We start from the raw sequence: 56,185 nt of genomic DNA, 5'->3' as shown, positions 1-56,185 counted from the left end.
GTCCCCCAGTATCGGCCACGGCGCGCCCCGGGCCCCGGACCTTGGACGTTCCCACCCGGCAGCGATCCGCCATTTGTGGTCTTAACGTCACATCTACGATGATGGGCGGATTGTCCCCAGCCACGCTTCCACGGAGTACGCATGCCTGCCGAACAGACCGCCGCCGACGGCGCCGTCGAGACCCGGGGTCTGGAGCCCGTACCGGACGGCGAGCGCGGCGGCCGGGTCCGCGAGCTCGTGCCCACCTGGGTCGCCGCGAACATCAGCGTGCTGCTGCTCACCATGGGTGCGGGGCTGGTCATCTTCAACCGGCTCAACATCTGGCAGGTGCTGGTCGTCGCGGTGGCCGCGCCGGTCGTCTCGTACGGGCTCGTCGGGCTGATCTCGATCGCCGGCCAGCGCGGCGGCGCCCCCGGCATGGCGCTCTCGCGGGCCGTCTTCGGCCAGCGCGGCAACCTCTTCCCGGGGGCGCTGATCTGGGTGGCCCGCTGGGGCTGGGAGACGATCAACGCGGTCAGCGGCGCCTACGCCGTGCTGACCGTCCTGGACCTCCTCTTCGGCGTGAAGGGCAACACCGCCCTGATCGTCGTCACCCTGCTGTTCTTCGTGGGCTGCACCTTCGTGGTGTCCGGGCTCGGGATCAACGCGCTGCGGGTCTGCTCGACCTGGTCGACGTACCTCTTCGGCGCCTTCAGCGTCCTCGTGCTCGGCTACCTGGTCTTCACCACCGACTGGTCCGCCGTCCTCGGCAAGCCGGCCGGCTCCACGGCGATGATGATCGCGGGCATCGGCACCATCGCGGCCGGCGGCATCAGCTGGGTGCCGTCCGGCCCCGACTTCACCCGCTACCTGCCCCGTACGGCCTCCACCAAGGGCGTGGTCGGGGCGACGGTCGGCGGCGCCGGCGTGGTCGTGCTGCCGATGGTGCTGATGGGCGCGGTGATGGCCGTCGGCACCCCGGACCTGGCCAGTGCGCAGGACCCGGTCTCCTTCATCGGCGAGCTGCTGCCGACCTGGATCGCGGTGCCGTACCTGCTGATCGCCCTCCTCGGCATGCTGCTGATCAACTCCATGTCGATGTACTCCGCCGGCTTCACCGCGCAGACCCTCGGCATCAAGGTGCCGCGCGCCTGGGCGGTCAGCGTCAACGCGGTCATCAGCCTGGTCTTCGGCTTCCTGCTGATGGTGGTCGCGACCAGCTTCTTCGGCTCCTTCATCTCCTTCCTGACCCTGCTGGCCGTGGCCTTCTCGGCATGGATCGGGGTCTTCGGCGTGGACATGCTGCGCCGGACCTCCTACGACGGCGCCGCCCTGCTGGACACCACCCCCACCAGCGCCTACTGGTACCGGGGCGGCTTCGCCTGGCAGGCGATGACGGCCTGGGGGCTGGCCCTGGTGGTGGGCACGCTGTTCACGAAGGTGGACTGGTTCACCGGGCCGCTCGCCGGGACCTGGATCGGGGAGAACGGGCTGGGCTGGGTGGCCGGCATCCTCACCTCCGCCGCGCTGTACGCCGTCCTGCCGCGCGACCCCGCCCCCGCCCCGGCGGACCCGGAGCCCGCCGACGGCCGCGAGCCCGCCGGAACCCTGTCCAGCTGACGTTCCGTCAGCTAGCCTCCCTTCGCCCGACCGACCGCATCCGGCGAAGGGAACCCCTCCATGCCCGTCACCGTGGCCCGCTTCAACCTCGTCGACCCGAACGGCACGCCCGAGAGCCTCGCCGCCCGCTACCAGGCGGCGGTGGAGATGGCCCGCTACGCCGACGGGCACGGGATCGACACGGTCCAGACCGAGGAGCACCACGGCACGGACAACCACTGGCTGCCCTCCCCCTTCGCGTTCGCCGGCGCGGTGCTCGGCGCCACCCGGCGGATCGCGGTCACGGTCTCGGCGATCATCGGCCCCCTGCACGACCCGCTGAGGGTGGCCGAGGACATCGCCGTCCTGGACCTGATCGGCGGCGGGCGGCTGGTGACGGTGGCGGGCATCGGCTACCGGCCCGAGGAGTACGAGCAGCACGGGGTGGAGTGGGGGCGGCGCGGCCGGCTCCAGGACGAGCTGCTGGAGACCCTGCTCAAGGCCTGGACCGGCGAGCCCTTCGAGTTCCGCGGCCGCACGGTGAAGGTGACCCCGGTGCCCTTCACGCGGCCGCACCCGATGCTGCTGGTGGGCGGGAGCTCGAAGGCGGCGGCGCGGCGGGCGGCCCGGCTGGGCCTGCCCTTCTTCCCCAGCGCCCACCTGCCGGAGCTGGAGGAGTACTACCGGGAGCGGCTCGCCGAGTACGGCACCGAGGGCTTCTGCATGATGCCGGCGGAGCGGACCCCGCTGCTGCACATCGCGGAGGACCCCGACCGGGCGTGGGCGCAGTACGGCAGGCACTTCCTGCACGAGGCCGGGGCGTACGCCGCCTGGCAGTCCAAGGACATCCGCTCGGCCGTCCGCTCCGGCGCCCGCACGGTCGGGGAGCTGCGGGCCGAGGGGGTCTACCGGATCCTCTCGCCGCAGGAGGCGGTGGACTTCGCCCGGGAGGCGGGCGAGGCGGGGAACCTGGTGCTGCACCCGCTCTGCGGCGGGATGCCCCTGGAGGAGGGGTGGCGCAGCCTGCGGCTGCTGTGCGAACGGGTGCTGCCCCGGCTCAGGGACTGAGCCGGGGCAGCACCGCGGAGGAGAGGGGTGGTGGCGGGGGTGGTTACCCCATCTCCTCCAACGCCTTGCCCTTGGTCTCCGGCACCCACTTGAGGATGAAGGGGATTGAGAGCACGGCGAAGACCGTGTAGATGACGTAGGCGCCGGAGAGGTTCCAGGCGGCCAGGGACGGGAAGGTGACCGTGATCACCCAGTTGGCGATCCACTGGGCCGAGGCGGCCACGCCGAGCGCGGCGGCCCGGATGCGGTTGGGGAACATCTCGCCGAGCAGCACCCAGACCACCACGCCCCAGGACAGGGCGAAGAAGAGGACGAAGGAGTGCGCGGCGATCAGCGCGACCGTGCCCTGGGTCTCGGGCATGGAGATCTCACCGCCGGTCTCGGTCTTGTACGAGAACGCCCACGCGCACAGGCCCAGGGAGATCGCCATGCCCACCGAGCCGATCAGCGCGAGCGGCTTGCGGCCGAGCCGGTCGACGAAGATCATCGCGATCACGGTGCCGATGATGTTGATGATCGACGTGGTGAAGGAGTACAGGAACGAGCTGGTCGGGTCGATGCCGACGGACTGCCACAGCGAGGAGCTGTAGTAGAAGATCACGTTGATGCCGACGAGCTGCTGGAAGACCGAGAGGCCGATGCCGATCCAGACGATGGGCAGCAGGCCGAAGCGGCCGCCGAGCAGGTCCTTGAAGGTGGACTTGTGCTCGGAGTGCATGGCCGTCTCGATCTCGGCGACGCGCGCGTCGAGGTCGACGTGGGAGCCCTCGACCTCGGCGAGCACCTTGCGGGCCTCGGCGTTGCGGCCGACGGAGACCAGGAAGCGCGGGGACTCCGGGATGACGAAGGACATCAGTCCGTAGAGCACGGCGGGGACGACCATCACGCCGAGCATCCACTGCCAGGCCTCGAGGCCGCCGATCACGCCGCGCTGGTCGCCGTCGGCGAGGTTGAGGATGCCCCAGTTGACCAGCTGCGAGACGGCGATGCCGATGACGATGGCGGCCTGCTGGAAGGAGGCGAGCCGGCCGCGGTAGGCGGCCGGGGAGACCTCCGCGATGTAGGCGGGGCCGATGACGGAGGCCATGCCGATGCCGAAGCCGCCGATCACGCGCCAGACGGCGAGGTCCCAGAGGGCGAAGGGCAGGGCCGAGCCGATGGCGCTCGCGGTGAAGAGGACGGCGGCGATCTGCATGCAGCGGATGCGGCCGAGCCGGTCGGCGAGCCGGCCCGCGGTGGCGGCGCCGATGGCGCAGCCGATCAGTGCGGCGGCGATCACCTGGGCGAGCACGGCCGGGCCGACGTCGAAGCGTTCGCGGATGGCGACGACGGCACCGTTGATCACGGAGCTGTCGTATCCGAAGAGGAAGCCGCCCATCGCGGCGGCCGCGGCGATGAAGATGACGTGGCCGAGGTGGTCGGGGTGGGGCGCGTTCGCGCCGCCCGACGCCGGCTTCGCTGTGCTGCTGGTCAAGGTGTGCTCCGTGGGGGGTTCTGTCCGTTCTCCTAGTGGCGCACAGGTCAAGATCGGGCACCACCCGGAGCCGGGAGACAGCCCAGAGCTTATGTGTTCATTTCCTGAAGTCAATAGCCCGTGTGAAGGTCGGGTTACCTTCTAAATGGCAACGTTGACTTCATTTCTTAAATGATCAACCTTTAGCGGAGCCGCTGGCTGATCACCTTCGAGACCCCGTCGCCCTGCATCGAGACGCCGTAGAGGGCGTCCGCGACCTCCATGGTCCGCTTCTGGTGGGTGATGACGATCAGCTGCGAGCTCTCCTGGAGCTCCTCCATGATCCGGATCAGCCGCTGGAGGTTGGTGTCGTCCAGGGCGGCCTCGACCTCGTCCATCACGTAGAACGGGCTGGGCCGCGCCTTGAAGATGGAGACCAGAAGCGCCACGGCCGTCAGGGACCGCTCGCCGCCGGACAGCAGGGACAGCCGCTTGACCTTCTTGCCCGGCGGGCGCGCCTCCACGTCCACGCCGGTGGCCAGCATGTCCTCGGGGTCGGTGAGCACGAGGCGGCCCTCGCCACCGGGGAACAGCCGCGAGAACACGCCCTCGAACTCGCGGGCGGTGTCCCGGTAGGCCTCCGTGAAGACCTGCTCGACCCGCTGGTCCACCTCCTTCACCACTTGAAGGAGGTCGGCACGCGTCTTCCTCAGGTCCCCCAGTTGCTCGCTGAGGAACCGGTGGCGCTCCTCCAGGGCCGCGAACTCCTCCAGCGCCAGCGGGTTGACCTTGCCGAGCTGCTGGTAGGCGCGCTCGGCGGCCTTGAGTCGCTTCTCCTGCCGGGCCCGGTCGAAGGGGCCGGGCCGGTTGCGGGGGTGGTCCGGGTCCTCCGGAAGCACCTCGCCGTCGGCGGGCGGGGACGGGGGCACCGGCTGGTCGGGGCCGTACTCCGCCACCAGCGCGGCCGGCTCCACGCCGAGCTCCTCCAGGGCGCGGGTCTCCAGCTGCTCGATGCGCAGCCGCTTCTCCGCGCCGAGCACCTCGCCCCGGTGTACGGAGTCGGTGAGCTTGTCGAGCTCGCCCTTGAGGTCGCGGCCCCGGCCGCGGGCCTCGCCGAGCTCCCGCTCGCGCAGCCCCTTGGCCTGCTCGGCGGCCGTCCGCTCCTGCTCCGCGCGGCCGGCGGACACCTCCAGGTGCGCCAGCAGCTGGCGGGCCCCGTCGGCGACGGCCCGGGCGACACCGGCCTCGTGCCGCATCCGCTGCCGGCGCCGCTCGGCGCGCGCCCGTGCCTCGCGCTCGGCCCCGGCCCCGCGGTCGAGCGCGTCCGCCCGGCCGGCCAGGCCCTTGACCCGCTCCTCGTGGGTGCGCAGCTGGAGCCGGGCCTCCATCTCGGTCTGCCGCGCGTTGGCCCCGTCGGCGGCGAGGCGGTCCCGCGCGGAGGTGTCGGGGTCCTCCGCGACCGGCATCTCCTCCACGGCCGCGAGCCGCTGCGCGCACTCCTCCACCTCGGTCCGGGCGCGCTCCTGCGCCTCCTCGGCGGTGGTCACCGCCAGCGCGCCGCGCTCGGCCTCCCCGAGGGCCGCCTTCGCCTGCCCGGCCAGCCGGCCGAGCTGCTGCGCGACCCCGGCCCGGGCCTGTTCCCCGGCCCGTCGCAGCTCGCCGAGCTCCTCGACGCGCGCGGCGGCGGCGGACCGCCGCGTCCGGGCGTCCTCCTCCGCACCGGCCAGCTCGCCGCACTCCCGGTCCAGCCGCTCCAGCTCGGCGCCCGCCTCGTCCACGGCGGCCTGCACCTCGATGAGGCTGGGCGCCCCGGCGGAGCCGCCGTGCGCGAGGCGGGCCCCGAGCACGTCCCCGTCGGCGGTCACGGCGACCAGCCCGGGGTGCGCGGCGACCAGGGCCTCGGCCTCCTCCAGCGTCCCGACGACCACGTGCCCGCGCAGCACCCACGCCAGGGCCCGCAGCACCTCGGCGTCCCCGCGCACCAGCCCGGCGGCCTCCCGGTACCCGGCCGGAGCCTCCGCGACCCCGCCGGCGGCCGGCACGGCGTCCGCCCCCACGGCCGGCGCGACACCCGGCCCGACCCGGACCCCCGCCCGGGAGGCGGCCTGATCCGGGGAGGCGGCGGGGTGGGGGAACCCTCCCCCGGCCGGGCCCCGCCCGGGCACCCCGGCCCCGCCCGGGACCGTCGCCCCGGGCCCCGGACCCTGCCCCGGCACCTGCCCGGGGGCCGGGCCGACGGCCGGGGCCGAGCCCGGAGCCGCGGCGGAGTCCCGGGCGGCGGGCGGGGTGATCAGGAACGTGGCGCGGCCGGCGTCGGACCGCCTCAGGTGCCGGATGGCGCCGGCCGCCGCACCCGTGGAGGCCACGGCCACCGCGTCCGCGGCGGAGCCGAGCGCCGCGGCCACCGCGGCCTCGTAACCCGCCTCCACCGACACCCGCTCCGCCGCCGGCCCCAGCACCCCCGCCAACCGCTCCCGCACCGCGAGCAGCGCCCCGGTGCCGTCCTTGCGCCGCAGCCCCAGCGCGAGCGCGTCGCGCCGCGCCGAGACGGCCGCGCGGGAGCGTTCCGCGGAGGTCCGCGCCTCCCGGGCAGCCGCCAGATCGGCCTCGGCCTGCGCCAGTCCGGCCCGCGCCGCCTCGTACTCCCCCTCCTGCGAGGAGGGGTCCTCCAGCCCGCCGACCTCCTCGGCCAGCGCCTCGTACTCCTCGCGGGCCTCCTCGGCCCGGGACCGCGCCGCGTCCCGGGCCGCCACGAGCCGGTCGATCTCCGCCCGGGCGGCCCCCGCCCGGGAGCGGGCCGCGCCCAGTCGCCCGGTCAGCCGGGCCAGCTCCTCGCGCCGGTCGGCCACGGCCCGCGCGGCGTCCCGCAGCCGCCGCTCCTCCTCGGCGAGGGACCGCTCCAGCTCGGCCCGGTGCGCGGCCGTGTCCTCCAGGGCCCGTTCGGAGGCATCGAGCGCGGCCGTCAGCTCCGCCTCCTGCTCCCGGATCCGCGCGGCCTCCCGCTCCATGTCCTCGGGGTCGCGGCCCCGCCGCTCCTCCTCCACCGGTGCCGACGCGCTCCTGACCCGCTCCTGCGCCAGCGATTCGGTCCCGCGCACCCGCTCGGCCAGCCGGGCGAGCTCGTGCCAGGTCTGCTGGGCCCGCTGGAGCCGGGGCGCGAGGCGCCGTACCGATTCCTCCAGCCCGGCCTCGCGGCGCAGCGCCTCCGCGAGGTCCCGCTCGGCGGACTCCTTGCGCTCCTTGAGGGCGGCCTCGTCGGCGATCTCCGCGTCGAGCGCGGCGCGCAGTGCGACCAGGTCGTCGGCGAGCAGCCGCAGCCGCGCGTCCCGCAGGTCCGCCTGGATCACGGCCGCCCGCCGGGCCACCGCCGCCTGCCGTCCCAGGGGCTTGAGCTGGCGGCGCAGCTCGTCGGTCAGGTCCTGCACCCGTGCGAGGTTGGCCTGCATCGCGTCGAGCTTGCGCAGCGCCTTCTCCTTGCGCTTGCGGTGCTTCAGCACGCCGGCGGCCTCCTCGATGAAGGCGCGGCGGCCCACCGGGTCGGCGTGCAGGACCGAGTCGAGCCGGCCCTGTCCGACGATGACGTGCATCTCGCGGCCGATGCCGGAGTCGGAGAGGAGTTCCTGGATGTCGAGGAGCCGGCAGGTGTCCCCGTTGATCTGGTACTCGCTGCTGCCGCCGCGGAACATGATCCGCGTGAGGGTGACCTCGGCGTACTCGATGGGGAGGGCGCCGTCGGAGTTGTCGATGGTGAGGGAGACCTCGGCGCGGCCCAGCGGCGGGCGGCCGGTCGTCCCGGCGAAGATGACGTCCTCCATCTTGCCGCCGCGCAGGGACTTGGCCCCCTGCTCCCCCATGACCCAGGACAGTGCGTCCACCACGTTGGACTTGCCGGAGCCGTTGGGGCCCACGACGCAGGTGATGCCCGGCTCGAAGCGGAGGGTGGTGGCGGAGGCGAAGGACTTGAAGCCGCGCAGGGTGAGGGACTTGAGGTGCACGCCGCCGGACTCTACCTTTCACGTCCGGTTTCACCCATGAAGGTGCAGGGCGGATCAGACCTCACAGGAACGAGTCCCCCACCTGGCCCAGTGCGCCGGTGGCCCACCGGGCCCGGCGGTCGGACCGCCGCGGGGCGGAACGCGGCAAGAAAGAGCGGAACGCGGCAAGAAAGAAGGGACGCCGGAGCGTCCCTTGCAGATCGTGCGGGTCAGGAGTCGACGACGGGTGAGTCGCTGATCAGGTGAGCGCAGGCTCCGCCTGGGATACGTCGAGGTCCATGCTGCCGAGCAGCGAGTCCCCGTGCTGAGCGGCGGCCGCGGTCAGGGCGTCGTTCTCGGACTGGATCCGTCCGAGCTCGGACTCGAGGTCCTGGACGCGCTGCTGAAGCCGTCGCATCTCGGCGAGGAGTCGCGGGTCGGAGCCGCCGACGTAACCGAGAAGCGCCTTTGCCATGATGGATGGTCCTCCACACTGAGTGACCGACCGAAGCGGTGTGGGTCGTGAGGGAATCGCACCCGCGGATGTCCGACAGCGACTGTCAGTCACTGCACTCGTTCTTTTGCTGACGCTGCCTACTGCCAGCACTGCCAAACAGCTCAGGTGCGCGGGGCTTCCAGCGTCTCACCAAAAAGTTTGACGGTCAACACGATCACGCCCCGTATCGGCGGGCATCCCGGCCCTCACTGGGGGCGTGGAGATCATCCTCGTCTCCGAGCCTTCCACGGTTCGCCGCCGACGGCAACGGGTCGACGGCGAATGCGCAGTTCCGACCGGGTGTGGCCGGTCTCGGGATCTGATCAGTCCATGATCGTTCGATAGGTCACCGGATCTCGAACCCGCCGTAGCCGCCGCGCGGTGTGCCCCAGATCTCCGTGACCCCGTCCACCCTTCCGGGCGTGTCGCCGTCGCGGAGCCAGTCGAGCAGCCGGTGGCAATTCTCACGTTGACCTTCGGCCACCACCTGCACCCGGCCGTCGTCGAGGTTGAGCGCGAAGCCGGCCAGCCCGCCGATCTCCAGAGCATTGGCCCTGGTGAACCAGCGGAAGCCCACTCCCTGTACACGGCCGCGCACCCAGGCGGTCATGCGGACATCTTCATTCATGCAAGAACGCTAACCGTGCCGGGGCTCCTTGATCCCATCGCCCCTTTGCGCCATGGGCTACAGTCCCCCACCAATGACTCACCCGTTCGGGTGAGCAAACGTTGATCCTGCAAAGAAGGGGCCGCGACCGATGGGACGCCACCGACTCCACGCCGCGCCGCGCCGCGGCGTCAGGCGCACCGCCGTGCGCACCGGCCTGCTCGGCGTCTCCGTGGCCGCGGTCCTCGGCACGGCGGCCGTGACCACCGGCTTCGTGCCCGTCGGCGGCTCCTTCCCGTACGTCGGCACGGGCTCCGCCGACCGGACCGAGGCCCGCGCGAAGCCCGCCCCGACCCCGAACCGGGGCCTGGAGCAGGGCGGCCTCGCCAACCTGTCCGGCCGCGCCTCCGCCGGCCCCGCCGCGGGCACCGCTTCGGCCACCCCCTCGGCTTCCCCCAGCCCTTCGGCCACGCCGTCCCCCTCGGCCTCGCCGACGCCCACGCCCACGCCCTCCGCGTCGGCCTCCACCAAGGCGCCGGAGAAGACGAGCGCCCCGCAGGCCCCGAAGGCGGCGGCCGCCCCCAAGCCCGCGGCGCCCAGGCCCCCGGCAGCCGGCGACGCGAACCCCTCCGCCGAGGCGGAGGTCCTCGCCCTGGTCAACCAGGAGCGGGCCCAGGCCGGCTGCGTCCCGGTCCGCGCGAACCCGCCGCTCGCCACGCTGGCCGCCGCTTTCAGCAAGGACATGGCCGCGCGGGGCTTCTTCGACCACACGGATCCGGACGGGAACACCCCCTGGCAGCGCGCGCAGAACGCCGGGATCTCCGGGCTGGGCGGCGAGAACATCGCCCGCGGCCAGGGAGACGCCAAGACGGTGATGGAGTCCTGGATGAACAGCCCGGGCCACCGCGCGAACATCCTCAACTGCGAATTCCGCACCCTCGGCGTCGGCGTCTACTTCGGCGCCGGCGGCCCCTGGTGGACCCAGGACTTCGGCTTCTAGAGCCGGACCGCCGACGCGCCGGGCCGGGTCAGGCCGAGGCCGCCGCCAGCGCCGCCCGGCCCGCGACGACCACGCGGGTGTGCTCGGCGACCCGGCGGCCGAGGTGCTCGGCGGTCGCGATGTCGGCCTTGTGCACGGCCTCCGGGCCCTCGTCGGAGTTGGTCTGGGCGGCCGCGCCGGAGGAGAAGCCGAGGCGGTTGAGGTCGTACTCGCTGCCGGTGGAGGAGTTCCAGCCCGGCTTCAGGCCGAGGTTCACCCAGCTCATGCCGTGCTGCGAGGCCAGCATCTGGAAGTACTGCAGGGTGTTCAGCTTGTCGCCGGACTTGGAGGCGGAGTTGGTGAAGCCCGCCGCCACCTTGTCCTGCCAGGTGTCGCCGAACCAGCGCTTCGAGGTGGCCTCCGCGAAGACGTGGAAGGCGCCGGACGCGGTGCCCATGTAGGTCGGGGAGCCGAAGACGATCGCGTCGGAGGCGTCCAGCAGGGCCCACTCCGCGTCGGTGATCTCGTCGACCTTGACGACGTGCACGGTCGCCCCGGCCGCGGCGGCGCCGGCCCGCACGGCCTCGGCGACGACGGCGGTGTGCCCGTAGCCCGAGTGGTAGGCGATCGAGACGACGGGGGCGGGGATGGTGGCAGACATGGCTGTACTCCTAGAGGGCTGTTCCGGTGCACCGCGGTGGGCCGCGGGGCGACACGAACCAGAGAAGCACTAACTTTTAGAAAGCGCAAGCAGACAGTTAGCGCTACCCGGAGGTACGCTAGGAGCCATGGAGACCCCTGCCTGTACCGACGTCTGCGCCGAGAGCGCCGCGGCCGACCTGCCGTTCGACGTCTTCGCGCGCGCCTGCCCCTCGCGGGAGACCCTGGAGCACGTCACCGGCCGCTGGGGCAGCCTCACCGTGGGCGCCCTGCGCGACGGCCCCCGCCGCTTCAACGAGCTGCGCCGCCGGGTGGAGGGGGTGAGCGAGAAGATGCTCTCCCAGACCCTGCACGCCCTGGAGCGCGACGGCATCGTCACGCGCGAGGCCCAGCCCACGAACCCGCCCCGCGTCGACTACGAGCTGACCCCGCTCGGCAGGGAGGTCGCCGACCGCCTGCTCTCCCTGATCCACTTCCTGGAGGGCAGCATGGACGGGGTCCTCGCCTCGCGGCAGGCCTACGACACCGCGCGCGGCGGCCTCTGACAGCGCGGGCAGAAGTAGCTGGACCGGTTCATCCAGGCCCGTCGCCGCATCGGCGTGCCGCAGCGGCGGCAGGGCTCGCCCTCGCGCCCGTAGGCGTCCAGGGACCGGTCGAAGTAGCCCGACTGGCCGTTCACGTTGACGTACAGGCTGTCGAAGCTGGTCCCGCCGACGGCGAGCGCGGCGTTCATGACCTCCCTCACATGGGTGAGGAGTTCCGTGCTCCGGGGACGGGTGAGGGTGGCGGTGGGGCGCTCGTAGTGCAGCTTCGCGCGCCACAGGGCCTCGTCGGCGTAGATGTTGCCCACTCCGCTGATCAGCGACTGGTCCAGCAGGGCCCGCTTGAGGGTCGTCCGCTTGGCGCGCAGGGCCCGGTGGTAGGCGCCCTCGTCGAAGAGGGGGTCCAGCGGGTCGCGGGCGATGTGCGCGATGACGTCCGGGAGCCCCTCCTCACTGCCGGGGGCGACCTCGTGCAGCGAGAGCCCGCCGAAGGTCCGCTGGTCGACGAAGCGCAGCTCGGTCCCGGCGTCGTCGGCGAAGCGGACCCGGATGCGCAGGTGCTTCTCGTCGGGGGCGTCGGCCGGCTGCACCAGCAGCTGCCCGCTCATCCCGAGGTGCCCGAGGACGGACAGGTCCCGGTCCTCCAGCGGCAGCCACAGGTACTTCCCGCGCCGGCGCGGCACCCCGATGGTCCCGCCGGCCAGGCGCGCCGCGAAGTCGGCCCCGCCCGCCGGGTGCCGGCGCACGGCCCGGGGGTGGAGCACCTCCACGCCGGCGACGGTCCGCCCGGCCACCCAGCGCTCCAGGCCGCGCCGCACCACTTCGACTTCGGGCAGCTCGGGCACGGTGTTCCTCCGGGGGGAAAGCGGCTTCACGGGAAGCGGAGCCCGCGGGAACGCGGGCGTCCGGCCCTGCCGCGAGCCTACCCGGCGGCCCGGTGCGGCAGGGGCCCCGCCCGTAAAGGGGGCGCCCGGAAACGGGACCGCCCGCCCCTGCCGGTGGCAGGGGCGGGCGGGAGGTACCCGAAGGAAGGGTCGGTCAGGCCTTCGGCGCGCGGTCGGCGGGAGCAGCTGCCCCGCCGACCTCGGCCGGTGCCCCGCCGGCTGCGGCGGACGCCGCTTCCGCGGCCTTCCGCTCGTCCGCGGCGGCACGGATCCCGCGCCACGCGGACTCCGCCGCCTGCTGTTCCGCTTCCTTCTTGCTGCGGCCGGTGCCGGTGCCGTACGAGACACCACCGACGCGGGCGGCAGCGGTGAAGGTCTTCTCGTGGTCCGGACCGGTCTCGGTGACCAGGTACTCGGGCACGCCGAGGCCTTCGGCCGCCGTGAGCTCCTGGAGGCTGGTCTTCCAGTCCAGGCCGGCGCCGAGGTTCGAGGACTTCTCGATGAGCGGGTCGAAGAGCCGGTGGACCAGCTCCGAGGCCGCGTCGAGGCCCTTGTCGAGATAGACCGCGCCGATCACCGCTTCAAGGGTGTCGGCGAGGATGGAGGCCTTGTCCCGGCCGCCCGTGCCCTCTTCGCCCCGGCCGAGCCGGATGAAGGAGCCGAGGTCGAGGCCGCGGCCGACCTCCGCCAGCGCACGCGAGTTGACCACCGCGGCCCGGAGCTTGGCCAGCTGGCCCTCCGGCAGGTCGGGGTGGGTCGTGTACAGCGTGTCGGTGACCACCAGGCCCAGGACGGAGTCCCCGAGGAACTCCAGCCGCTCGTTGGTGGGCAGACCGCCGTTCTCGTACGCGTACGAACGGTGGGTCAGCGCACGCACCAGAAGGGCGGACTCGAGTTGGTACCCGAGCCGCCCTTCCAGAAGCGTGTGGGACGAGGCCGCGTTGTTACTGTCTGCCTGCTTCTCAGCGTTGGACAGCTCAGACATTGCGCCTCTCACCAGCCGCTCAGACCTCGAGGACCTGGCGCTTGTTGTAGGTGCCGCAGCTCGGGCACGCGATGTGCTGGAGCTTCGGCTCCTGGCAACGCTCACACGAAACCAGGGTGGGGACCGCAGCCTTCCACTGCGACCGGCGGTGGCGCGTGTTGCTGCGCGACATCTTCCGCTTCGGAACAGCCACGGCTACTTCTCCTGCTTCTCGGCGGCGCCCTGAACTCCGTCAGAGGCAGTGCCGCTCATGTTGTCCTTCTCGACGCCCTGATCGGTGACGAGTCCCTGCAATGCCGCCCAACGGATGTCGACGGCGTCGTGGTGGTGCTCCGGGTCGTCGTTCAGGCTGACCCCGCAATCGGGGCACAGTCCGAGACAGTCCTCCCGGCACACCGGCTGCATGGGCAGTGCGAGCACCACCGCGTCCCGCAGCACGGGTTCGAGGTCGAACAATCCGTCCTCGAGGAAGAGCATGTCCTCGTCGTCCTCGGCGTCGTCGGCCGGCTCCGCCTTGGGGCGGCCCCGGTCGTCGGCGTCAGGGTACGAGAACATCTCCTGGAAGTCCGCCTTGAGCTCGCGCTCGACGGCCTCCAGACACCTTACGCACTCCCCCACGGCCTTCGCACGGACGGTGCCTGTGACAAGCACCCCTTCCATGACCGACTCCAGGCGGAGCTCGATCTTCACCGGGGCGCCTTCCGGCACTCCGATGACGTCGACGAGACCGAAGTCCGCCGGCGCCTCGATCTCACGGGACAGCCGCTGCATGGCACCAGGACGCCGACCCAGCTCGTGCGTGTCGAACACGAGGGGGTTGCGGTGGTCGAGGCGGGTGTTCAGGGCCGTTCCTGCTTTCACAGATCGCTGAAGATCAAAGATTTCGCTGCTCAAGGGCAGCATGGATCGCGGCGCATACGCGCGACCGAACAGCCAGGATACCCGGCGCTTCGCTCTGAGCCCAATCCGGTCTAACGACCTTGTTCGTACCGGCGCAGCTGATCCAGGTTGATCATGCTCGTGTCGAAGAAGCTGGTCTCGTCGAGCGCGGGCTGCTGGGGGTGGTGGGGCTGCGGGTGCTGCTGGTAGGCGGCGTACGGGTCGGGCTGCTGCGGGTAGCCGCCGTAGGGGTCCTGCTGCGGCGCGTAGCCCGCGTAGGGGTCCTGGTAGGCGTACGCGTCCGGCTGGGGCTGGTGGGGCTGCTGCTGCGGGTACGGGGCCGGGTAGACCGCCTGGGCGTAGCCGTCGTAGGCCGGCGCCGCCTGGGCGGGGACCGCGGGCGGCTCGGGCTCGGCCAGCCCGGCCAGGAACTCCGCGTCGCTGGACGGGCGGGCCTGGTCGCCGGCCGCGTCCTGGGCGGCCATGTGCGCGCCGAGGTCGTCCGTGGGCACCCGGCCCAGCAGCTTCTGGCGGCCCCTGCCGACGGCCTCCAGGGTCTTGGCGAGGACCGCCTCGACGGTGGCCAGCTTGGTGTCCACGTACGCGTCCGCCTGCTCGCGCCGGGTCTGCGGGTCCGGGCTGGGCTCGGGGGCGCCGCTGTCGTCGTGGCCCTGGGCGTCCAGGCCCGGGCCGCGGCCCAGCAGCTTCTCGCGGCCGCGGTCCACGGCGCCGATGGTCTTGCTGAGGACGACCTCGAAGTTGGCGAGCTTGCCGTCCACGTAGTCGTCGGCCTCGGCCCGGATCTCCGCCGCCTCCCGGCGGGCGTCGGCGAGGATCCGGTCCGCCTCGTCCTGCGAGCGGCGGGCGATCTCGGTGTCGGAGATCAGGGAGCCCCGCTGGGCGTGGGCGGACTCGATGATCCGGTCGGCCTCCCGGCGGGCCTCCTCGACCATCTGGTCCCGCCCGCCGATCAGCTCCCGGGCCTGTTCGAGCGAGCCGGGCAGGGCCTGGCGTACCTCTTCGAGCCGGGCGAGGAGCTCCGCGCGGTTGACCACGCACGAGGCCGACATGGGCATCGACCGGGCGCCGCCGACGGCCGCGACGATCTCGTCCAGCTTCTTCTGTACGTCCATGGGGGCTCGCGCTCTCTCTGCCTCGGACTCCGTCTCGGGCTGACGGGACGACTGTAGGCCCACCGGGGGAACGCGCGGGACGGACCGGGAGGCTCAGCCCCCCGGCGGCCGGGTCACTTGGCCCGCAGCCGTTCGACCAGCGCCGCGTGGACGTGCGCGGGGAGCAGGTGGGCGACGTCGCCTCCCCAGGCCGCGACCTCCTTGACCAGCGAGGAGGACAGGAAGCTGTACGTCGGAATGGTCGGGACGAACAGCGTCTCGACGCCCGACAGGCCCATGTTCATCTGGGCCATCTGGAGCTCGTAGTCGAAGTCGCTGACCGCGCGCAGGCCCTTGACGATGGCCGGGATCTCCCGCTGCTTGCAGAAGTCGACGAGCAGGCCGTGGAAGGACTCGACCTCGACGTTGCCGTAGCCGGCGGTCGCCTCGCGGATCAGTTCGATCCGCTCCTCGACGGTGAACAGCCCCTGCTTCGCCGGGTTGATCATCACGGCGACGTGCACGACGTCGTACAGCCTGGATGCGCGTCCGATGACGTCGAGGTGTCCGTTGTGGATGGGGTCGAAGGACCCCGGACAGACCGCGCGGCGCAACTGAACTCCCTCGTTCATGAGTCTTCGCTGGTGGAGGCGGCGCGACCGTACCAAAGGGTGCCTTCGCCGTACTTGCGCGAACGCAGCGGCTCGAACCCCTCGGGCCACGGGAACGGGCCGCTCCTGGTGCTGCGCTCCACGGTGACGAGGGCGTCGACGGTGAGCCAGCCATTGGCGCGGAGTGTGAGGAGGATCTCGCCGAGCTCGCCGTGTTCGACGGCGTACGGGGGGTCCAGGAAGACGATGTCGTACGGGTCGCCGGGCGCGGGCGCCGCCACGATCTGCTCGGCCTTGCCGGCCCGGAACTCGGCGCCGGGCAGGCCCAGGGCCTTGATGTTGTCGCGGATGGCCTTGGAGGCCTTGGCGTCGGCCTCGACCAGCAGGGTGTGGGCGGCGCCGCGGGAGAGGGCCTCCAGGCCCACGGCGCCGGAGCCGCCGTAGAGGTCGAGGACCCGGGAGTCCTGGACGCCGTGCAGCGACTCCCAGGTGGAGAAGAGCCCTTCGCGCATCCGGTCGGAGGTCGGGCGGGTGCCGGTGCCGGGCGGCACGGCCAGGCGCCGGCCGCCGGCGGTGCCGGCGATCACGCGGGTCATCTGGGGTCCTTCTCTGCGGCGGTCGTCGGAGGCCGGGGCCTCCGTTCTGGCCTCCCACCATAGGTCGTGGCGCTCAGCCCTTCTCCAGGTACTGCTCCCGCTCGGTGTCCAGCAGGGCGTCGAGCGCGGTGCGCAGCCCGGGGAGCTCCTCCAGTCCGGGGTCGGCGGCGACCACGCGGGTGGCCTCCTCGCGGGCCTCGGCGATGACCTCCTCGTCCTCGATGACGGCGAGCATGCGCAGCGAGGAGCGGACGCCGGACTGGGCCTGGCCGAGGACGTCGCCCTCGCGGCGCTGTTCCAGGTCGATCCGGGAGAGTTCGAAGCCGTCGAGGGTGGCGGCGACGGCGGCGAGCCGGGCGCGGGCGGGGCTGGCCTCGTGCATCTCGCTGACGAGCAGGCACAGTCCGGGGGCGGAGCCGCGGCCGACGCGGCCCCGGAGCTGGTGGAGCTGGGAGACGCCGAAGCGGTCCGCGTCCATGATGACCATGACGGTGGAGTTGGGGACGTTCACGCCGACCTCGATGACGGTCGTGGCGACGAGGACCTTGACCTCGCCGGCGGCGAACCGGCGCATGACGTCGTCCTTGTCGGCGGGGTCCATCCGGCCGTGCAGCACCTCGACGGAGAGTCCGGCGAGGGGTCCGCGGCCGAGCTGTTCGGCGATCTCCAGGACGGCAAGCGGGGGGCGCTTGTCGGCCTCGTCCTCGGCGGAGGCCTTCTTCCTGCCCTTGGGGTCGTCCTCGCCGTCGCCGATGCGGGGGCAGACGACGTACGCCTGGTGGCCGTTGCCGACCTCCTCGCGGACCCGCTCCCAGGCCCGGGTGAGGAAGTGCGGCTTGTCCTTCGAGGGCACCACGTGGGTGGCGATCGGGGAGCGGCCGGCCGGCAGCTGGTCGAGGACGGAGGTCTCCAGGTCGCCGAAGACGGTCATGGCGACGGTGCGCGGAATGGGGGTGGCGGTCATGACCAGCAGGTGCGGCGGCTGCTTGCCCTTCGAGCGCAGGGCGTCGCGCTGCTCGACGCCGAAGCGGTGCTGTTCGTCGACGACGACCAGGCCGAGGTCGTGGAACTGCACCTTGTCCTCGATCAGGGCGTGGGTGCCGATGACGATCCCGGCCTCGCCGGTGACCAGGTCGAGCAGGGCCTGGCGGCGGGCGGCGGTGCCCATGGAGCCGGTGAGCAGGACCACCTTGGTGCCCAGGTCGGAGCCGCCGAGCATGCCGCCTTCGGCGAGTTCGCCCATCATCTCGGTGATGGAGCGGTGGTGCTGCTGGGCGAGGACCTCGGTGGGGGCGAGCATCGCGGCCTGCCCGCCGGAGTCGACGACGGCGAGCATGGCGCGCAGGGCGACCATCGTCTTGCCGGAGCCGACCTCGCCCTGCAGGAGGCGGTGCATGGGGTGGCTGGTGGCCAGGTCGTCGAAGATCTCCTGCGAGACCTTCCGCTGGCCTTCGGTGAGCGTGAAGGGGAGCTTCGCGTCGAAGGCGTCGAGGAGGCCGCCGGGGGCGGCGCGGCGGGCGACGGCGGGGAGCTGGGAGTCGGCGTGCCGTCGGCGGGCGAGGGCGACCTGGAGGACGAAGGCCTCGTCCCACTTCAGGCGGCGGCGGGCGTCCTCGATGTCGGCCTTGGTCGCCGGGCGGTGGATCTTGAGGAGGGCCTCGGTGAGCGGGACCAGTCCGCGGCCGTCGCGCAGGGCGGGCGGGAGCGGGTCGAGGGCGTCCGCGGCGCCGGGCAGGACGGCGTCCACGCACTTGGTGATCTTCCAGGACTCCAGCTTGGCGCAGGCCGGGTAGATCGGGATCAGCTGGTTGGCGAAGGCGGTGGCGGCGTCCCGGTCGGAGGCGTCGCCGCCGAGGGGTTCGTACGCCGGGTGCGCGAGCTGGAGCTTGTGGTTGAACCTGGAGACCTTGCCCGCGAACATCGCGCGGCTGCCGGGCAGCAGCTCCTTGTGCGGCTTGTGGACGCCCGCGCCGAAGAAGACCAGCTGGAGTCGGCCGCTGCCGTCGGTGATGGTGACCTCCAGCCGCTTGCCGCGGCCCCCGTTGAAGGTCAGGATCCGGGCGTCGGCGACCTGGGCGACCACCGTGACGTGCTCGTCGAGCTGGTCGGCGAGGTCGGCGAGCGAGGTCAGCTCGCCGCGCTCCGCGTACCGCCGGGGGTAGTGGTGGAGCAGGTCCAGGGCCGTGTGCAGGCCGAGCTGCTCGGCGAGCACCTTGGCGGTGGCGGGGCCGAGGGTCTTCTTGAGGTCTTCGTCGAGCGCGGGCACGTGTTCCATTGCACACCATGCCGGTGACAGGGCCGCTACTCGACTCCGATGAGCAGGGGCGCCGAATGGCGGCCGCCGTGGTAGGTGACGGTGTCCACGGCCAGGTGGGCGTGCTGGACGTACGCCTCCAGGCGCGCGGCGAGCCCGTCCGGGACGTCGGGGCCCAGGACCAGGGTGACCAGCTCGCCGCCGGAGCCCAGCATCCGCTCCAGGACCGCCTCGGCCGTCTCGGGCAGGCCCGCGCCGATGACGGCCACGTCGCCGTCGATGAGCCCGAGGACGTCCCCGGCCTGGCAGATCCCGGCCGAGGTGAAGGACTGCCGCTCGGCGACGGCGAGCTCCCCGTAACGGGTGGCGCCGGCGGCGGCGGTCATGGTGACGACGTCCTCGTCGAAGCCGGCCTCCGGGTCGTGCACGGCGAGCGCGGCCAGGCCCTGGACGGCGGACCGGGTGGGGATCACGGCCACCCGCACGCCGTCGGCGCGGGCCTGCCCGGCGACGGCTCCGGCGGCCTCCCGGTGCTCGGCCCCGCAGATCAGCAGGACCACCTCGCGGGCGTGCGCCCGGTGCACGGCGTCGATCAGGTCGGCGACGGCGGGCGGCTCGCCGGGGCGGGCCGGCACGGTGGTCGCGCCCGCCTCCGCGCACAGCGCGGCCAGCCCCTCGCCGTGGACCACGGCCACCACGGCCCGCTGCGCGCGCGGGGCGCTGGCGCGGCGGCGTTCGTCACCGAAGTGGGTGATGCGGATCCGGTACGGCCGGCCGGCTTCCACTCCGGCCTCGACGGCCGCGCCGGGGTCGTCGACGTGCACGTGGACGTTCCACAGCCCGTCGCCGCCGACCACCACGAGCGAGTCGCCGAGCCCGTCGAGGGCGGCGCGCAGCCGGTCGACGGCCTCCTCGGCGGCTTCCAGCAGGTAGATCACCTCGTAGGCGGGTCCGCCCTCCTCCTGGGCGCAGGGCTCCGGGACCCGTTCCACGGGCACGGCCGGCACCGGGACCGGCTCGGGCCCGGGCTCCTGGCCGGAGAGCGCCTGCCAGAGCGCCCCGAGTACGGCGACCAGCCCGCAGCCCCCCGCGTCGACGACCCCGGCCCGGCCCAGGGCGGCCAGTTGCCCGGGGGTCTCGGCGAGGGCCGCGCGGGCGCCCTCGTAGGCGGCGCGGGCCACCTCGGCGGCGGTCCCGGAGACGGCTCCCGCGGCCCGGGCCGCGGCCCCGGCGACGGTGAGCATCGTCCCCTCCACGGGGTGCGCGACGGCCTGGTAGGCCTCCTCGGCCGCCCGGGCGAGGGCCTGGGCCAGCAGCGGGCCGGGGGCGCGGCCGGCCGGGTCCGCGCCGAGCACGTCGGCCACGCCGCGCAGCAGCTGGGCGAGGATCGTCCCGGAGTTGCCCCGGGCGCCTATGAGCGCGCCGTGCGCGTAGGCCCGTACGGCTTCGGGGAGGGAGGCCGGGGCTGTGCCTTCGGTCACCCCGGGGGCGGTCCGGGCGAGGGCCTCGGTCAGGGCGCGGTCGGCGGATTCGGCCGTCAGGTAGAGGTTGGTGCCGGTGTCGGCGTCCGCGACGGGGTAGACGTTGATCGCGTCGATGTCCGTGCGGGCCCGGCCCAGTGCGGCCAGGGCCAGGGAGCTCCAGGTGCGCACCGCTTCGGCGTCGAGGGTGTGCGGCTCGGGCTCGTGCGCCACCGGGCGTTCCTCCTTGTGCGGGCCAGGGTTCACCGCAGGGTAACGAAGGACGGCCGCCGGCCCGGGACCCCGGGGCGGAGCCGGGCCCCGTCATGGTAGTTTTCTCGGACCCAAGCAGTCGTTGTATGCTGCTCAGGTTGCCCGTCGAGAGTCGGGTCATTCGTCCGGCAAGCCACTTCAGATCTCTGATTCCGGTGCGCCGGATCCCACCGTAATTGCATCTGAAGTCTTGGAGTGACCTGTGGCTGCCAACTGCGACGTTTGCGCCAAGGGGCCGAGCTTCGGCAACAACATCTCCCACTCGCACCGCCGCACCTCGCGTCGCTGGAACCCGAACATCCAGCGCGTCCGTGCCGTGGTCAATGGGACGCCGAAGCGCCTCAACGCCTGCACCTCGTGCATCAAGGCCGGCAAGGTCTCGCGCTGACGCCTCCCGTCGTCGTAGCGCAGCCCTTTCCGGTTGCCAAGAAGGCCGGTCCACCTCTGGTGGGCCGGCCTTTTGCCTTGTCCGGGGCCGACGCACAGCCGGAGCACACCTAGACGTTCAGGTGTGCTCCGCGCGTCAGCGCCACCGCCAGGCGTGGTCCACCGGGCCGATGCCGCCGCCGAGCGCGAAGCCGGCGGCGATGGCGCCGGTGACGTACTCCTTGGCCGCCGTGACGGCCTCCGGGACGGGCAGGCCCTTGGCCAGGCCGGCCGCGACCGCGCTGGCGAGGGTGCAGCCGGTGCCGTGGGTGTGCCGGTTGTCGTACCGGGGCGCCCGCAGCCACAGCTCCTCGGAGCCGTCGGTCAGCAGGTCCACGGCCTCCCCGCCGTGGGCGGCGAGGTGGCCGCCCTTGATCAGCGCCCAGCGGGGTCCGAAGCCGAGGATCGCGCCGGCGGCCCGCCGCATGCCGTCCTCGTCCTCGACGGCCACACCGGTCAGCTGCGCCACCTCGTCGAGGTTGGGCGTGGCCACCGTGGCCCGGGGCAGCAGCGCCCCGCGGACGGCGTCCAGCGCGGAGGCCGCGAGCAGGGCGTCCCCGTGCTTGGAGACGCCCACGGGATCGACCACCACCGGGGCGTCGGTGCCGGCCAGCAGCTCCGCGACGGTCTCCACGAGGACGGCGGAGGAGAGCATCCCGGTCTTGACGGCCTGGACCCCGATGTCGTCGACGACGGCCCGGTACTGGGCCCTGACGGCCTCGGCCGGGAGCTCCCAGGCCCCCGTCACCCCGAGGGAGTTCTGCGCGGTCACGGCGGTGACCACGCTCATGCCGTGCACGCCGAGGGCGAGCATGGTCTTGAGGTCGGCCTGGATGCCCGCGCCGCCGCCGGAGTCGGATCCGGCGACGGTCAGGCACAGCGGGGGGTGCCCGCTCACGGGGTCTCGCCCTCGACCGGGTCGGCCCCGAAGTGGTCCCAGCCGCCGGTGCTGGTCCAGGGGGCGCCGTCCACGGTCACCTGCGGCAGGGCGGAGCGGTGCTGGACCTCCCCGATGACCTTCCAGCGGGCCGGGAGCTTCACGTCGGGCGGGAAGGTGGCCACGATGGCGTGGTCCTCTCCCCCGGTGAGCACCCACTGGAGCGGGTCCACGCCGACGGCCTGGCCGATGTCGTGCATCTGGGTCGGGATGTCGACGGCGCCGGAGCGCAGGTCGATCCGGACGTGGCTGGCCTCGGCGATGTGCCCGAGGTCGGCGATCAGGCCGTCGCTGACGTCGGTCATGGCGGTGGCGCCGAGCCCGGCGGCCGCCGGGCCCGCGTGGTACGGCGGCTCGGGGCGCCGGTGCGCCTCCACGAAGGCCCGCGGGGAGCGGAAGCCCCGCGAGAGCACCGCGTAGCCGGCCGCGGACCAGCCGAGCCAGCCCGTGACGGCCACGACGTCGCCGGGCCGGGCGCCGGAGCGCAGTACGGGCTCGTGGTTGCGCAGGTCGCCGAGGGCGGTGATGGAGACGGTGATGGTGTCCCCGCGGACGACGTCGCCGCCGACCACGGCCGCGCCGGCGACCTGGCACTCGTCGCGGATGCCGTCCATCAGCTCGGTGGGCCAGGTGACCGGCAGCTCCGCCGGGACCACGAGGCCGAGGAGGAGGGCGGTCGGCACCGCGCCCATGGCGGCGATGTCGGCCAGGTTCTGGGCGGCGGCCTTGCGGCCGACGTCGTAGGCGGTGGACCAGTCGCGCCGGAAGTGCCTGCCTTCCAGCAGGATGTCCGTGCTGGCCACGACCCGCCGGTCGGGGGCCGACACGACCGCGGCGTCGTCGCCCGGTCCGAGCCGGACCGCCGGGGTGGTGGTGAGCCGTGAGGTGAGCTCCCTGATGAGCCCGAATTCCCCCAGCTCGCCCACAGTGCCCTTCATCGCTGTGCCCCTTCTTGGCAAGTCCGCTTGCGGTCGCGAGCCGTCACAGCTCTGGGTACCGTCAACAGATACGTCAACTTCTGGTCTGCGTACGCCCCGCTGTGCGTGGCGCCTGGTCTGCGGGTCTCCCCGTGGCACCCGGCGACGCGGTACCGTGGCGTCCCTTCTTCCCCCGGCCCTTCCGATTCTGTCGGGCCCACCCGAAGGTTAGGGGAAATGATCCTCGTGGCCGCCCTGGAGGTTCCGTGGTACAGGCGTACATCCTCATCCAGACCGAGGTGGGCAAGGCGTCGGTCGTCGCCGAGTCCATCGGGAACATCGCGGGGGTGATCCAGGCCGAGGACGTGACGGGGCCGTACGACGTCATCGTGCGGGCCCAGGCCGACACCGTCGACGATCTCGGCCGCATGGTGGTCGCCAAGGTGCAGCAGGTGGAGGGGATCACCCGCACCCTGACCTGCCCCGTGGTCCATCTGTAGCCCCCGTCTACTCTTGGCCGGTGATGTCTTCGCACCACCGGCCCCTGCGTCTGCTGGCCCTGCCCGTCCTGTCGGCGGTCGCGGCCCTGGCGGGCTGTGCCCCCGGCGCCTCCGCGGCCCGGGTGGCACCGCCTCCCGTGCCGCCCGCCGACGTGGCGGGGCTCTGTGCCGCGCTGCACGAGGCGCTCCCGGAGAAGGTGTCCGGGCTGGACCGGACCGGGACCGACCCGCGGTCGGACCTGACCGCCGCGTGGGGCGGCTCGGCGATCGTACTGCGGTGCGGCATCCCCAAGCCCGCCAAGATGGCCGATCCGAAGGCGGACGGAGTCGAGGTGAACGGCGTCGGCTGGCTGGTGGAACGGCCGGCCGACGGCGGTCTGAAGTTCACCACCGGGTCGCGGCTCGCCTACACGGAGGTCTGGATCGACAAGGAGCATGCCACGGACGCGGGCATGCTCGTGGACCTGTCCGCCGCCGTGGCCAAGACCGTGCCGGTCGGGATCTCGTCCTACTGAGCCGCCCCTCCCCCGCGCACACCGCCGCCCGCCGGCGTGCCCCTCGGTGGGGGCTCCCGGCGGGCGGTCGGCTGTACGGGGCCGAGGCCCCCGGACACAGTCCGGGGGGAGCCTCTAGCGCAGGCCGGTGGAGCGGCGCAGGGCGGCCTGGATCAGGCGGTCCACCAGCTCCGGGTACTCGATGCCCGACTCCTGCCACATGCGCGGGTACATCGAGATCGGCGTGAACCCCGGCAGCGTGTTGATCTCGTTGATGACGAAGGTGCCGTCCTCGGTGAGGAAGAAGTCGGCGCGGACCAGGCCCTCGCAGGACGCGGCCTCGAAGGCCTCGACGGCGAGCCGCTGCACCTCGGCGGTCTGCTCCGGGGTGAGCGGGGCGGGCACGATCCCGGCGGCGGAGTCGATGTACTTCGCCTCGAAGTCGTAGAAGTCGTGGCTGGAGACCGGCGGGATCTCCGCGGGCGCGCTGGCGCGCGGCCCGTCCTCGAACTCCAGGACGCCGCACTCGATCTCGCGGCCGCGCAGCAGCGCCTCCACGATGACCTTCGGGTCGTGGCGGCGGGCCTCGCGGATCGCCGCGTCGAGGCCGGAGGCGTCGTCGACCTTGGTGATGCCGATGGAGGAGCCTGCGCGGGCGGGCTTGATGAACAGCGGCCAGCCGTGCTCGGCGGCGAAGTCCAGGACCCTGGCCGTGGCCGCGTCCTGGTCGGCCTCCCACTCGCGGGGGCGGATGGTCACGTACGGGCCGACGTTCAGCCCGAAGGAGGTGAACACCCGCTTCATGTAGTCCTTGTCCTGGCCGACGGCCGAGGAGAGGACGCCGCAGCCGACGTACGGGATCCCGGAGAGCTCCAGGAGGCCCTGGAGGGTGCCGTCCTCGCCGTAGGGGCCGTGGAGCACGGGGAAGACGACGTCGACCTCGCCCAGCGCCTTGGGGACGCTGCCGGGCTCGGTGTAGACGACCTCGCGGCTGGCGGGGTCCACGGGCAGCACGACGGTGCCGTCCGGGGACTCCGCCAGCGACTCCACGTCGGGGAGCCGGCGGTCGGCGATGGCCATGCGCTCGGGTGCGTCGGCGGTCAGCGCCCACCGGCCGTCCGTGGTGATGCCGATGGGCAGCACCTCGTACTTGGAGCGGTCGATGGAGCGCAGCACAGCGCCCGCGGTGACGACCGAGATGGCGTGTTCCGAGCTGCGGCCGCCGAACACGACGGCCACGCGGGGCTTGCGGCCCTGCTGCTCAGGGGTCTGGGGGAGGTTCTCGCTGCTCATATCGCCACGAGAGTACCCGCTCAAGCGTCCGGAAAGGTGTCAGTGACGTTCCGGTTTGGCGCTGCGGCCCATGAGCTCCTTCAGCGCGACCAGCGTGGGCTTGCCGTGGTGGACGATGTCGACGACCGTGTCGGTGATCGGCATGTCCACCCCGTGGCGGCGGGCCAGATCGGCCACGGACTGGCAGGACTTGACCCCCTCGGCGGTCTGCCGGGTGACCGCGATGGTCTCCTCCAGGGTCATCCCCCGGCCCAGGTTGGTGCCGAAGGTGTGGTTCCGGGAGAGCGGCGAGGAGCAGGTGGCGACGAGGTCGCCCAGGCCCGCGAGGCCGGAGAAGGTGAGCGGGTCGGCGCCCATCGCCAGGCCCAGGCGGGTGGCTTCGGCGAGGCCGCGGGTGATGAGCGAGCCCTTGGTGTTGTCGCCCAGGCCCATGCCGTCGGCGATGCCGACGGCGAGGCCGATGACGTTCTTGACGGCGCCGCCGAGCTCGCAGCCGATGACGTCGGTGCTGGTGTACGGGCGGAAGTACGCGGTGTGGCAGGCGGCCTGGAGGCGCTGGGCCACGGCCCCGTCCACGCAGGCCACGACGGAGGCGGCGGGCTGGCGGGCGACGATCTCGCGGGCCAGGTTGGGGCCGCTGACGACGGCGACGCGCTCGGCGGGGACCTTGGCCACCTCCTCGATGACCTCGCTCATCCGCTTGGCGGTGCCCAGCTCGATGCCCTTCATCAGGGAGACGAGCACCGTGTCGGGCTCCAGCAGCGGGGCCCATTCGGCGAGGTTGCCGCGCAGGGTCTGGGAGGGCACGGACAGCACGGTGAAGTCCGCGCCGCGGGCGGCCTCGGCCGGGTCGGTGGTGGCGCGCAGGTTCGCCGGGAGCTCCACGCCGGGGAAGTAGTCCGGGTTGGTGCGGCCGGTGTTGATGGCCTCGGCGACCTCCGGGCGGCGGGCCCACAGGGTGACCTCGCAGCCGGCGTCGGCGAGCACCATGCCGAAGGCGGTGCCCCAGGAGCCCGCCGAGAACACGGCTGCCTTGACGGGACGCGTCACTTGGAACCCTCCCCCCGGGCGTCGCGCCGCTGCTGGGCGCGGGCCTTGCGGTGGTCGTACGGCTGGTCGGGGGCCCGCTCGCCGCGGAGCTCCTCCAGGAGCTTCGTGATGTCGGCCATGATGGCCTCGGTGGCCCCCTTGAGGACCTCGGGCGTGGGCTCCTGGCCGTAGAACGCCGAGAGGTCCACGGGCGGCCCCGCGAGCACCCGGAGGGTCTTGCGGGGGAACAGGCGGACCTTGTTCTCCTTGGCGTACGGCGGCATCACGAGGTTGGCGCCCCACTGGGCCACCGGAATGACCGGGGCCTTGGTGATCAGCGCCACGCGGGCGACACCGGTCTTGCCGGCCATCGGCCACATCTCCGGGTCCCGGGTGAGGGTGCCCTCGGGGTAAAAGGCGACGCATTCGCCGCGCTCGACGGCCTCCACGGCGGCCCGGAATGCGTCCAGGGCGTTGGTGGTCTCGCGGTAGACCGGGATCTGTCCCGATCCGCGCAGGATCGCGCCGACGAAAGGCACCTTGAAGAGTCCGGCCTTGGCCAGCAATCGGGGCACCCGGCCGGTGTTGTACTGGAAGTGCGCGTAGGACAGCGGGTCCAGATACGAGTTGTGATTGACGGCGGTGATAAAGCCGCCGTCGGCCGGAATGTGCTCCATTCCCCGCCAGTCCCGCTTGAAGAGCACCACCAGCGGCGGTTTTGCGATGACCGCCGCCAGGCGGTACCAGAAGCCGATTCTGCGGCGGGACACTCGGAGCACCTTCCTCTAGGACCGGGGCGTGGGGCACCTCCCAGCGGTGGCTGGGGGAGCTCGGCACCTCATGGGCCGGACAAGTGTCGCCCCGGGTCCGGTCTCTGTCGAGAACACCGTACGCCCCGCCCGGACCGCCGGGCCCCCCTCAGGACGGTCTGAGGCGACAATGGGCCGACTGATGACCGGGCCGTGACCCCCGCCCTTGGCCGGGGCGGGTACGGCCGCGCACCGGAGCGAAGGAGCCCGCCACGAACGCCGTCTGGAGCCTGGTGGTCCCGCTGAAGCCCCTGGTGCTGGCCAAGAGCCGGTTGGCGGACGCCGTGGGCGCGTCCCGTCCGGGACTGGCCCTGGCCTTCGCCCAGGACACGGTGGCGGGGGCGCTGGCCTGCGCCTCGGTCGCGGATGTGGTGGTCGTCACGGACGACGCCGAGGCGGGGGCGGAGCTGGCCCGGCTGGGGGCGCGGATCGTGCCGGACGCCCCGGGGGCGGGGCTCAACGCCGCACTGGACCACGGCGCGCGGGCCGTGCGCGCCGGGCGGCCGGGAGCACGGCTCGCCGCGATGAACGCGGACCTGCCCGCACTGCGCCCTCCGGAATTGCTACGTGTGCTCGATATCGCCTCCGTATTTCCCCGGGCATTTCTGGCGGATGCGGCGGGAATCGGGACGACTCTCCTTTCCGCCGGTCCGGACGTGGAATTGGCACCGGCGTTCGGCGGCCCGTCCCGGGCCCGGCATTCCGCCTCGGGGGCGGTGGAAATAGCCCTGGAGGACGTCGAGAGCGTGCGCAGGGACGTGGACACGGGGCCGGACCTGCGCAGGGCCCTCTCCCTCGGCGTGGGCCGGCACACGGCCCGATACAGTGCGCTCATGCAGGCGACCGCGTACACGTACGACTCCCAGACCCGCAGTGGCAGCGTGCTGCTGGACGACGGCACCCCGGTGCCCTTCGGGGCCGAGGCCTTCGACGCGGGCGGCCTGCTGATGCTGCGGCCCGGGCAGCGGGTGCGCATCGAGACGGACGGCGAGGGCGCCGGCCTGCGGATCACCCTGGTCACCCTGCAGACGTTCTGACATCGGCGGAACCGCCCGCCCCCCTGTGACCTGCGAAGGAACGCACCGCGGGCCGGCTTCCCCCGGGGGGAAGCCGGCCCGGCGTGTGTGACTCGTGCCCTTACTTCTTGCGGGCGGTGGTCTTCTTCGCGGTGGCCTTGCGCGTCGTCGTCTTCTTGGCGGGCGCCTTCGTCGCGGTGGCCTTCTTGGCCGCCGGGGCGGTCTTCTTCGCGGTGGCGGTGGTCTTCTTGGCCGCCGTCGTGGTCTTCTTCGCCGGGGCCGCCTTCTTGGCGGTGGCCGCGGCCTTCTTCGCGACCGTGGTCTTCGCGGCCGTCTTCTTGACGGTCGCGGTGACCTTCTTGGCCGTGGTCTTCTTCGCGGCGGTCTTGGTGGCCGTGGTCTTGGCGGCGGCCTTCTTGGCGGTGGTGGCCTTCTTGGCGGCGGCCTTCTTGACCGTGGCCGAGGCACCGCCCGAGAGGCTGCCCTTCGGGGCCTTCTTCACGGCCACCTCGTCGCCCTTGGGGAGCTTCTTGGTGCCGCTGACCAGGTCCTTGAAGCCCTGACCCGCGCGGAAGCGGGGAACGGAGGTCTTCTTGACCCGGACGCGCTCACCCGTCTGCGGGTTGCGGGCGTAGCGGGCCGGACGGTCCACCTTCTCGAACGAGCCGAAGCCCGTGACCGAGACCCGGTCGCCCGCGACGACCGCGCGGACCATCGCGTCCAGTACCGCGTCGACCGCGTCGGCGGCCTGCTGGCGGCCGCCCAGCTTGTCGGCAATCGCTTCTACGAGCTGCGCCTTGTTCACGTCTTCCCCTTCGGAGACCTCGCCAGAACGAATGTGTTCAAGCTTATTTCGCACGTTAGGCGGATATATACCGCAAATCAAACACGAAACGGGCTAATCACCCTAGTGCCGCAACGCTGTGAGCCGTTACGGAGTTCCTTCGCATCAGTCGCCTTCAGGGAATCGACCCTCGTCGAGGTCCTTCATCAACCTGTCCAGGCGCCTTGCCGCATCGGCGAGATCGTGCTTCGACGCGGCAGTGACGACCAACAGCTTCCGGGACAGCGCCATCCTTACGCCCTCCGGGACTTGCAGTGCGCGCACCCTGGTGTGTGCTTCTTTCAACCGGTCCGCGACGAGTTCGTAGAGCTCGAGTTGACTGTCGCGTTCCATGCACAGATTGTGCCATCTGGGGCGAGTTGTCGCCTCACGGGGCCTCAACATACGGCTGTGCCCCCCGCCGGAAGGCGGGGGGCACAGTGTTGCCGACGTGATCACCCGAAGGCGAATAAGCGCTGATCAGGCAGGAATCAGACGCGAATCGTACGCGGCTTGAAGGCCGGGCGGGTGCTTTCGTAGGCGTCGATGTCGGCTTCGTTCTGAAGGGTGAGCGAGATGTCGTCCAGTCCTTCCAGCAGACGCCAGCGCGCGTTGTCGTCGAGTTCGAACTCCGCCTCGATGCCCTCGGCTCGGACCTTCCGGTCGACCAGGTCGACGGTGATCTCGGCGCTCGGGACGGCCTCGGTGAGCTCCCACAGCCGGTCGACGGTCTCCTGCGGCAGGACGACGGTCAGCAGACCGTTCTTCAGCGAGTTGCCGCGGAAGATGTCGGCGAAGCGGGAGGAGATGACCGTCTTGAACCCGAAGTTCTGCAGGGCCCAGACGGCGTGCTCGCGGGAGGAGCCGGTACCGAAGTCGGGGCCGGCGACCAGCACGGTCGCGCCGGCGCGCTCGGGGCGGTTGGTGACGAACTCCGGGTCCTTGCGCCAGGCCTCGAAGAGCCCGTCCTCGAATCCGTCGCGGGTGATCTTCTTCAGCCAGTGGGCCGGGATGATCTGGTCGGTGTCGACGTTGCTGCGGCGCAGCGGGACGGCGCGGCCGGTGTGGGTGGTGAAGGCTTCCATGGCTCAGACTCCGGCGGTGGCGTTGGCGTCGGACAGGTCGGCGGGCGAGGCCAGGTGGCCCAGCACCGCGGTGGCGGCGGCCACCTGCGGGGAGACCAGGTGGGTCCGCCCGCCCTTGCCCTGCCGGCCCTCGAAGTTGCGGTTGGAGGTGGACGCGGAACGCTCACCGGGGGCCAGTTGGTCGGGGTTCATGCCCAGGCACATGGAGCAGCCCGCGTGCCGCCATTCGGCGCCGGCGTCCTTGAAGACCTTGTCCAGGCCCTCCTCGACGGCCTGGAGCGCGACCCGGACGGAGCCCGGGACGACCAGCATCCGTACCCCGTCGGCGACTTTGCGGCCCCCGATGATGCCGGCGACGGCGCGCAGGTCCTCGATGCGGCCGTTGGTGCAGGAACCTACGAAGACGGTGTCGACCTTGATCTCGCGCAGCGGCTGTCCGGCCGTCAACCCCATGTACTCCAGGGCCTTTTCGGCGGCGAGGCGCTCCGAAGCGTCCTCGTACGAAGCCGGGTCGGGGACGCTCGCCGACAGGGGCGCGCCCTGGCCCGGGTTGGTGCCCCAGGTGACGAACGGGGAGAGCGCGGCGCCGTCGATGACGACCTCGGCGTCGAAGACGGCGTCGTCGTCGGTGCGCAGGGTCTTCCAGTAGGCGACCGCCGCGTCCCAGTCCTCGCCCGTCGGGGCGTGGTCGCGGCCCTCCAGGTAGTCGAAGGTGGTCCGGTCGGGGGCGATCATGCCCGCGCGGGCGCCGGCCTCGATCGACATGTTGCAGATGGTCATGCGGGCTTCCATCGAGAGCTTCTCGACGGCCTCGCCGCGGTACTCCAGGACGTAGCCCTGGCCGCCACCGGTGCCGATCTTGGCGATGATCGCCAGGATCAGGTCCTTGGCGGTGACGCCCTCGGCCAGCTCGCCGGTGACGGTGATCGCCATCGTCTTCGGGCGGGCCAGCGGCAGCGTCTGGGTGGCCAGCACGTGCTCGACCTGACTGGTGCCGATGCCGAAGGCCAGCGCGCCGAAGGCGCCGTGCGTGGAGGTGTGGGAGTCACCGCAGACCACGGTGGTGCCCGGCTGGGTCAGGCCGAGCTGCGGGCCCACCACGTGCACGACACCCTGCTCGACGTCGCCCAGCGAGTGCAGGCGGACACCGAACTCGGCGCAGTTCTTGCGCAGCGTCTCCAGCTGGGCCCGGGAGACCGGGTCCGCGATCGGCTTGTCGATGTCGAGGGTGGGGGTGTTGTGGTCCTCGGTGGCGATGGTGAGGTCCAGTCGCCGGACCTTGCGGCCGGCCTGCCGCAGCCCGTCGAAGGCCTGCGGGCTGGTCACCTCGTGCAGCAGGTGGAGATCAATGAAGAGGAGATCGGGCTCGCCCTCGGCGCGCCGGACGACATGGTCGTCCCAGACCTTCTCCGCGAGTGTCCTACCCATCGCTCTTTCCCTCCGGCTCACCGTCCCGGATCCAGTGGTTCGTGGACCCGTACATACAGACTCGCTCGTTCTTGGAAAATTTGAACTTGCGTTTCACAGTGTGAGACGTGAATATCGTTTCATGGACAACTCTAGCGGCGTCGGCGTTCTCGACAAGGCAGCTCTGGTATTGAGCGCACTGGAGTCCGGTCCGGCCACCCTCGCCGGGCTGGTCGCGGCGACAGGGCTCGCACGACCCACGGCACATCGCCTCGCCGTGGCACTGGAACACCACCGGATGGTGGCGAGGGACATGCAGGGCCGGTTCATCCTCGGCCCGCGGCTGGCGGAGCTCGCCGCCGCGGCCGGCGAGGACCGCCTGCTGGCCACGGCGGGACCGGTGCTCACGCACCTCCGGGACGTGACGGGCGAGAGCGCGCAGCTCTACCGGCGTCAGGGCGACATGCGCATCTGCGTGGCGGCCGCCGAGCGGCTGTCGGGCCTGCGGGACACCGTCCCGGTGGGCTCCACGCTCCCGATGAAGGCCGGATCGGCGGCGCAGATCCTGATGGCCTGGGAGGAGCCCGAGCGGCTCCACCGCGGGCTGCAGGGCGCGCGCTTCACGGCGACGGCCCTGTCGGGCGTACGGCGCCGCGGCTGGGCCCAGTCGATCGGCGAGCGGGAGCCCGGCGTGGCGTCCGTCTCGGCGCCGGTGCGCGGCCCCTCGAACCGCGTGGTGGCCTCCGTGTCGGTCTCCGGCCCGATCGAGCGCCTGACCCGGCACCCGGGGCGCATGCACGCCCAGGCCGTCATCGACGCGGCCGCCCGCCTGACGGAGGCCCTGCGCCGCTCCGGCTGATCCCGCCCGTTTCCCACCCCACCCCCGGGCCCGGGGGCGCGCACGACGCCGCACACGTCCGAACTCGCGCCCCCGGGCCCACACTTGTCCCCGGAGCCGGCGGCCTTCCGGCGCGACCCGCCCGGGAACGACGAAGAGGCCCTCCGCGATGATCGCGGAGGGCCTCTTCCTCATGTACCCCCGACCGGATTCGAACCGGCGCTACCGCCTTGAGAGGGCGGCGTGCTAGGCCGCTACACAACGGGGGCTAGCTTTACTGCGGTACTGCGCTGGGCTACCAGGACTCGAACCTAGAATAAGGGAACCAGAAACCCTCGTGTTGCCAATTACACTATAGCCCAATGGTCTAGACCTGCCAGACCTTGGTACCCCCGACCGGATTCGAACCGGCGCTACCGCCTTGAGAGGGCGGCGTGCTAGGCCGCTACACAACGGGGGCCCTAGCGATCCTGCATCAAAACCTCCGGGAGCGACCCTGGAGATCCTGCGGGAAGGATCTGTACCCCCGACCGGATTCGAACCGGCGCTACCGCCTTGAGAGGGCGGCGTGCTAGGCCGCTACACAACGGGGGCAAAGCACTGCGTTACTGCTGCACTGCGCTGGGCTACCAGGACTCGAACCTAGAATAAGGGAACCAGAAACCCTCGTGTTGCCAATTACACTATAGCCCACCGAACTTCAAGCCCCTGGGGGCCTTTCGTTTGGTTAGCGCCTCCGGTTTCCGGCCTTTCGGCCCGTCTCCCCGGCGCAGAAAGAACATTACCGGATGCCTGACCGTGCTCCAAAACGGGTATCAGCGGCCAGCAGCCCGGGGAGCCGTTCGAGCCCCTCGATCCGGTGGACGCCCGCGGGTCCGGGCCCCCGTCCGCCGTCCCGGTCGAGCCAGACGGCGGTCAGTCCCGCGTCGCGGGCGCCGCGCGCGTCGATCTCCGGCTGGTCCCCCACGTACGCCACCTCGGCCGGGGGCAGCCCGAGCGCTCCGCAGGCGGCGAGGAAGGCCGCGGCGTCGGGCTTGCTGACCCCGAGCTCGGCCGCGCACACCAGCACCTCGAAGCGGTCGCGCAGGCCGAGGCGGCGCAGCTTGGGGTCCTGGTTGACCTCGGAGGAGTTGGAGAGCACGCCGTGCCGGTAGCGGCCGGCGAGGGCGTCCAGGGCGGGCAGGACGTCCGGGAAGAGGGCCCAGGCGGCCTGGTAGTGCGCGACGTAGCGGTCGAACCAGTCGTCGGCCTCCTCGTCGCTCAGGCCGGGGTCGCCCAGGAAGTCCCGCACCCGGTCCTGGCGCTGGCCCCTGAAGGTGACCTCGCCGGCGGCGAAGCGCGCCCAGTGCAGCTCCGTGACCCGCCGCCACTCGGCCAGGGCCTCGGCGGGGGTTCCGTGGCGCTCCCCGAGGCCCTCGTCGCGCAGGTGCTGCGCCAGCCCGGCCGCATCGGCCCCCGTGTAGTCGAAGAGGGTGTCGTCGATGTCCCACAGCACGGCGCGGATCGGCATACCGGCGAGCCTACGCCCGGGCGGGGGCGCGCGGGGGCAGGACGGGAAACCCGGCCGCGCCGTGGGCCGCGTCACACCCCGCCGGGCCGCGCCGCGGTCCGGCGCCCCGCCGGGTGGGCCGCGTCACACCCGCGGCCGGGCGCGGTGCGGGCGGCGGGCGCCGGCCGGTGTGGGCGTTATCACCGCGCCCCCTGTGGGGGGGCGTGCGGGAACGCCGAAGGGGCGGCGGCCGGGTCGGCCGCCGCCCCTTCGGAAGGGCGCGGGTCAGGCGGCGAGCTTCGCCAGGGCCGCGTCGATGCGCGCGATCGAGCGCTCCTTGCCCAGGATCTCCAGGGACTCGAAGAGCGGCAGGCCGACGGTGCGGCCGGTGACGGCGACGCGGACCGGGGCCTGGGCCTTGCCGAGCTTGAGGCCGTGGGCCTCGCCGGCGGTCAGGACGGCCTGCTTGAGCGACTCCGGGTCCGCCCAGTCGGCGGCGAGGAGGTTCTCCCGGGCCGTGGTGAGCAGGGCCGCGGGCTCGCCCTTCATCGCCTTGTCCCAGGACGCCTGGTCCTCGACGGGCTCCTTGAGGAAGAGGAAGTCCACGTTCGCGGTGATGTCCGAGAGGACGGTCACACGGGTCTGGGCGTGCGGGGCGATCCGGTCCCAGGCGGCGGCGTCGAAGTCCTCGGGCGCCCAGTTGGCGTGCGGGGCCCGCAGCCACGGGGCGCAGGCGTCCGCGAAGGCCTTCGGGTCCAGGCGGCGGATGTGGTCGGCGTTGATCGCCTCGGCCTTCTTGAGGTCGAAGCGCGCCGGATTGGCGTTGACGCCGTCGATGTCGAACTTCGCCACCATCTCCTCGATCGAGAAGATGTCCTGGTCCTTGGAGAAGGACCAGCCGAGGAGCGAGAGGTAGTTCAGCAGGCCCTCGGGGAGGAAGCCGCGCTCGCGGTAGAGGTTGAGCGAGGACTCGGGGTCGCGCTTGGAGAGCTTCTTGTTGCCCTCGCCCATCACGTACGGCAGGTGGCCGAACTGCGGGGTGCCCTTGGCGACGCCCAGCTCGATCAGCGCCTTGTAGAGGGCGATCTGGCGCGGGGTGGAGGAGAGCAGGTCCTCGCCGCGCAGGACGTGCGTGATCTCCATCAGCGCGTCGTCGACCGGGTTGACCAGCGTGTAGAGCGGGGCGCCGTTCGCGCGGACGATGCCGAAGTCCGGCACGTTCTCCGGGGTGAAGGAGAGCTCGCCGCGGACCAGGTCCGTGAAGGTGATGGTCTCGTCGGGCATCCGGAAGCGGACGATGGAGGTGCGGCCCTCGGCCTCGTAGGCGGCGACCTGCTCGGAGGTCAGCTCGCGGCAGTGGCCGTCGTAGCCGGAGGGCTTGCCGGCGGCGCGGGCGGCGTCGCGGCGGGTGTCGAGCTCCTCGGTGGTGCAGTAGCAGGGGTAGGCGTAGCCGCCGTCCTGGAGCTTCTGCGCGACGTCCTTGTAGATGTCCATCCGCTCGGACTGCCGGTACGGGGCGTGCGGGCCGCCGACCTCGGGGCCCTCGTCCCAGGTGAAGCCCAGCCAGCGCAGCGAGTCGAGCAGCTGGACGTACGACTCCTCGGAGTCGCGGGCCGCGTCGGTGTCCTCGATGCGGAAGACGAACGTACCGCCGTGGTGGCGGGCGAACGCCCAGTTGAAGAGGGCGGTGCGGACCAGGCCCACGTGGGGGTTGCCGGTCGGGGAGGGACAGAAACGTACGCGGACGTTCGCGTTAGCCACGCTTGATCACCCTGTTGGTGAGAGTGCCGATGCCTTCGATGGTGACGGCGACCTCGTCGCCGACGTTGAGGGGGCCGACTCCGGCCGGGGTCCCCGTGAGGATGACGTCGCCCGGGAGCAGCGTCATGGCCTCGCTGATGTGCACGACCAGGTCCTCGACGGAGCGGACCATGTCGCTGGTGCGGCCGAGCTGGCGCTGTTCGCCGTTGACGGTGCACTGGACCGTCAGGTCGGACGGGTCCAGGTCGGTCTCGATCCAGGGGCCGAGGGGGCAGGCACTGTCGAAGCCCTTGGCCCGGGCCCACTGCTTCTCCCGCTGCTGGACGTCGCGGGCGGTGACGTCGTTGGCGCAGGTGTAGCCGAGGACGACCTCCTTGACGCGCTCCTTCGGGACCTCACGGCACATGCGGCCGATGACCACGGCGAGCTCCGCCTCGTGGTGGACGTCCTGGGAGAAGGAGGGGTAGACGATCGGGTCGCCGGAGCCCACCACCGAGGTGGAGGGCTTGAAGAAGGTGATGGGTGCCTCGGGGAGCTCGTTGCCGAGCTCCGCCGCGTGCTCCGCGTAGTTGCGGCCGACGGCCACGACCTTGTTCGGGAGCACGGGCGGCAACAGCCGGACCTTGCTCAGCGGGACCTTCGTGCCGGAGAGCTCGAAGTCCGCGAACGGGATGCCCTTGATGATGTCGAGGACGAGCTCGCCTTCGGCGCCGGGGGCAGTGCTGCCCTCGACCGCGCCGAACGCGACGTTGCCGTCGATCGAGAACCTGGCGATGCGCACCTGCTGCGTCTGCCCCTCTTGTGTTTCCGCTGGCTGGAGTCTGCGGACTCCAGGCTAACGCGGTGGGGGCCGGCGCTTCGCGCTCCTTTACTGCTGCGCGGCGGCCACCGGCGCGTCCATGAGGACGGTGCGGCGCGGGTTCGCGGTCTGGGTGGGCAGCTCGACGCGGTGCTCCGGGTTGGCCGGGGCCGCCTGCAGCTCCTCGGCGTCCTTGAGGTGCGCGAGGGTGGTGCGGCGGGGGTTGGCTATGTTGCGGATCATCGACGTCGTCTTCATCGGAGTTTCGGGCCCTCGGCTCGCTGGTGGGGTGCGGGTCGTCTGCTGCGCCGGATGTGGCGCCAACCCTTTAACAGGCAAGGCTAAACATCCGAATCCCCGACTGAACCGGTAAGTAACAGCCATAGTCATGTGAGTTTCCTCACCAGCGAGCGGGCAATACGGACATAACTGACAGTCAATTGCCGCCCCCGAAACGGACATTGCGCCACTGAATGCAGCATTCCGCTCCTGATCATCTCGACTGGGACACCTTGCCAGACGCGAGCTTTGGTTGACGTAAGTCCGATTCCTCCGCATTGGACTTCCACATCGCGTAGCACGCCCGTCACAAGCCGTGACCGGCTCGCCGGGGCGACACGCGCACCTTGTTGGAGATCCCCCTCTGTGCTGGAATTCGCGAGACCGCCGCGGGTATCAGCCGGCGCGCAGGTGGCGCAAGAGAGCGCCGAGCGCGGCGGTATCGACAGGGAAACGCGCCGGTCACCGACGACCACCATGGGGCCGTCAGTGCCCCACGACTCGACACCGTTCCGCCGCTCATCCGGTGGGGCGCCTGGTCCAGAGGTTGCGACGCTAGTGCAGGGACGATTCAAGAGGGATGGCAAGGGGTCTCCCCAGGCCCTTCAGGGCCGAGGGGAAGCTGCGGCGGAGCAGGAGCCGCTCGGCGGGACCGACCGTGGCGCCTCGCCCCAGCACGCCCCGGGCCGCGGCCCGGCACTCGAAGGGGCGGGGCTCGAAACCACCCCCTCGGGCAAGGCCAAGGGCCGCGGGAAGTCCGGCAAGGCCCCGAAGGCCGGCCGGTCGAAGGGCAAGGCCAAGGCCGAGACCGTCGAGCAGGACGAGGCGATACCCAAGGTCCCCAGCAAGGGTTCCCGCCTCGCGATGCAGAACTGGCGCATCAGCACGCGACTGGTGTCGCTGCTGACCCTGCCCGTCGTCGCGGCCACCACCCTCGGTGGCTTCCGCATCAACGACTCGCTCAACGACATCGCACAGCTGGACCACATGCAGCTGCTGACGACCATGACCCGGCAGGCCACCAACCTGGCCGCCATGCTCCAGGAGGAGCGGGACAAGTCGGCCGGCCCGATGTCGATCACCAAGGACGGCAAGGCGAACAGCCTCGTCCAGGGCGTCCGCGACCAGACCGACGCCGCCGCCAAGGCCTTCGCCGCCGCGACCGACAAGGTCGACAGCGCGCAGGACAAGGACGAGACCCTCAAGTCGATCCGCAACAACATCCTGCAGATCGGCCGCCAGCTCACCGGCATCGAGGACATCCGCAAAAAGGCGTACATGAACGGCGCCCAGCAGACGGTCACCGAGTACAACTCGCTGATCGTCTCGCTGCTCTCGCTGTCGCAGGACATGGCACAGGCCACCTCCAACCCGGAGATGATCAAGCGCACCCGCGCCCTGGCCGCCTTCTCCTCCGCCAAGGAGTACGCCTCCATCCAGCGCGCCGTCATCGCCGCCTCGCTCCTCGAGAGCAGCGACAAGCCCGGCAAGCTCGATGAGAACGACCGCCTCTACGGCCTCTCCGCGCTCCGCGGCGAGAGCCAGGCGAAGAAGACCTTCGAACTCGTCTACCAGGGCAAGCCCGAGGAGCTCCTCGCGGCGCTCGGCGACGGCAACAGCGAGATCGGCAGCGCCGACCACTACGCCCGCCGCGTCCTGAGCACGCAGGGGCAGTTCCTCAAGGAGAAGAACCGGTCCTGGATGGACTGGTACGACGCCGACGACACCAAGCTCCAGGCCATGAAGGTCATCGAGCTGACCCTGCTCGAGGACATGGAGCAGAAGGCCCGCGAGCTGAAGAACGCCTCGCAGCAGGACGCCATCATCAACGGTGCCCTGATCCTCCTCGTCCTCGGTGTCTCCCTCGTCGGCGCCTTCGTCATGGCGCGGTCCATGATCCGCTCGCTGCGCCGCCTCCAGGACACCGCGACGCGCGTCGCCCAGGACCGCCTGCCCGAGCTCGTCAAGCAGCTCTCGGAGTCGGACCCGCAGGACGTCGACACCTCCGTGGAGTCCGTCGGCCTGCACACCCGCGACGAGATCGGCCAGGTGGCCGCGGCCTTCGACGACGTGCACCGCGAGGCCGTCCGCCTCGCCGCCGAGCAGGCCCTCCTCCGGGGCAACGTCAACGCGATGTTCACCAACCTCTCGCGCCGCTCCCAGGGCCTCATCCAGCGTCAGCTGTCGCTCATCTCCGAACTGGAGTCGCGCGAGGCCGACCCGGACCAGCTCTCCTCGCTCTTCAAGCTCGACCACCTCGCCACCCGAATGCGGCGTAACGGTGAGAACCTCCTCGTCCTCGCGGGTGAGGAGCCGGGCCGCCGGTGGACCCGCCCCGTCCCGCTCGTCGACGTGCTCCGCGCCGCGGCGTCCGAGGTGGAGCAGTACGAGCGCATCGAACTGGCGGCGGTGCCCGGCACCGATGTCGCCGGCCGCGTCGTCAACGACCTCGTGCACCTCCTCGCCGAGCTGCTGGAGAACGCCACCTCGTTCTCCTCCCCGCAGACGAAGGTCAAGGTCACCGGTCACGCGCTGCCGGACGGCCGCGTGCTCGTCGAGATCCACGACACCGGTATCGGCCTGTCCCCCGAGGACCTCGCCGCGATCAACGAGCGGCTCGCGTCGCCGCCGACCGTGGACGTCTCCGTCTCCCGCCGCATGGGCCTGTTCGTGGTCGGCCGACTGTCCCTGCGACACGGCATCCGCATCCAGCTGCGCCCCTCCGACTCGGGCGGTACGACCGCGCTCGTCATGCTCCCGGTGGACGTCGCCCAGGGCGGCAAGAAGCCGGGTCCGATGCCGGGCCAGGGCGGCCCGCAGGGCGGCCAGGGTGCTCCCGGCGGCCAGGGCTCGGGGCCCGGCACCGGCGCGCGTCCCCCCGTGGGCGCGGGCCAGCAGCGCGGTCAGGTCGGCGGCGGCCAGCGTCCGGCGCTGCCGGGCCAGGGCGGCCAGGCCGGCGGTCAGCAGCAGCGTCCGCAGGGCCAGGGCCCGCGTCCGCAGGGCGGCCCCGGCGCCCCCACGGGCCAGGGCCAGGGCGGCTTCGGCGGCGGTGCCCCGCTGCCCACCCGCGGGCAGGGCGGCCCCGCCGGCGCTCCGGCCGCCCAGGACAACAACCTCTTCAGCGGTCCGCAGGCCCGTCCCTCGGGCGTGCCCCAGGCCTCCGGCCCGGGTGTCTTCCCGGCCCAGGGCAGCGGCTTCGAGCGTCCCCAGCAGCAGCCCCAGGGCGGCCCCGGCTTCGGCCAGCAGCAGCCCGGGCAGGCCCCTCAGCAGCAGGGCCCCGCAGCCCCCGTCAAGCGCCGGCGTCCGCAGCTGCCGCCGCAGGGCGGCGCCGCGGCCCGTCCGGAGCTTCCGGGCGCGGGCGGCCCGGCCGCCGGGATGCCGCAGGCCACGAGCTGGGGTGCCGGCCAGGCCGGGCAGGAGGCCCCGCGCGGCCACGACGAGCTGTCGGGCCCCGGTTCGACGGCGGAGTTCGCCCGCCCCGACTTCAACGCCCCGTACCCGCAGGCCGCCGGCGGTACCCCCGTCGGCTCCACGACGGGCCAGTTCGAGCGCCCCGAGGTACGCGGTCCCCAGGACCCGTCCGCCACCGGGCAGTTCGAGCGCCCGCAGGCGGGCGGCCCCCTGGACCCGTCCTCGACGGGCCAGTTCGCCCGCCCCGGCGGCCCCGGCGGCCCCGGTGCCGGCGGGTACGCGGACCAGCAGCCCCAGGACCGGCAGCCCGGCGGCTACGCCCCCGTGCCCATGCCGGCTCCGCGTGCCGAGGCCCCGCAGCTCCCGCAGGCGTACCAGCCGGAGGCGCTGCCGCCGGCCCAGGCCCAGCCCGGTGGTGAACTGCGCGGTCCGATCTTCGATACGCTGGACCCGAACTGGTCCGGCCAGAACGGCGGCCCGTCCGCCGGACAGGTCCCGGCCGTTCCGCAGCAGCCCCAGCAGGCGCCGGCCCCCCAGCAGCAGCAGCCGCTGCCGCAGCGGGGACAGGAGCCCGCGGCCGAGCCCGCCACGGCGGTCACCGGCAGCACGCCGACGGTCAGCTGGCGGTCCTCCCCCAATGACGAGCTGATGCGGCAGGCCGAGCGCGTGCGCCAGCCCGCCGCCGGGGGGATCACCACCTCGGGGCTCCCCCGGCGGGTGCCGCGGGCCAACCTCGTCGCCGGCACCGCCCAGCAGCAGGCCGAAGCTCCGGCCGGGCCGCAGGTGTCGCGCGCCCCGGACGACGTGCGCGGCCGTCTCACCAACCTCCGACGCGGTATCCAGCAGGGACGGCAGGCCGGCGGATCCGGCCCGGCGACCGGCAGTTACCCCATCGACCCCACTTACCAGCAGGAGCGATAGTTGAGCTCGATGAGCCAGGCGGCACAGAACCTGAACTGGTTGATCACCAACTTCGTGGACAACACCCCCGGGGTGTCCCACACGGTGGTGGTCTCCGCCGACGGACTCCTTCTGGCCATGTCCGAAGGGTTCCCCCGCGACCGCGCCGACCAGCTGGCGGCCGTGGCCTCCGGTCTGACCTCGCTGACCGCCGGGGCCTCCCGGATCTTCGAGGGCGGCGCCGTCAACCAGACCGTGGTGGAGATGGACCGGGGATTCCTCTTCCTCATGTCCGTCTCCGACGGGTCCTCGCTGGCCGTCCTGGCGCACCCCGAGTGCGACATCGGCCTCGTGGGCTACGAGATGGCCCTCCTCGTGGACCGCGCCGGCAACGTCCTCACCCCGGACCTGCGCGCGGAGCTCCAGGGAAGCCTGCTCACCTGACACCCCCTCTCCCGGCCGGACGGTACTTCCGGCCGGGAGGACCGGGACCGCGTCCCGGAACCCCAGTACCCCCGAAGGCCGTCATCAAGTCCCCCCCACCGGCCGCCCCGTCAGACGGCACGCTGACCACTGCTGTCCAGCCCGGAGGATCAATGACCCCGCCCCCCGCCTATCCCGATGCGTACGGAGATTCGTACTCGGAAGGCGACCAGCCGCTGGTGCGTCCGTACGCGATGACCGGCGGCCGGACCCGGCCGCGCTACCAGCTCGCCATAGAGGCGCTGGTCAGCACGACGGCAGACCCGATGCACCTGTCCGGCCTGCTGCCGGAACACCAGCGCATCTGCACCCTGTGCCGCGAGGTGAAGTCGGTCGCGGAGGTCTCCGCGCTGCTGTCGATGCCGCTCGGTGTGGCCCGCATCCTCGTCGCCGACCTGGCGGAGGCCGGCATGGTGGCGATCCACCAGCCGGGCAATGGAGAGGCCGGCGGAACGCCGGACGTTACGCTGCTCGAAAGGGTGCTCAGTGGACTTCGCAAGCTCTAACGGCGGAGCGGCTCGCTCCACCACCTCCGCGAAGATCGTGGTGGCGGGCGGCTTCGGCGTGGGCAAGACCACGTTCGTCGGCGCGGTCTCCGAGATCAACCCCCTGCGCACCGAAGCCGTCATGACCAGCGCCTCGGCCGGCATCGACGACCTCACCCACACCGGTGACAAGACGACCACCACGGTCGCCATGGACTTCGGCCGCATCACCCTGGACCAGGACCTGATCCTGTACCTCTTCGGTACCCCCGGACAGGACCGCTTCTGGTTCATGTGGGACGACCTCGTCCGCGGCGCCATCGGCGCCGTCGTCCTCGTCGACACCCGACGCCTCGCCGACTGCTTCCCCGCCGTCGACTACTTCGAAAACTCGGGCCTCCCCTTCGTCATCGCCCTCAACGGCTTCGACGGACACCAGCCCTACACCCCCGAAGAAGTCCGCGAGGCCCTCCAGATCGGCCCCGACGCCCCCATCATCACCACCGACGCCCGCCACCGCGGCGACGCCAAGAGCGCACTCATCACGCTCGTCGAACACGCCCTCATGGCACGGCTGAAGTAACACCCGGCCATACGCGGAGGCGGGCTGTGTCATACGACACGGCCCGCCTCTGGTGTTCATAACGTTTCGACAGAGAATTACTCTCACATGGACACGGCATGCGTTCGCCCGGTGCCGCTGTGCGCACGACCGGCCCCGTTTTTGCCGCGGCTCGCTCTTTATGTCCGTTTTATATGGGACTTAGGTCTCTGGGAATGGCTGGTTTCAACTGTTTGGAACACGGCGCTTAATCGTGCTGGAATTCAACGAACTAGCTAGTAGCACCGCCGAGAGGTTGTTGGTCGAGTGAGGCGAAGCAACTCGAGCCCCGCGGATGAATCCGCGCGCGGCAACTTCACCCCGCCGCCGCGCGCGGCCATGTCGCCCGTCGACGTGCCCGTGGAACCACCCGCGAGCGGCGGCAGCACCAGCAAGCTCTCGCCCCGCAACTGGCGGGTGCCGACGCGTCTGAACGCGATCCTCCTCGTGCCCGTCCTCGTCGGACTGGTCATGGGCGGCTTCCAGGTGAAGGGCTCCATCGACACCTGGAACGAGGCGAAGGACGCCGAGAAGACCGTCCGCATCGTCCAGGCGGCGGCCGAATACGGCCAGGCCCTCCTCAACGAGCGCGACCTCAGCGCCGAGCCGCTCCTCAAGGGCGACCGCAACAACGAGGCCGTGACGAAGGCCTACGCGGCCACCGACGCCGCCAAGGCCAAGTTCGCCTCGGCCGTGAAGGACATGCCGAAGAAGCAGGGCCTGGAGCGCCGCCTGGAGCTCTTCCGCCAGGAGGAGCCCAAGCTGGAGCAGGTCCGCAAGACGGCCTACGCCGTCCCGGAGTCCGCCAAGAAGAACCTCCCGACCTCGGCCGGCCCCGTGCCGACCGAGGAGGGCTACGTGCTGGTCCAGCACTACCTGATGCAGTTCTCCAACGAACTGGGCCTGGGCACCGGGAACGTCACCAGCTACGGCCGCATGGTCTACGCGGTCGAGCTGGCCAAGGCGGCCAACTCGCTCCAGCGCTCCATCGGCACCCACCTGCTGGTCCGCCCGAACGAGGACGAGAACGTCCGCAAGGCCCAGCTCGTCGCCTTCTCCTCCTACGCCTACCTCGAAGAGATCGCGGCCGGCGAGTACGTCGCCGCCGGTACCGAAGAGGACACCAACCGGCTCAAGGAGGTCATGGGCAAGAAGTCGCAGGAGGGCGCCGCCAAGCTCGCGCAGGCCAAGCAGGCCGCCGAGCAGGCCGGCACGCCCTTCAAGGCCCCGCCCGTGGTCAACGGCTCCGCCCTCACCGGCATGACCGAGGCGATAGCCGGCGGCGAGAAGCCCTCCAAGCTCGCCCTGGCCGGCACCACGCCGCAGGCCTGGCAGGCCGCCGCCACCGCCAAGTTCGACGGCTACGCCGAGATCGAGCGCGAGCTCCTCGACAAGGCCGTCAAGGATACGGTCGCGATCTCCGACAAGGCCCAGGGCGACGCCATCCTGACCGGTGCCATCGTGGTCGTGGCCCTCCTCGCCGCCTTCATCCTGGCCGCGATGATGGCCCGCCAGATGAGCCGCTCGATGCTGCGCCTGCGCACCTCCGCCTTCGACATCGCCGAGCAGCGCCTGCCGATGCTCGTCGACCAGCTCTCGCGCACCGACCCGGGCAAGGTCGACACCCGTGTCGAGCCGATCCCGATCAACTCCCAGGACGAGATCGGCGAGGTCGCGCGCGCCTTCGACCAGGTCCACCGGGAAGCGGTCCGCCTCGCCGCCGAGCAGGCGCTCCTGCGGGGCAACGTCAACGCGATCTTCACGAACCTCTCCATGCGCAACCAGTCGCTGATCGAGGGCCAGCTGACCCTCATCACCGACCTGGAGAACAACGAGGCCGACCCGGACCAGCTGGAGAACCTCTTCCGCCTGGACCACCTGGCCACCCGTATGCGCCGCAACGGCGAGAACCTCCTCATCCTCGCGGGTGAGAACCCGGGCCGCCGCTGGGACCAGCCGGTGCCCCTCGTCGACGTGCTGCGCGCCGCCTCCTCCGAGGTGGAGCAGTACGAGCGCATCGAGCTCTCGGGCGTCTCCGAGGCCGAGATCCACGGCCAGGCCGTGACCGACCTCGTGCACCTGCTCGCCGAGCTGCTGGAGAACGCCACCACCTTCTCCTCCCCCCAGACCAAGGTCCGGGTCAACGCCACGCGTCTGCCCGACGGCCGCGTGATGATCGAGATCCACGACAAGGGCATCGGCCTCACCGCCGAGGACTTCGCGGACATCAACCACAAGCTGGCCAACCCGCCGACCGTGGACGCCGCGATCTCGCAGCGCATGGGTCTGTTCGTGGTCGGCCGGCTGGCGGACCGCCACAGCATCCGCGTCCAGCTGCGCCCCTCGGGCGAGCAGGCCGGCACCACCTCGCTGATCATGCTCCCCGACGCCATCACCCACGGTGGCGGCGGCGAGGGCATCCCGGACGACGACTTCACCGTCTCCTCGATCATCCCCGAGCAGCAGGCCCAGCAGGCCGCCCCGCTGCGCACCGCCGCCGAGCTCGGCTTCGACGACTCCCGCTACGAGGCCCCGGGCGGCCAGGGCGGCGAGGAGAAGCCGGTCGACCCGGTCGTGCGGTCCCTGGGCCGCGAGGAGCGCCGGGCCGCGCTGGAGGCGCAGCTCAACTTCGGGCAGGAGCAGGCCCCGCAGCCGGAGCAGCAGCAGTACTCCGCCGACGGCTATCCGGAACCCCAGCCCGAGCACGCGTACCAGCCGTACCAGGAGTACGAGCAGCCGTCCGCGCAGGGCTACGAGGCCCCGTACGCCGAGCAGGGCCAGCAGCAGTCCTACGAGGCGTTCCCGGAGCAGGGCTACGCCTATCCGGAAGTCGGACACCAGGACCCGCAGCAGCCCGCCCAGGCGTACGACGGCGGCTACGCGGACCAGTCCCCGCAGGCCGCATGGCCTGAGCAGAACACCTACGCAGAGGCGTACCAGCCGGACTACGGGAACGAATCGGAACCCCCGGCCGCTCCCGAACCGGCCGTGGACCGCGTAGGCTTCGACCGTCCGGGTGCCGCTGCCGACGCCGGTCACGCGTTGACCGGGGCGGGCCTGCCGCGACGCGGCAGCCAGCAGCAGTGGGGTTCGGGCCAGAAGGAAGCGGAGCCCACCGGTTCTCTCTTCGAGCAGCGGCCGCAGCGACAGCAGCAGCCCGCCGAACCGAAGGGGGCCCCGGAGGACGAGGCGGCCGGCGCGGGCTGGCGTTCGACGAACGACGAGCGCTGGCAGCAGGCCGGCAAGCTCCGTGAGCCGAAGGCGGGCGGGGTCACCTCGTCCGGTCTCCCTCGGCGGGTGCCCAAGGCCAACCTGGTCGAGGGCGCTGCGGAGACGACCCCGCAGGGCGGCCCCCAGGTCTCCCGCGCCCCGGAGGACGTGCGCGGCAGGTTGAGCAACCTGCGCCGTGGTGTCCAGCAGGGACGCAGCGCGGGTTCCGAGCAGTCAAGTAACAGCTATGACCAGGAGCGTTAGTGTGAGCGCGATGAGCCAGGCGGCGCAGAACCTGAACTGGTTGATCACCAACTTCGTGGACAACACCCCCGGGGTGTCCCACACGGTGGTGGTCTCCGCCGACGGCCTTCTGCTGGCGATGTCCGACGGATTCCCGCGCGACCGCGCCGATCAGCTGGCGGCCGTGGCCTCCGGTCTGACCTCGCTGACCGCCGGAGCCTCCCGCATCTTCGAGGGCGGCGCCGTCAACCAGACCGTGGTCGAGATGGACCGGGGATTCCTCTTCCTCATGTCCGTCTCCGACGGATCCTCGCTCGCGGTGCTCGCGCACCCCGAGTGCGACATCGGCCTCGTGGGCTACGAGATGGCCCTCCTCGTGGATCGCGCGGGCAGCGTCCTGACTCCGGACCTGCGCGCGGAGCTGCAGGGAAGCCTTCTCAACTAGCAAACAAGCAGTGCGTTTCGCGTCATCGCACCGTAGGGTGCGGTGGCGCGGTTCCACAGGGAGTACTGCGTTCTTGGAGTCGGAGGAGGAAACGTGACAACACCCGGAGGACATCCTTATGGCGGCCAGCAGCCGCAGGGTGGGCACGACCAGAACCGCTTCAACTTCCCCTCTTCTCCCAGCCGGCCCGTGCCGGAGCAGAACCCCTACGCGCAGCAACCGTACGGCCAGCCCCAGCAGCCCCAGGCGCCCCACCGGCTTCCGCAGCAGCCCCCACGGGCCTCGCGGCCGCAGGCTCCGAAGGCGCACAACCCGCTGGTGCGTCCGTACGCGATGACCGGCGGCCGGACCCGGCCGCGCTACCAGCTCGCCATCGAGGCGCTGGTCAGTACCACGGCGGACCCCGCGCGGCTGCAAGGGCAGTTGCCCGAGCACCAGCGCATCTGCCTTCTGTGCCAGGAGATCAAATCCGTCGCGGAGATCTCGGCACTTCTCTCCATTCCTCTTGGTGTCGCCCGCATCCTCGTAGCCGACCTGGCGGAGGCGGGCCTTGTCGCCATTCACCAGCCCGGCGGCGACGAGTCCGCCGGCGGTCAGCCAGATGTGACACTGCTCGAAAGGGTGCTCAGTGGACTTCGCAAGCTCTAACGGCGGAGCGGCTCGCTCCACCACCTCCGCGAAGATCGTGGTGGCGGGCGGCTTCGGCGTGGGCAAGACCACGTTCGTCGGCGCGGTCTCCGAGATCAACCCCCTGCGCACCGAAGCCGTCATGACCAGCGCCTCGGCCGGCATCGACGACCTCACCCACACCGGTGACAAGACGACCACCACGGTCGCCATGGACTTCGGCCGCATCACCCTGGACCAGGACCTGATCCTGTACCTCTTCGGTACCCCCGGACAGGACCGCTTCTGGTTCATGTGGGACGACCTCGTCCGCGGCGCCATCGGCGCCGTCGTCCTCGTCGACACCCGACGCCTCGCCGACTGCTTCCCCGCCGTCGACTACTTCGAAAACTCGGGCCTCCCCTTCGTCATCGCCCTCAACGGCTTCGACGGACACCAGCCCTACACCCCCGAAGAAGTCCGCGAGGCCCTCCAGATCGGCCCCGACGCCCCCATCATCACCACCGACGCCCGCCACCGCGGCGACGCCAAGAGCGCACTCATCACGCTCGTCGAACACGCCCTCATGGCACGGCTTCGGTAACCGGAGCGGAACCGCGGAAGGCCCCCGTGCCCTGGCACGGGGGCCTTCGCCGTACCCGGAACGCCGCACACCGGCGCACAGGGACGCGGGCGCGCCCGCGCACGGGCGCGCGGACACGGCGAAGGCCCCGCACCGTGGACGGTGCGGGGCCTTTCGGCGTGCGCTGCTGCTCAGCCCTGCCAGCTGTGCGGGGCCTGGAAGCCCCGGCTGCGCTCCAGCCGGCGCCATCCGGCGCTGGAGGGGCGGGTGGCGGCGACCTCTTCGGGGGTGGCGGCGGCGCGGGCGAGCAGGATCGCGGTGATCGCGGCCAGCTCCTCGGGCGCGGCGTTGCCCTTCTCGACCTTCAGCAGGGTGTCGGTGGCGGTGCTCATCGTTGGCAGGTCTCCTCAGCTCGTTTACTGCGGCGGGTTGCCGTGCTTGCGAGACGGCAGATCGGCGTGCTTGGTGCGGAGCATCGCGAGGGCGCTGACGAGCACCCCGCGGGTCTCGGCGGGGTCGATGACGTCGTCCACGAGGCCGCGCTCGGCCGCGTAGTACGGGTGCATCAGCTCGGCCTTGTACTCCTTGACCATCCGGGCGCGCATGGCCTCGGGGTCCTCGGCGTCCGCGATCTGCTTGCGGAAGATCACGTTGGCCGCGCCCTCCGCGCCCATGACGGCGATCTCGTTGGTGGGCCAGGCATAGGTCAGGTCGGCGCCGATGGACTGGGAGTCCATGACGATGTACGCGCCGCCGTAGGCCTTGCGCAGGATCAGCGAGATCCGCGGGACCGTGGCGTTGCAGTACGCGTAGAGCAGCTTGGCGCCGTGGCGGATGATGCCGCCGTGCTCCTGGTCGACGCCCGGCAGGAAGCCGGGGACGTCCAGCAGGGTGACGATCGGGATGTTGAAGGCGTCGCACATCTGGACGAAGCGCGCGGCCTTCTCGGAGGCGTGGATGTCCAGGACGCCGGCGAGGTGGCCGGGCTGGTTGGCGATGATGCCGACGACCTGTCCGTCCAGGCGGGCCAGGGCACAGATGATGTTGCGCGCCCAGCGCTCGTGGATCTCCAGGACGTCGCCGTCGTCGACGAGCTCCTCGATGACCTTGAGCATGTCGTACGGGCGGTTGCCGTCGGCCGGGACCAGGTCCAGGAGGACGTCCGAGCGCCGGTCGACCGGGTCGGTGTTCTCGTGGACCGGGGGGTTCTCGCGGTTGTTCGAGGGGAGCATCGTGATGAGGTAGCGGACCTCGGCGATGCAGGTCTCCTCGTCGTCGTACGCGAAGTGCGCGACGCCCGAGGTCTCGGCGTGCACGTCGGCGCCGCCGAGGCCGTTCTGGGTGATCTCCTCACCGGTGACGGCGCGGACGACGTCGGGACCGGTGATGAACATCTGCGAGGTGTCGCGGACCATGAAGACGAAGTCCGTGAGCGCCGGGGAGTACGCGGCGCCGCCGGCGCAGGGGCCCAGCATGACGGAGATCTGCGGGATGACGCCCGAGGCCTTGGTGTTGCGCTGGAAGATGCCGCCGTAGCCGGCGAGGGCGGAGACGCCCTCCTGGATACGGGCGCCCGCGCCGTCGTTGAGCGAGACCAGCGGGGCACCGGCCGCGATGGCCATGTCCATGATCTTGTGGATCTTGGTGGCGTGGGCCTCGCCCAGCGCGCCGCCGAAGATGCGGAAGTCGTGCGCGTAGACGAAGACCGTGCGGCCCTCGACCGTGCCCCAGCCGGTGATGACACCGTCGGTGTACGGCTTCTTGGCCTCCAGGCCGAAACCGGACGCGCGGTGGCGGCGGAGCTGCTCGACCTCCCGGAAGGAACCCTCGTCGAGCAGGAGCGCGATGCGCTCGCGGGCGGTCAGCTTGCCCTTGGCGTGCTGCGCCTCGGTCGCGCGGTCGCTGGGGCCGCGCCGGGCCTCCTCGCGGAGGGAGTGCAGCTCGGCCACGCGCCCGCGGGCGTCCGTCGGCTCGCTCGGAGTCTGGTCCACAACGGTCATGTACCGACCTTACGAAGCCGGGCCGTCAAAACCCTCCGTTGGTTCCGCACAGTCTCGGACCCCTCCTGCTGTGCGGGCCGGACAGAACCGCCGGAGTATGCAGGGACTCCCCCAGCGGGGACCTTCGGCCTTTGTGGGGTTCCCATAAATCGACCCCCGAACGGGTGATGTAGTTGAAATTTGAACGGAATGGCTCTAGCGTTGCTCTCGTTGAACTTTGAACCAAATCGCAGGACTTCCAGGAGGACGTCATGGCTCTCTTCTCCCGCCGCAACCGCACCGCCGCCCCCGCCGCCGCCCGACAGGGCGCAGTGGCCACGCTCGACGTCGACCCGGCACTCGCCGCGCTCACCGGTGACTACGTCATCGACGCCGCCCACAGCAGCATCGGCTTCACGGTGCGCCACGCGATGGTGACCAACGTCCGCGGCGGCTTCGCGCAGCACGAGGGTGCGCTGCACCTGGACGGCGCCGACCCCTCGCGCTCCACCGCCTCCATCGACGTCACCATCGCCTCGGTGAGCACCGGCATCGCCGACCGCGACGCCCATCTGCTGGGCGGCGACTTCTTCGACGCCGAGGCCTTCCCGCTGATGACCTTCCGCTCCACCTCGGCGGCCCGCGTCGGCGGTGACACCTACCGCGTCAGCGGCGACCTGACCATCAAGGACGTCACGCGCCCGCTCTCCATCGACCTGGAGTTCACCGGCTCCGCCACCGACGTGTACGGCAACGAGCGCGTGGGCTTCGAGGGCTCCGCGGAGATCCTGCGCTCCGACTGGGGCCTGACCTGGAACGCCGCGCTGGAGGCCGGCGGCGTGATGGTCAGCGACAAGGTCAAGCTGACCTTCGACATCTCGGCGATCAAGCAGGCCTGACCGGCGCCCCCGGGGGCGGCTACCAGCCGCCCCCGCCGTCGAAGCCCCCGCCCCCGTCGAAGCCGCCCCCGCCGCCGAAGTCCCCGCCGCCGAAGTCGGACGGGTTGAAGTCGGCCCCGGAGACGTCTCCCCCCTCGAACCCGCCCCCGTCGATGCCGCCGCCGAAGTCGGAGGCGTAGGCCGGAGTGGACATCATCGACCCGAGCATGGTGCCCACCAGCAGGCCGGGCAGCATCCCGCCCCCGAAGTAGCCGCCCGCCCAGGGGCCGTAGGCCGGGCCGGCGTCGTAGTAGGGGCGCGGCCCGTGGTCGGTGTCCACCGTGCGCACCGCCGGGTCCAGGCCGTCCCGCAGCCGGACGGCGTCCGCCGTGCACACCGGTACCGTCCGCGCCGCCCCGCCGGGCGGGGCCCACGGTGCGTCCTCGGTGCTCGGCCCGTGCCGCGGGTCGAAGAAGCAGGGCGCGCGCCGCTCGGGCACGGGCTCCCCCCGCCGCCGGGCGTCGAGGCGCGCGAGCGCGGAGCGGCCGTCCTCCAGCGCCTGGGTCACGCCCTGGACCTCCTCGGGCCGCTGGACCGAGGCCATGATCTGCTTGGCCCGCTCGTAGGAGTCGAGGCCCTGCTCGTAGTCCCCCCGCATGGCGTCGTCGGCGCCGGGTTCGCCGGGGTGGAAGTCGAGCCGGTCGAGTTCCTCGCCGAAGGCGGTGATGTCCTCGTCCACCACCACGCTCAGCCGTGCGACGGCCTCCCGCCGGGCCTCTTCCTTCTTCTTCCGGTTCCGCCTGACCAGCAGGTAGCCGCCACCGCCGCCGACCACGGCCACCGCCCCGAGGGCGATCAGCGCCCCGGCCGAGGACCCGCCGCCCGCCCCGCCGCCGCCCCAGGAGGCCGGGGCGTGGCCCTTCATCTGCGGGAGGGCCTGGTCGACGAAGGCGTTCAGCTGTGTCGCGGCGTCCACCGTCCCGCCCGCCTTGACCGCGTCGGTGAGGTTGCGGACGGCGTTGCGGGGCATGACGGCCGGGTCGGCCCCGGCGTTGAAGCCGTCGCCGAGCCGGATGGCGTAGAGCCCGGTGACACCCGTCTCGGTGCGGACGGTGCGCAGCACGCTGTCGGCGGGGAAGGCGGGGGTGGCGGGCAGCACGGCGACGAACAGCGGCTTCCCGGCCGCCTTGATCTTCGCGGCCAGGGCGTCCGCCTGGCCCTGCGACAGCTGCGCGGAGGCGCCGGGATCCACGTAGACCGGGCCCTTCTTGAGCGCCTCCGCGACCGCCGCGGTCCCGCCGTCGGCCGCGACCGCCGCGGGGGCGCCGCCGAGCGCACCCGCGGACAGGGCCAGCAGCAGACCGGACAGCATCGCTCCCACGCGTACGGATATCAGCCTGGTCCTCATGCTGACGACGCTACCCGAACCGGACCTTTCCCGTGTGAGCCGGACATAAGGGAGCCGGACATAAGGGCCGGTCCGGCGGCTACTCCGCCGGTTCCACGCCCGCGTGCAGGAGGCCGTAGGTGTAGGCGTCCTCCAGGGCCTGCCAGGAGGCCGCGATGACGTTCGGGGCGACGCCGACCGTGTTCCACTCCCGGGTGCCGTCCGTCGTGGAGATCAGGACGCGGGTCGTGGACTCCGTGCCGTGCTTGCCCTCCAGGATGCGGACCTTGTAGTCGATCAGCTCGAACTTGGCCAGCTGGGGGTAGAAGCGCTCCAGGGCGACGCGCAGCGCGCGGTCCAGGGCGTTGACCGGGCCGTTGCCCTCGGCCGTGGCGACGATGCGCTCGCCCTTGGCCCACAGCTTGACGGTGGCCTCGTTCGCGTGGGTGCCGTCCGGGCGGTCCTCGACGATCGCGCGCCAGGACTCCGTGCGGAAGTACCTGCGGGCCCGGCCCTCGGCCTCGGCGCGCAGCAGCAGCTCGAAGGAGGCGTCGGCGGCCTCGTACGTGTAGCCCGCCAGCTCGCGCTCCTTGACCCGCTCGACCACGCGGGCGATCAGCGCCCGGTCCCCGCCGAGGTCGACGCCGAGTTCCCGGCCCTTGAGCTCGATGGAGGCGCGGCCGGCCATGTCGGAGACCAGCATGCGCATGGTGTTGCCGACCCGCTCGGGGTCGATGTGCTGGTACAGGTCCGGGTCGACCTTGATCGCCGAGGCGTGCAGGCCCGCCTTGTGCGCGAAGGCGGAGACGCCGACGTACGGCTGGTGGGTGGAGGGGGTGAGGTTGACGACCTCGGCGATGGCGTGCGAGATGCGCGTCATCTCGGCGAGGGCGCCCTCGGGGAGGACCGTGCGGCCGTACTTGATCTCCAGCGCGGCCACGACCGGGAAGAGGTTGGCGTTGCCGACGCGCTCGCCGTAGCCGTTCGCGGTGCACTGGACGTGCGTGGCGCCCGCGTCCACGGCGGCGAGGGTGTTGGCGACGGCGCAGCCGGTGTCGTCCTGGGCGTGGATGCCCAGGCGGGCGCCGGTGTCGGCGAGGACCGTGGCGACCACCGCGGTGATCTGCGCGGGCAGCATGCCGCCGTTGGTGTCGCAGAGGACGACCACGTCGGCTCCGGCCTCGTGGGCGGTGCGCACGACGGACTTGGCGTACTCGGGGTTCGCGCGGTAGCCGTCGAAGAAGTGCTCGCAGTCGACGAAGACGCGGCGGCCCTGGGCGACGAGGTGGGCGACGGTGTCGCGGACCATCTCCAGGTTCTCGTCCAGGGTGGTGCGCAGGGCGAGCTCGACGTGCCGGTCGTGGGACTTGGCGACGAGGGTGATGACCGGTGCGCCGGACTCCAGGAGGGCGCGGACCTGCGGGTCCTGGGCGGCGGAGCCGCCGGCCCGGCGGGTGGCGCCGAAGGCGACCAGCCGGGCGTTCTTGAAGTCGATCTCGGCCCGGGCGCGGGCGAAGAACTCGGTGTCGCGGGGGTTGGCGCCGGGCCAGCCGCCCTCGATGAAGCCGACCCCGAACTCGTCCAGGTGCCGCGCGATGGTCAGCTTGTCCGCGACCGTGAGGTTGATGCCCTCACGCTGGGCACCGTCGCGCAGGGTGGTGTCGAAGACGTGGAAGCCGTCGTCGAGCGCCCCTGCCGGCGCAGTCGCCTCTGTCGTCGTCATGCTGATCTGACTCCTGTCGGATGAGTGGTTCCGGAGACCGGGGATCCACTGCCCCCATCATCGCGCGCTGCCCGTTTCCGGCATGATTTGGGCCGTTAAACGAAAAGACCCCTCGCGGGTGCGAGAGGTCTGCGCGCGGGTCTGGGGCACGGTGGCCGCTGCCGCGGAGGTCTTCCACGGTTCAGCGGTCACAGAGGACCGGCGCGCTGCTGTCCATAATCATGAGCCGAGCAGACACGCTCGCAGTGTGCCACAGGCTCCGGCGTTCCTGGACGCCGGTCTCAGCATGCGGGCACCCATCGTCCGGCAGGCGGCCCGCGCCGGGAAACCGCTAGGCGGCGAGGGCTTCCGCGAGGAACTCCCGTACGTGTTCCAGGATGTCCTCGCGCCCTATTCCGGGCAGGCCGACGGCCACCTGGATGCTGAACCCGTCGAGCAGGGCCCGCAGCCGGGCGGCGAAGCGGTCGGGGTCCACCGGGCGGAACTCGCCGCGCGAGATGCCCTCGGCGAGCAGGGCGACCAGGTCGCGGTGCCAGGCGCCCTCGATCGCGGCCTGCCGGTCGCGTTCGCCCGGACCCGCGTTCTGGGAGCGGTTCCAGACCTCCAGCCACAGGGTCCAGTGCGGGTCGCGGGCGCCGTCGGGGACGTACAGGTCCACGTACGCGCGCAGCCGCTCGCCGGCCGGCTCGCGGCGCGAGAGCAGGGACCGGCGACGGGCGCCGAGCGCCGCCTCGCTCCACTCCAGGGTCTGCAGCAGGAGCTCGTCCTTGCTGCGGAAGTAGTAGAGGAGGTGGCCGCTGCTCATGCCGACCTGCCGGCCGAGGCCGGCCATGGTCAGCCCGTCGAGGCCGCGTTCGGCGATCGTGGCCATGGCGGCGACGAGTACGTCCTCGCGCGGGGGCGCGTTCTTGCGCGCCGCCCGTACCGGTACTCCGCCCGCCGCCATGGGTCACTCCTTCGTCAGGTCACGAGGCCGCCTCGGGTTCACACCTTCGGCTGCTGCTGGGTGATGCAGTGGATACCGCCACCCCCGGCGAAAATCGTACGTGCGTCAACGAGGGTCACGGTCCGCCCGGGGAACAGTCCGCGGAAGATCTCCGCGGCCTCCTCGTCGCGCGGGTCGTCGAAGGCGCACAGCACCACGCCGCCGTTGCAGAGGTAGTGGTTGATGTACGAGTAGTCCACCCATTCGCCGTCCTCCTCCAGGACGGTCGGCGCCGGGACCTCGACGACCTCCAGCCGGCGGCCCTGCGCGTCGGTGGAGGCGCGCAGGATGGCGGCGATGGTCTTGCAGCGCTCGTGGTCCGGGTGGGCCGGGTCGGGCTGGGTGTGGACCACGACCACGCCGGGGCGGGCGAAGGCGGCGACGATGTCCACGTGGCCCTGGGTGCCGTAGGTGCCGTAGTCGCCGGCCAGGCCGTAGGGCAGCCAGATGGCCTTGGTGGTGCCGAGGTGGGCGTGGACCTCCCGCTCGACCTCCTCGCGGGTCCAGTCGGGGTTGCGGCCCTTGCCCAGCTGCACGGTGTCGGTGAGGAGCACGGTTCCCTCGCCGTCGACGTGGATGGCGCCGCCCTCGTTGACGAGGGGGGTGCTGAAGGTGCGGGTGCCGACGAGGTCGGAGACGTGCCGGGCGATCTTGGAGTCGTGGTCCCAGCGGGCCCACTCCTGGGCGCCCCAGCCGTTGAAGGTCCAGTCGACGGCGGCCAGCTCGCCGGCGTCGTTGGTGACGAAGGTCGGGCCGATGTCGCGCATCCAGGCGTCGTCGAGGTCGCGCTCGACCAGGTCGACGTCGTCGCCGACGACGGCGCGGGCGCCGTCGGCGTCGCCCGGGGAGACCACGAGGGTCACGGGCTCGTACGCGCGGACGGCGCGGGCGACGGCGCCCCAGGCCTGGCGGGCCTCGGCGAGCTCCTGCTCGTTGGTGAAGGTCGGGTTGGGGCTGGGCCAGGCCATCCAGGTGCGCTCGTGGGGCGTCCACTCGGCGGGCATCCGGAAACCGTGGTCCACGGGGTTGGCGGGGTGCGCGGGCTGTGCAGTCATGGCGGGGTCCTAACGAGCGGCTTCAGAGGAAGTACAGGCGGTTGAGCGAGACCGATTCGGCCGCTTCGGAGCGCAGCGGTTCCCCGTCGAGGGAGACGAGTCCACTGCGCGCGTCCACGTCGACCGCGCCCACCCGGGAGTTGAGGAGCATGTCCTTGGGGCCGATGCCGCGGGTGCCGCGGACGGCCACCCGGCGCCGGCGGGTGGGCATCTCGTCGGATCCGAGGGCGGCGGCGGCCGCCGAGACGAAGGCGACGGAGATGTCGGCTGCGGTGGCCCCGTAGGAGCCGAACTGCGGGCCGAGGACCAGCGGTTCGCAGGTGTCGGTGGCGGCGTTGGGGTCGCCGGTGACGCCGTAGGCCGGGAATCCGGACTTGAGGACGAGCTGGGGCTTGGCGCCGAAGAACGGGGGGCGCCACAGGACGATGTCGGCGAGCTTGCCGACCTCGATGGAGCCGATCTCGTGGGCCAGGCCGTGGGCGATGGCCGGGTTGATCGTCAGCTTGGCCATGTAGCGCAGGACGCGGGCGTTGTCGTCGCCCTCGCCGTCGCCCTCCAGGGGGCCGAGCTCGCCCTTCATCTTGGCGGCCATGGCGAAGGTGCGGCGGACGGTCTCGCCGGCGCGGCCCATGCCCTGGGCGTCGGAGGAGGTGATGCCGATGGCACCCAGGTCGTGCAGGACGTCCTCGGCCCCCATCGTCCCGGCGCGGATGCGGTCGCGGGCCATGGCGGCGTCGCCGGGGAGGTCCGGCTTGAGGTCGTGGACGGAGACGATCATGCCGTAGTGCTCGGCGACCGCGTCCCGGCCGAAGGGCAGGGTGGGGTTGGTGGAGGAGCCGATCACGTTCGGCACGCCCGCCATCTTCAGGACGTTGGGGACGTGTCCGCCGCCGCAGCC

At 71.9% G+C, this 56,185-nt stretch carries 51 protein-coding genes, 5 tRNA genes and 1 pseudogene; 18 read left to right on the top strand and 39 right to left on the bottom strand.

The features are described 5' to 3' along the window. The first annotated feature begins 141 nt into the window (after positions 1 to 141). Together ACIRBY_RS27745 and ACIRBY_RS27740 are read left to right on the top strand one after the other, a co-directional pair. On the top strand, positions 142 to 1,599 hold the full coding sequence (locus tag ACIRBY_RS27745) for a cytosine permease (RefSeq protein WP_403905345.1): 1,458 nt from the start codon (positions 142 to 144) through the stop codon (positions 1,597 to 1,599). 60 nt (positions 1,600 to 1,659) lie between these two features. Further along, positions 1,660 to 2,646, top strand: coding sequence for an LLM class flavin-dependent oxidoreductase (locus ACIRBY_RS27740; protein ID WP_403905342.1), 987 nt, complete (start codon positions 1,660 to 1,662; stop codon positions 2,644 to 2,646). Positions 2,647 to 2,689: 43 nt separating this feature from the next. Here the strand turns inward: ACIRBY_RS27740 and ACIRBY_RS27735 are convergent, their stop codons facing one another. The 4 genes from ACIRBY_RS27735 to ACIRBY_RS27720 form a co-directional block, all read right to left on the bottom strand. Then, positions 2,690 to 4,120, bottom strand: coding sequence for a sugar porter family MFS transporter (locus tag ACIRBY_RS27735; RefSeq protein ID WP_403905338.1), 1,431 nt, complete (start codon positions 4,118 to 4,120; stop codon positions 2,690 to 2,692). 182 nt (positions 4,121 to 4,302) lie between these two features. Then, positions 4,303 to 8,094: an AAA family ATPase gene (locus ACIRBY_RS27730; protein WP_403905336.1), complete on the bottom strand. Its 3,792-nt coding sequence runs from the start codon at positions 8,092 to 8,094 to the stop codon at positions 4,303 to 4,305. Between the two features lie 238 nt (positions 8,095 to 8,332). Then, positions 8,333 to 8,548: a hypothetical protein gene (locus tag ACIRBY_RS27725; protein ID WP_042810367.1), complete on the bottom strand. Its 216-nt coding sequence runs from the start codon at positions 8,546 to 8,548 to the stop codon at positions 8,333 to 8,335. A gap of 367 nt (positions 8,549 to 8,915) precedes the next feature. Beyond that, positions 8,916 to 9,197, bottom strand: a complete 282-nt coding sequence (locus tag ACIRBY_RS27720; RefSeq protein WP_403905334.1) for an acylphosphatase — start codon at positions 9,195 to 9,197, stop codon at positions 8,916 to 8,918. A 130-nt stretch (positions 9,198 to 9,327) separates the two neighbouring features. Here ACIRBY_RS27720 and ACIRBY_RS27715 point away from each other — a divergent pair, with 130 nt between their 5' ends. Next, on the top strand, positions 9,328 to 10,176 hold the full coding sequence (locus ACIRBY_RS27715; RefSeq protein WP_403905332.1) for a CAP domain-containing protein: 849 nt from the start codon (positions 9,328 to 9,330) through the stop codon (positions 10,174 to 10,176). Between the two features lie 28 nt (positions 10,177 to 10,204). On the opposite strand, the gene ACIRBY_RS27710 is transcribed toward ACIRBY_RS27715, so the two are convergent. Continuing rightward, the gene (locus ACIRBY_RS27710; RefSeq protein ID WP_403905329.1) at positions 10,205 to 10,816 is read right to left on the bottom strand and encodes a flavodoxin family protein; all 612 of its coding nucleotides are present in this window, start codon (positions 10,814 to 10,816) and stop codon (positions 10,205 to 10,207) included. A 127-nt stretch (positions 10,817 to 10,943) separates the two neighbouring features. On the opposite strand from ACIRBY_RS27710, the gene ACIRBY_RS27705 reads away from it, so the two are divergent. Continuing rightward, a complete protein-coding gene (locus tag ACIRBY_RS27705) occupies positions 10,944 to 11,360 on the top strand; it encodes a helix-turn-helix domain-containing protein (protein WP_366455155.1) in 417 nt (138 codons plus the stop codon). Here the strand turns inward: ACIRBY_RS27705 and mutM are convergent. The 9 genes from mutM to ACIRBY_RS27660 form a co-directional block, all read right to left on the bottom strand. Further along, complete coding sequence (gene mutM / locus ACIRBY_RS27700) at positions 11,333 to 12,202, bottom strand: bifunctional DNA-formamidopyrimidine glycosylase/DNA-(apurinic or apyrimidinic site) lyase (RefSeq protein WP_403905327.1); 870 nt, start codon at positions 12,200 to 12,202, stop codon at positions 11,333 to 11,335. The genes ACIRBY_RS27705 and mutM overlap by 28 nt on opposite strands. Positions 12,203 to 12,395: 193 nt before the next feature. Further along, on the bottom strand, positions 12,396 to 13,226 hold the full coding sequence (rnc, locus tag ACIRBY_RS27695; RefSeq protein WP_403905325.1) for a ribonuclease III: 831 nt from the start codon (positions 13,224 to 13,226) through the stop codon (positions 12,396 to 12,398). Between the two features lie 19 nt (positions 13,227 to 13,245). Next, positions 13,246 to 13,419, bottom strand: a complete 174-nt coding sequence (rpmF, locus tag ACIRBY_RS27690) for a 50S ribosomal protein L32 (RefSeq protein WP_003965982.1) — start codon at positions 13,417 to 13,419, stop codon at positions 13,246 to 13,248. Between the two features lie 2 nt (positions 13,420 to 13,421). Further along, the gene (locus ACIRBY_RS27685; RefSeq protein WP_403905322.1) at positions 13,422 to 14,120 is read right to left on the bottom strand and encodes a YceD family protein; all 699 of its coding nucleotides are present in this window, start codon (positions 14,118 to 14,120) and stop codon (positions 13,422 to 13,424) included. 77 nt (positions 14,121 to 14,197) lie between these two features. Next, positions 14,198 to 15,238, bottom strand: coding sequence for a DivIVA domain-containing protein (locus ACIRBY_RS27680; protein WP_403905320.1), 1,041 nt, complete (start codon positions 15,236 to 15,238; stop codon positions 14,198 to 14,200). 113 nt (positions 15,239 to 15,351) lie between these two features. Continuing rightward, positions 15,352 to 15,831: a pantetheine-phosphate adenylyltransferase gene (gene coaD, locus ACIRBY_RS27675; protein WP_403905575.1), complete on the bottom strand. Its 480-nt coding sequence runs from the start codon at positions 15,829 to 15,831 to the stop codon at positions 15,352 to 15,354. Between the two features lie 14 nt (positions 15,832 to 15,845). Next, entirely contained in the window at positions 15,846 to 16,424 is a 579-nt protein-coding gene (gene rsmD / locus ACIRBY_RS27670) for a 16S rRNA (guanine(966)-N(2))-methyltransferase RsmD (protein WP_403905318.1), read from the bottom strand. A gap of 73 nt (positions 16,425 to 16,497) precedes the next feature. Then, the gene (gene recG, locus ACIRBY_RS27665; RefSeq protein ID WP_403905316.1) at positions 16,498 to 18,699 is read right to left on the bottom strand and encodes an ATP-dependent DNA helicase RecG; all 2,202 of its coding nucleotides are present in this window, start codon (positions 18,697 to 18,699) and stop codon (positions 16,498 to 16,500) included. A 26-nt stretch (positions 18,700 to 18,725) separates the two neighbouring features. Then, a complete protein-coding gene (locus ACIRBY_RS27660; protein ID WP_403905313.1) occupies positions 18,726 to 20,372 on the bottom strand; it encodes a DAK2 domain-containing protein in 1,647 nt (548 codons plus the stop codon). Positions 20,373 to 20,613: 241 nt separating this feature from the next. Here ACIRBY_RS27660 and rpmB point away from each other — a divergent pair, with 241 nt between their 5' ends. Further along, positions 20,614 to 20,799, top strand: coding sequence for a 50S ribosomal protein L28 (gene rpmB / locus ACIRBY_RS27655; RefSeq protein ID WP_007266795.1), 186 nt, complete (start codon positions 20,614 to 20,616; stop codon positions 20,797 to 20,799). A 135-nt stretch (positions 20,800 to 20,934) separates the two neighbouring features. Here rpmB and thiD read toward each other — a convergent pair whose 3' ends face one another. Then, positions 20,935 to 21,735 carry a bifunctional hydroxymethylpyrimidine kinase/phosphomethylpyrimidine kinase gene (gene thiD, locus ACIRBY_RS27650; RefSeq protein WP_403905311.1) on the bottom strand — a complete coding sequence of 267 codons (801 nt, stop codon included), beginning with the start codon at positions 21,733 to 21,735 and terminating at the stop codon, positions 20,935 to 20,937. Then, a complete protein-coding gene (locus ACIRBY_RS27645) occupies positions 21,732 to 22,712 on the bottom strand; it encodes a thiamine-phosphate kinase (protein ID WP_042816782.1) in 981 nt (326 codons plus the stop codon). The genes thiD and ACIRBY_RS27645 overlap by 4 nt, the downstream gene beginning before the upstream one ends. Positions 22,713 to 22,957: 245 nt before the next feature. Between ACIRBY_RS27645 and ACIRBY_RS27640 the strand changes: the two genes are divergently transcribed. After that, complete coding sequence (locus tag ACIRBY_RS27640; RefSeq protein WP_042816780.1) at positions 22,958 to 23,191, top strand: Lrp/AsnC ligand binding domain-containing protein; 234 nt, start codon at positions 22,958 to 22,960, stop codon at positions 23,189 to 23,191. 23 nt (positions 23,192 to 23,214) lie between these two features. Beyond that, positions 23,215 to 23,706 carry a DUF3515 domain-containing protein gene (locus ACIRBY_RS27635; protein WP_403905308.1) on the top strand — a complete coding sequence of 164 codons (492 nt, stop codon included), beginning with the start codon at positions 23,215 to 23,217 and terminating at the stop codon, positions 23,704 to 23,706. Between the two features lie 114 nt (positions 23,707 to 23,820). Here the strand turns inward: ACIRBY_RS27635 and ACIRBY_RS27630 are convergent, their stop codons facing one another. The 3 genes from ACIRBY_RS27630 to ACIRBY_RS27620 are packed head-to-tail and all read right to left on the bottom strand — an operon-like array spanning position 23,821 to position 26,777. Next, positions 23,821 to 24,978, bottom strand: a complete 1,158-nt coding sequence (locus tag ACIRBY_RS27630; protein ID WP_403905305.1) for a D-alanine--D-alanine ligase family protein — start codon at positions 24,976 to 24,978, stop codon at positions 23,821 to 23,823. Positions 24,979 to 25,017: 39 nt separating this feature from the next. Then, positions 25,018 to 26,028, bottom strand: coding sequence for an NAD(P)H-dependent glycerol-3-phosphate dehydrogenase (locus ACIRBY_RS27625; RefSeq protein ID WP_042816776.1), 1,011 nt, complete (start codon positions 26,026 to 26,028; stop codon positions 25,018 to 25,020). Further along, positions 26,025 to 26,777 (bottom strand): lysophospholipid acyltransferase family protein, encoded by a 753-nt coding sequence (locus tag ACIRBY_RS27620; RefSeq protein ID WP_403905303.1) that lies wholly within the window; start codon positions 26,775 to 26,777, stop codon positions 26,025 to 26,027. Before ACIRBY_RS27620 ends, ACIRBY_RS27625 begins: the two co-directional genes overlap by 4 nt. 269 nt (positions 26,778 to 27,046) lie before the next feature. Here ACIRBY_RS27620 and cofC point away from each other — a divergent pair. Continuing rightward, positions 27,047 to 27,646, top strand: a pseudogene (cofC, locus tag ACIRBY_RS27615) (2-phospho-L-lactate guanylyltransferase); the annotation flags it as partial. Positions 27,647 to 27,953: 307 nt separating this feature from the next. Here cofC and ACIRBY_RS27610 read toward each other — a convergent pair. From ACIRBY_RS27610 to leuC, 4 genes are all read right to left on the bottom strand, one after another. Next, complete coding sequence (locus tag ACIRBY_RS27610) at positions 27,954 to 28,637, bottom strand: HU family DNA-binding protein (protein WP_403905300.1); 684 nt, start codon at positions 28,635 to 28,637, stop codon at positions 27,954 to 27,956. A gap of 144 nt (positions 28,638 to 28,781) precedes the next feature. Continuing rightward, on the bottom strand, positions 28,782 to 29,009 hold the full coding sequence (locus ACIRBY_RS27605) for a hypothetical protein (RefSeq protein ID WP_042816772.1): 228 nt from the start codon (positions 29,007 to 29,009) through the stop codon (positions 28,782 to 28,784). Between the two features lie 137 nt (positions 29,010 to 29,146). After that, a complete protein-coding gene (gene leuD, locus ACIRBY_RS27600) occupies positions 29,147 to 29,740 on the bottom strand; it encodes a 3-isopropylmalate dehydratase small subunit (RefSeq protein ID WP_403905298.1) in 594 nt (197 codons plus the stop codon). A gap of 3 nt (positions 29,741 to 29,743) precedes the next feature. After that, entirely contained in the window at positions 29,744 to 31,168 is a 1,425-nt protein-coding gene (gene leuC, locus ACIRBY_RS27595) for a 3-isopropylmalate dehydratase large subunit (protein WP_403905295.1), read from the bottom strand. A 121-nt stretch (positions 31,169 to 31,289) separates the two neighbouring features. Between leuC and ndgR the strand changes: the two genes are divergently transcribed. Beyond that, the gene (ndgR, locus tag ACIRBY_RS27590) at positions 31,290 to 32,006 is read left to right on the top strand and encodes an IclR family transcriptional regulator NdgR (RefSeq protein WP_007266782.1); all 717 of its coding nucleotides are present in this window, start codon (positions 31,290 to 31,292) and stop codon (positions 32,004 to 32,006) included. Positions 32,007 to 32,181: 175 nt separating this feature from the next. Here the strand turns inward: ndgR and ACIRBY_RS27585 are convergent. The 9 genes from ACIRBY_RS27585 to ACIRBY_RS27545 all read right to left on the bottom strand — a co-directional run bounded on the left by ACIRBY_RS27585 (position 32,182) and on the right by ACIRBY_RS27545 (position 36,292). After that, positions 32,182 to 32,254: transfer RNA gene (locus ACIRBY_RS27585), tRNA-Glu, on the bottom strand. 21 nt (positions 32,255 to 32,275) lie between these two features. Further along, positions 32,276 to 32,347: transfer RNA gene (locus ACIRBY_RS27580), tRNA-Gln, on the bottom strand. A gap of 22 nt (positions 32,348 to 32,369) precedes the next feature. Beyond that, positions 32,370 to 32,445 (bottom strand) — tRNA-Glu (locus ACIRBY_RS27575). Between the two features lie 61 nt (positions 32,446 to 32,506). Further along, positions 32,507 to 32,579 (bottom strand) — tRNA-Glu (locus ACIRBY_RS27570). Positions 32,580 to 32,606: 27 nt separating this feature from the next. Then, positions 32,607 to 32,678, bottom strand: a tRNA-Gln gene (locus ACIRBY_RS27565). Positions 32,679 to 32,766: 88 nt separating this feature from the next. Further along, positions 32,767 to 33,495 carry an HAD family hydrolase gene (locus ACIRBY_RS27560; protein WP_403905291.1) on the bottom strand — a complete coding sequence of 243 codons (729 nt, stop codon included), beginning with the start codon at positions 33,493 to 33,495 and terminating at the stop codon, positions 32,767 to 32,769. Positions 33,496 to 33,759: 264 nt separating this feature from the next. Next, entirely contained in the window at positions 33,760 to 35,235 is a 1,476-nt protein-coding gene (gene gltX, locus ACIRBY_RS27555; protein WP_403905288.1) for a glutamate--tRNA ligase, read from the bottom strand. Beyond that, entirely contained in the window at positions 35,228 to 36,016 is a 789-nt protein-coding gene (locus ACIRBY_RS27550; protein ID WP_403905285.1) for a fumarylacetoacetate hydrolase family protein, read from the bottom strand. Before ACIRBY_RS27550 ends, gltX begins: the two co-directional genes overlap by 8 nt. Before the next feature lie 87 nt (positions 36,017 to 36,103). Beyond that, positions 36,104 to 36,292, bottom strand: a complete 189-nt coding sequence (locus ACIRBY_RS27545; RefSeq protein WP_403905281.1) for a hypothetical protein — start codon at positions 36,290 to 36,292, stop codon at positions 36,104 to 36,106. Between the two features lie 579 nt (positions 36,293 to 36,871). Between ACIRBY_RS27545 and ACIRBY_RS27540 the strand changes: the two genes are divergently transcribed. The 8 genes from ACIRBY_RS27540 (at position 36,872) to ACIRBY_RS27505 (ending at position 47,301) form a co-directional block, all read left to right on the top strand. Next, entirely contained in the window at positions 36,872 to 40,645 is a 3,774-nt protein-coding gene (locus tag ACIRBY_RS27540) for a nitrate- and nitrite sensing domain-containing protein (RefSeq protein WP_403905279.1), read from the top strand. Between the two features lie 9 nt (positions 40,646 to 40,654). Beyond that, positions 40,655 to 41,068: a roadblock/LC7 domain-containing protein gene (locus ACIRBY_RS27535; protein WP_042820501.1), complete on the top strand. Its 414-nt coding sequence runs from the start codon at positions 40,655 to 40,657 to the stop codon at positions 41,066 to 41,068. A gap of 152 nt (positions 41,069 to 41,220) precedes the next feature. Further along, the gene (locus tag ACIRBY_RS27530; protein ID WP_007266775.1) at positions 41,221 to 41,613 is read left to right on the top strand and encodes a DUF742 domain-containing protein; all 393 of its coding nucleotides are present in this window, start codon (positions 41,221 to 41,223) and stop codon (positions 41,611 to 41,613) included. Beyond that, on the top strand, positions 41,594 to 42,175 hold the full coding sequence (locus tag ACIRBY_RS27525; protein WP_079429943.1) for an ATP/GTP-binding protein: 582 nt from the start codon (positions 41,594 to 41,596) through the stop codon (positions 42,173 to 42,175). Before ACIRBY_RS27530 ends, ACIRBY_RS27525 begins: the two co-directional genes overlap by 20 nt. A 285-nt stretch (positions 42,176 to 42,460) precedes the next feature. Then, positions 42,461 to 45,667, top strand: coding sequence for a nitrate- and nitrite sensing domain-containing protein (locus tag ACIRBY_RS27520; protein WP_403905276.1), 3,207 nt, complete (start codon positions 42,461 to 42,463; stop codon positions 45,665 to 45,667). A 10-nt stretch (positions 45,668 to 45,677) separates the two neighbouring features. Next, positions 45,678 to 46,091: a roadblock/LC7 domain-containing protein gene (locus tag ACIRBY_RS27515; protein WP_030037347.1), complete on the top strand. Its 414-nt coding sequence runs from the start codon at positions 45,678 to 45,680 to the stop codon at positions 46,089 to 46,091. Positions 46,092 to 46,184: 93 nt separating this feature from the next. Beyond that, positions 46,185 to 46,739, top strand: a complete 555-nt coding sequence (locus ACIRBY_RS27510; protein ID WP_403905273.1) for a DUF742 domain-containing protein — start codon at positions 46,185 to 46,187, stop codon at positions 46,737 to 46,739. Beyond that, a complete protein-coding gene (locus ACIRBY_RS27505; RefSeq protein WP_079429940.1) occupies positions 46,720 to 47,301 on the top strand; it encodes an ATP/GTP-binding protein in 582 nt (193 codons plus the stop codon). The genes ACIRBY_RS27510 and ACIRBY_RS27505 overlap by 20 nt, the downstream gene beginning before the upstream one ends. A 170-nt stretch (positions 47,302 to 47,471) precedes the next feature. Here ACIRBY_RS27505 and ACIRBY_RS27500 read toward each other — a convergent pair whose 3' ends face one another. Together ACIRBY_RS27500 and ACIRBY_RS27495 are read right to left on the bottom strand one after the other, a co-directional pair. Continuing rightward, positions 47,472 to 47,672, bottom strand: coding sequence for an acyl-CoA carboxylase subunit epsilon (locus ACIRBY_RS27500; protein ID WP_403905270.1), 201 nt, complete (start codon positions 47,670 to 47,672; stop codon positions 47,472 to 47,474). A 24-nt stretch (positions 47,673 to 47,696) separates the two neighbouring features. Beyond that, entirely contained in the window at positions 47,697 to 49,280 is a 1,584-nt protein-coding gene (locus tag ACIRBY_RS27495) for an acyl-CoA carboxylase subunit beta (protein ID WP_403905268.1), read from the bottom strand. A 251-nt stretch (positions 49,281 to 49,531) separates the two neighbouring features. Here ACIRBY_RS27495 and ACIRBY_RS27490 point away from each other — a divergent pair, with 251 nt between their 5' ends. Then, on the top strand, positions 49,532 to 50,158 hold the full coding sequence (locus ACIRBY_RS27490; RefSeq protein ID WP_403905266.1) for a YceI family protein: 627 nt from the start codon (positions 49,532 to 49,534) through the stop codon (positions 50,156 to 50,158). Between the two features lie 19 nt (positions 50,159 to 50,177). Here the strand turns inward: ACIRBY_RS27490 and ACIRBY_RS27485 are convergent, their stop codons facing one another. From ACIRBY_RS27485 to ACIRBY_RS27465, 5 genes are all read right to left on the bottom strand, one after another. Next, positions 50,178 to 51,545: a hypothetical protein gene (locus ACIRBY_RS27485; RefSeq protein ID WP_403905264.1), complete on the bottom strand. Its 1,368-nt coding sequence runs from the start codon at positions 51,543 to 51,545 to the stop codon at positions 50,178 to 50,180. 79 nt (positions 51,546 to 51,624) lie between these two features. After that, positions 51,625 to 53,247, bottom strand: coding sequence for a citramalate synthase (cimA, locus tag ACIRBY_RS27480; RefSeq protein WP_403905261.1), 1,623 nt, complete (start codon positions 53,245 to 53,247; stop codon positions 51,625 to 51,627). A 331-nt stretch (positions 53,248 to 53,578) separates the two neighbouring features. Further along, complete coding sequence (locus tag ACIRBY_RS27475; protein WP_403905259.1) at positions 53,579 to 54,193, bottom strand: TetR/AcrR family transcriptional regulator; 615 nt, start codon at positions 54,191 to 54,193, stop codon at positions 53,579 to 53,581. A 38-nt stretch (positions 54,194 to 54,231) separates the two neighbouring features. Beyond that, complete coding sequence (locus ACIRBY_RS27470) at positions 54,232 to 55,287, bottom strand: agmatine/peptidylarginine deiminase (RefSeq protein ID WP_403905256.1); 1,056 nt, start codon at positions 55,285 to 55,287, stop codon at positions 54,232 to 54,234. Positions 55,288 to 55,309: 22 nt separating this feature from the next. After that, a partial coding sequence (locus ACIRBY_RS27465; protein ID WP_403905254.1) for an urease subunit alpha occupies positions 55,310 to 56,185 on the bottom strand: 876 nt, incomplete at its 5' end.

The sequence above is a fragment of the Streptomyces sp. NPDC096136 genome (genome assembly GCF_044763325.1).
In the GTDB taxonomy this organism is placed as follows: Bacteria; Actinomycetota; Actinomycetes; order Streptomycetales; family Streptomycetaceae; genus Streptomyces.
The sequence above is the reverse complement of the archived record's forward strand: the minus strand, read 5'-3'. Positions and strand labels throughout refer to the sequence as shown.

Bases quoted from the DNA above. Each gene is read 5' to 3' on its own strand.
- ACIRBY_RS27745 (WP_403905345.1), top strand. From the start codon at position 142: ATGCCTGCCGAACAGACCGCCGCCGACGGCGCCGTCGAGACCCGGGGT.
- ACIRBY_RS27740 (WP_403905342.1), top strand. From the start codon at position 1,660: ATGCCCGTCACCGTGGCCCGCTTCAACCTCGTCGACCCGAACGGCACG.
- ACIRBY_RS27725 (WP_042810367.1), bottom strand. From the start codon at position 8,548: ATGGCAAAGGCGCTTCTCGGTTACGTCGGCGGCTCCGACCCGCGACTC.
- ACIRBY_RS27720 (WP_403905334.1), bottom strand. From the start codon at position 9,197: ATGAATGAAGATGTCCGCATGACCGCCTGGGTGCGCGGCCGTGTACAG.
- ACIRBY_RS27715 (WP_403905332.1), top strand. From the start codon at position 9,328: ATGGGACGCCACCGACTCCACGCCGCGCCGCGCCGCGGCGTCAGGCGC.
- ACIRBY_RS27710 (WP_403905329.1), bottom strand. From the start codon at position 10,816: ATGTCTGCCACCATCCCCGCCCCCGTCGTCTCGATCGCCTACCACTCG.
- ACIRBY_RS27705 (WP_366455155.1), top strand. From the start codon at position 10,944: ATGGAGACCCCTGCCTGTACCGACGTCTGCGCCGAGAGCGCCGCGGCC.
- rnc (WP_403905325.1), bottom strand. From the start codon at position 13,226: ATGTCTGAGCTGTCCAACGCTGAGAAGCAGGCAGACAGTAACAACGCG.
- ACIRBY_RS27680 (WP_403905320.1), bottom strand. From the start codon at position 15,238: ATGGACGTACAGAAGAAGCTGGACGAGATCGTCGCGGCCGTCGGCGGC.
- rsmD (WP_403905318.1), bottom strand. From the start codon at position 16,424: ATGACCCGCGTGATCGCCGGCACCGCCGGCGGCCGGCGCCTGGCCGTG.
- recG (WP_403905316.1), bottom strand. From the start codon at position 18,699: ATGGAACACGTGCCCGCGCTCGACGAAGACCTCAAGAAGACCCTCGGC.
- ACIRBY_RS27645 (WP_042816782.1), bottom strand. From the start codon at position 22,712: ATGAAGGGCACTGTGGGCGAGCTGGGGGAATTCGGGCTCATCAGGGAG.
- ACIRBY_RS27635 (WP_403905308.1), top strand. From the start codon at position 23,215: ATGTCTTCGCACCACCGGCCCCTGCGTCTGCTGGCCCTGCCCGTCCTG.
- ACIRBY_RS27630 (WP_403905305.1), bottom strand. From the start codon at position 24,978: ATGAGCAGCGAGAACCTCCCCCAGACCCCTGAGCAGCAGGGCCGCAAG.
- ACIRBY_RS27605 (WP_042816772.1), bottom strand. From the start codon at position 29,009: ATGGAACGCGACAGTCAACTCGAGCTCTACGAACTCGTCGCGGACCGG.
- leuD (WP_403905298.1), bottom strand. From the start codon at position 29,740: ATGGAAGCCTTCACCACCCACACCGGCCGCGCCGTCCCGCTGCGCCGC.
- leuC (WP_403905295.1), bottom strand. From the start codon at position 31,168: ATGGGTAGGACACTCGCGGAGAAGGTCTGGGACGACCATGTCGTCCGG.
- ndgR (WP_007266782.1), top strand. From the start codon at position 31,290: ATGGACAACTCTAGCGGCGTCGGCGTTCTCGACAAGGCAGCTCTGGTA.
- ACIRBY_RS27560 (WP_403905291.1), bottom strand. From the start codon at position 33,495: ATGCCGATCCGCGCCGTGCTGTGGGACATCGACGACACCCTCTTCGAC.
- ACIRBY_RS27545 (WP_403905281.1), bottom strand. From the start codon at position 36,292: ATGAAGACGACGTCGATGATCCGCAACATAGCCAACCCCCGCCGCACC.
- ACIRBY_RS27535 (WP_042820501.1), top strand. From the start codon at position 40,655: ATGAGCCAGGCGGCACAGAACCTGAACTGGTTGATCACCAACTTCGTG.
- ACIRBY_RS27530 (WP_007266775.1), top strand. From the start codon at position 41,221: ATGACCCCGCCCCCCGCCTATCCCGATGCGTACGGAGATTCGTACTCG.
- ACIRBY_RS27515 (WP_030037347.1), top strand. From the start codon at position 45,678: ATGAGCCAGGCGGCGCAGAACCTGAACTGGTTGATCACCAACTTCGTG.
- ACIRBY_RS27500 (WP_403905270.1), bottom strand. From the start codon at position 47,672: ATGAGCACCGCCACCGACACCCTGCTGAAGGTCGAGAAGGGCAACGCC.
- ACIRBY_RS27495 (WP_403905268.1), bottom strand. From the start codon at position 49,280: ATGACCGTTGTGGACCAGACTCCGAGCGAGCCGACGGACGCCCGCGGG.
- ACIRBY_RS27490 (WP_403905266.1), top strand. From the start codon at position 49,532: ATGGCTCTCTTCTCCCGCCGCAACCGCACCGCCGCCCCCGCCGCCGCC.
- ACIRBY_RS27485 (WP_403905264.1), bottom strand. From the start codon at position 51,545: ATGAGGACCAGGCTGATATCCGTACGCGTGGGAGCGATGCTGTCCGGT.
- cimA (WP_403905261.1), bottom strand. From the start codon at position 53,247: ATGACGACGACAGAGGCGACTGCGCCGGCAGGGGCGCTCGACGACGGC.
- ACIRBY_RS27475 (WP_403905259.1), bottom strand. From the start codon at position 54,193: ATGGCGGCGGGCGGAGTACCGGTACGGGCGGCGCGCAAGAACGCGCCC.
- ACIRBY_RS27470 (WP_403905256.1), bottom strand. From the start codon at position 55,287: ATGACTGCACAGCCCGCGCACCCCGCCAACCCCGTGGACCACGGTTTC.